At 70.5% G+C, this 57671-nt stretch carries 41 protein-coding genes (1 of these 41 running past the window's edge); 23 read left to right on the forward strand and 18 right to left on the reverse strand.

Translation table 11 applies throughout. From position 1 onward, the window contains the following. The 5 genes from IMZ11_RS24290 to IMZ11_RS24310 all read right to left on the reverse strand — a co-directional run. Positions 1-339, reverse strand: a 339-nt coding sequence (locus IMZ11_RS24290) for an enoyl-CoA hydratase-related protein (RefSeq protein WP_228644653.1), incomplete at its 3' end; no start/stop codon positions are given. Further along, complete coding sequence (locus IMZ11_RS24295; protein ID WP_228644705.1) at positions 317-2308, reverse strand: biotin carboxylase N-terminal domain-containing protein; 1992 nt, start codon at positions 2306-2308, stop codon at positions 317-319. The genes IMZ11_RS24295 and IMZ11_RS24290, both read right to left, overlap by 23 nt. Before the next feature lie 13 nt (positions 2309-2321). Next, complete coding sequence (locus IMZ11_RS24300; protein WP_228644654.1) at positions 2322-3920, reverse strand: acyl-CoA carboxylase subunit beta; 1599 nt, start codon at positions 3918-3920, stop codon at positions 2322-2324. Between the two features lie 69 nt (positions 3921-3989). After that, on the reverse strand, positions 3990-5672 hold the full coding sequence (locus IMZ11_RS24305) for a serine/threonine-protein kinase (RefSeq protein ID WP_228644655.1): 1683 nt from the start codon (positions 5670-5672) through the stop codon (positions 3990-3992). A 69-nt stretch (positions 5673-5741) separates the two neighbouring features. Beyond that, complete coding sequence (locus IMZ11_RS24310; protein ID WP_228644656.1) at positions 5742-7091, reverse strand: FAD-binding oxidoreductase; 1350 nt, start codon at positions 7089-7091, stop codon at positions 5742-5744. 377 nt (positions 7092-7468) lie between these two features. Here IMZ11_RS24310 and IMZ11_RS24315 point away from each other — a divergent pair, with 377 nt between their 5' ends. Next, positions 7469-10186: an immune inhibitor A domain-containing protein gene (locus IMZ11_RS24315; protein ID WP_228644657.1), complete on the forward strand. Its 2718-nt coding sequence runs from the start codon at positions 7469-7471 to the stop codon at positions 10184-10186. Positions 10187-10288: 102 nt separating this feature from the next. Further along, a complete protein-coding gene (locus IMZ11_RS24320) occupies positions 10289-11218 on the forward strand; it encodes a diacylglycerol kinase family protein (protein WP_061261221.1) in 930 nt (309 codons plus the stop codon). 28 nt (positions 11219-11246) lie between these two features. On the opposite strand, the gene IMZ11_RS24325 is transcribed toward IMZ11_RS24320, so the two are convergent. The 3 genes from IMZ11_RS24325 to IMZ11_RS24335 form a co-directional block, all read right to left on the reverse strand. Next, positions 11247-12125, reverse strand: coding sequence for an SWIM zinc finger family protein (locus IMZ11_RS24325; RefSeq protein ID WP_228644658.1), 879 nt, complete (start codon positions 12123-12125; stop codon positions 11247-11249). Further along, entirely contained in the window at positions 12122-15421 is a 3300-nt protein-coding gene (locus tag IMZ11_RS24330; RefSeq protein ID WP_228644659.1) for a DEAD/DEAH box helicase, read from the reverse strand. Before IMZ11_RS24330 ends, IMZ11_RS24325 begins: the two co-directional genes overlap by 4 nt. 257 nt (positions 15422-15678) lie before the next feature. Continuing rightward, on the reverse strand, positions 15679-16647 hold the full coding sequence (locus IMZ11_RS24335) for an alpha/beta hydrolase fold domain-containing protein (RefSeq protein WP_228644660.1): 969 nt from the start codon (positions 16645-16647) through the stop codon (positions 15679-15681). A 93-nt stretch (positions 16648-16740) separates the two neighbouring features. Here IMZ11_RS24335 and IMZ11_RS24340 point away from each other — a divergent pair, with 93 nt between their 5' ends. From IMZ11_RS24340 to IMZ11_RS24350, 3 genes are read left to right on the forward strand one after another with little or no spacing between them, the layout of a single operon-like run. Further along, complete coding sequence (locus tag IMZ11_RS24340; protein ID WP_228644661.1) at positions 16741-17559, forward strand: SDR family oxidoreductase; 819 nt, start codon at positions 16741-16743, stop codon at positions 17557-17559. Continuing rightward, on the forward strand, positions 17546-18778 hold the full coding sequence (locus tag IMZ11_RS24345) for an MFS transporter (protein ID WP_228644662.1): 1233 nt from the start codon (positions 17546-17548) through the stop codon (positions 18776-18778). Before IMZ11_RS24340 ends, IMZ11_RS24345 begins: the two co-directional genes overlap by 14 nt. A gap of 9 nt (positions 18779-18787) precedes the next feature. Beyond that, complete coding sequence (locus IMZ11_RS24350; RefSeq protein WP_228644663.1) at positions 18788-19402, forward strand: TetR/AcrR family transcriptional regulator; 615 nt, start codon at positions 18788-18790, stop codon at positions 19400-19402. Here IMZ11_RS24350 and IMZ11_RS24355 read toward each other — a convergent pair whose 3' ends face one another. Continuing rightward, positions 19403-20383 carry a LacI family DNA-binding transcriptional regulator gene (locus tag IMZ11_RS24355; protein ID WP_228644664.1) on the reverse strand — a complete coding sequence of 327 codons (981 nt, stop codon included), beginning with the start codon at positions 20381-20383 and terminating at the stop codon, positions 19403-19405. A gap of 99 nt (positions 20384-20482) precedes the next feature. On the opposite strand from IMZ11_RS24355, the gene IMZ11_RS24360 reads away from it, so the two are divergent. The 6 genes from IMZ11_RS24360 (at position 20483) to IMZ11_RS24385 (ending at position 30284) form a co-directional block, all read left to right on the forward strand. Then, on the forward strand, positions 20483-21742 hold the full coding sequence (locus IMZ11_RS24360) for a glycoside hydrolase family 1 protein (protein WP_228644665.1): 1260 nt from the start codon (positions 20483-20485) through the stop codon (positions 21740-21742). Continuing rightward, positions 21739-23103, forward strand: a complete 1365-nt coding sequence (locus IMZ11_RS24365; protein WP_228644666.1) for a glycoside hydrolase family 3 C-terminal domain-containing protein — start codon at positions 21739-21741, stop codon at positions 23101-23103. Before IMZ11_RS24360 ends, IMZ11_RS24365 begins: the two co-directional genes overlap by 4 nt. 38 nt (positions 23104-23141) lie before the next feature. Then, complete coding sequence (locus tag IMZ11_RS24370) at positions 23142-25310, forward strand: MMPL family transporter (protein WP_228644667.1); 2169 nt, start codon at positions 23142-23144, stop codon at positions 25308-25310. 407 nt (positions 25311-25717) lie between these two features. Then, positions 25718-26065: a transposase family protein gene (locus tag IMZ11_RS24375; RefSeq protein ID WP_228644668.1), complete on the forward strand. Its 348-nt coding sequence runs from the start codon at positions 25718-25720 to the stop codon at positions 26063-26065. 262 nt (positions 26066-26327) lie between these two features. Continuing rightward, positions 26328-26519: a hypothetical protein gene (locus tag IMZ11_RS24380; protein WP_228644669.1), complete on the forward strand. Its 192-nt coding sequence runs from the start codon at positions 26328-26330 to the stop codon at positions 26517-26519. Between the two features lie 156 nt (positions 26520-26675). Next, complete coding sequence (locus tag IMZ11_RS24385) at positions 26676-30284, forward strand: HNH endonuclease signature motif containing protein (protein WP_228644670.1); 3609 nt, start codon at positions 26676-26678, stop codon at positions 30282-30284. A 492-nt stretch (positions 30285-30776) separates the two neighbouring features. Here IMZ11_RS24385 and IMZ11_RS24390 read toward each other — a convergent pair whose 3' ends face one another. The 4 genes from IMZ11_RS24390 to IMZ11_RS24405 form a co-directional block, all read right to left on the reverse strand. Next, a complete protein-coding gene (locus IMZ11_RS24390) occupies positions 30777-32216 on the reverse strand; it encodes an endo-1,4-beta-xylanase (protein WP_228644671.1) in 1440 nt (479 codons plus the stop codon). 136 nt (positions 32217-32352) lie between these two features. Continuing rightward, on the reverse strand, positions 32353-33969 hold the full coding sequence (locus tag IMZ11_RS24395; protein ID WP_228644672.1) for a cellulose binding domain-containing protein: 1617 nt from the start codon (positions 33967-33969) through the stop codon (positions 32353-32355). 71 nt (positions 33970-34040) lie between these two features. Beyond that, a complete protein-coding gene (locus IMZ11_RS24400) occupies positions 34041-36440 on the reverse strand; it encodes a glycoside hydrolase family 9 protein (RefSeq protein ID WP_228644673.1) in 2400 nt (799 codons plus the stop codon). 82 nt (positions 36441-36522) lie between these two features. Continuing rightward, the gene (locus tag IMZ11_RS24405) at positions 36523-38985 is read right to left on the reverse strand and encodes a glycoside hydrolase family 48 protein (protein WP_228644674.1); all 2463 of its coding nucleotides are present in this window, start codon (positions 38983-38985) and stop codon (positions 36523-36525) included. A gap of 364 nt (positions 38986-39349) precedes the next feature. Between IMZ11_RS24405 and IMZ11_RS24410 the strand changes: the two genes are divergently transcribed. The 11 genes from IMZ11_RS24410 (at position 39350) to IMZ11_RS24460 (ending at position 50747) form a co-directional block, all read left to right on the forward strand. Beyond that, positions 39350-39748, forward strand: a complete 399-nt coding sequence (locus IMZ11_RS24410; protein WP_061256870.1) for a phage holin family protein — start codon at positions 39350-39352, stop codon at positions 39746-39748. After that, the gene (locus IMZ11_RS24415) at positions 39745-40122 is read left to right on the forward strand and encodes a DUF3618 domain-containing protein (RefSeq protein ID WP_228644675.1); all 378 of its coding nucleotides are present in this window, start codon (positions 39745-39747) and stop codon (positions 40120-40122) included. The genes IMZ11_RS24410 and IMZ11_RS24415 overlap by 4 nt, the downstream gene beginning before the upstream one ends. A gap of 67 nt (positions 40123-40189) precedes the next feature. After that, positions 40190-40615 (forward strand): HIT family protein, encoded by a 426-nt coding sequence (locus IMZ11_RS24420; protein ID WP_228644676.1) that lies wholly within the window; start codon positions 40190-40192, stop codon positions 40613-40615. A 10-nt stretch (positions 40616-40625) separates the two neighbouring features. Beyond that, on the forward strand, positions 40626-41798 hold the full coding sequence (locus tag IMZ11_RS24425) for a sensor histidine kinase (RefSeq protein WP_228644677.1): 1173 nt from the start codon (positions 40626-40628) through the stop codon (positions 41796-41798). A gap of 56 nt (positions 41799-41854) precedes the next feature. Further along, positions 41855-45190 carry an NACHT domain-containing NTPase gene (locus IMZ11_RS24430; RefSeq protein WP_228644678.1) on the forward strand — a complete coding sequence of 1112 codons (3336 nt, stop codon included), beginning with the start codon at positions 41855-41857 and terminating at the stop codon, positions 45188-45190. Between the two features lie 79 nt (positions 45191-45269). After that, the gene (locus IMZ11_RS24435; RefSeq protein ID WP_061256875.1) at positions 45270-46019 is read left to right on the forward strand and encodes a LytTR family DNA-binding domain-containing protein; all 750 of its coding nucleotides are present in this window, start codon (positions 45270-45272) and stop codon (positions 46017-46019) included. Further along, positions 46016-46453, forward strand: a complete 438-nt coding sequence (locus tag IMZ11_RS24440) for a hypothetical protein (protein WP_228644679.1) — start codon at positions 46016-46018, stop codon at positions 46451-46453. Before IMZ11_RS24435 ends, IMZ11_RS24440 begins: the two co-directional genes overlap by 4 nt. Next, positions 46446-47942 (forward strand): cation acetate symporter, encoded by a 1497-nt coding sequence (locus IMZ11_RS24445; RefSeq protein ID WP_228644680.1) that lies wholly within the window; start codon positions 46446-46448, stop codon positions 47940-47942. The genes IMZ11_RS24440 and IMZ11_RS24445 overlap by 8 nt, the downstream gene beginning before the upstream one ends. Before the next feature lie 175 nt (positions 47943-48117). Then, positions 48118-48450: a DUF485 domain-containing protein gene (locus IMZ11_RS24450; RefSeq protein ID WP_061256880.1), complete on the forward strand. Its 333-nt coding sequence runs from the start codon at positions 48118-48120 to the stop codon at positions 48448-48450. Then, positions 48447-50057 carry a cation acetate symporter gene (locus IMZ11_RS24455; protein ID WP_061256882.1) on the forward strand — a complete coding sequence of 537 codons (1611 nt, stop codon included), beginning with the start codon at positions 48447-48449 and terminating at the stop codon, positions 50055-50057. Before IMZ11_RS24450 ends, IMZ11_RS24455 begins: the two co-directional genes overlap by 4 nt. 147 nt (positions 50058-50204) lie before the next feature. Beyond that, positions 50205-50747, forward strand: coding sequence for a TetR/AcrR family transcriptional regulator (locus tag IMZ11_RS24460; protein ID WP_228644681.1), 543 nt, complete (start codon positions 50205-50207; stop codon positions 50745-50747). Between the two features lie 21 nt (positions 50748-50768). On the opposite strand, the gene IMZ11_RS24465 is transcribed toward IMZ11_RS24460, so the two are convergent. The 4 genes from IMZ11_RS24465 to polX all read right to left on the reverse strand — a co-directional run bounded on the left by IMZ11_RS24465 (position 50769) and on the right by polX (position 56270). Further along, on the reverse strand, positions 50769-52325 hold the full coding sequence (locus tag IMZ11_RS24465) for a wax ester/triacylglycerol synthase family O-acyltransferase (RefSeq protein WP_228644682.1): 1557 nt from the start codon (positions 52323-52325) through the stop codon (positions 50769-50771). A 254-nt stretch (positions 52326-52579) separates the two neighbouring features. Further along, positions 52580-53830, reverse strand: a complete 1251-nt coding sequence (locus tag IMZ11_RS24470) for a sulfite oxidase (protein WP_228644683.1) — start codon at positions 53828-53830, stop codon at positions 52580-52582. A 175-nt stretch (positions 53831-54005) separates the two neighbouring features. Next, entirely contained in the window at positions 54006-54293 is a 288-nt protein-coding gene (locus IMZ11_RS24475) for a sulfurtransferase TusA family protein (protein ID WP_228644684.1), read from the reverse strand. 291 nt (positions 54294-54584) lie between these two features. Then, positions 54585-56270, reverse strand: coding sequence for a DNA polymerase/3'-5' exonuclease PolX (gene polX / locus IMZ11_RS24480; RefSeq protein WP_228644685.1), 1686 nt, complete (start codon positions 56268-56270; stop codon positions 54585-54587). Positions 56271-56286: 16 nt separating this feature from the next. Between polX and IMZ11_RS24485 the strand changes: the two genes are divergently transcribed. Further along, entirely contained in the window at positions 56287-56865 is a 579-nt protein-coding gene (locus IMZ11_RS24485) for a cupin domain-containing protein (RefSeq protein WP_228644686.1), read from the forward strand. Positions 56866-56924: 59 nt separating this feature from the next. Here the strand turns inward: IMZ11_RS24485 and IMZ11_RS24490 are convergent, their stop codons facing one another. Next, positions 56925-57671, reverse strand: partial view of an aldo/keto reductase gene (locus IMZ11_RS24490; protein ID WP_228644706.1) — the 3' portion only. Its footprint extends 228 nt past the window's final position; the window shows 747 of its 975 coding nt (coding positions 229-975); its start codon lies off the right edge, out of view; its stop codon occupies positions 56925-56927.

A 57671-nucleotide genomic window follows, 5' to 3' on the forward strand; every position in this document is an offset into this window, starting at 1 on the left:
CAGCCCGCCCGCCCGCGCCGTGCCGTTCAACCGGCAGATCACCGGCTTGGGGCTGTCCCAGATGAGGGAGAGGATCTCGGGGAAGGCCCCCGTCACGGGCGCGGCCCCCGGACCCGTGGCCCGCGCCGCGCGCTGCTCCTTGAGGTCGGCGCCCGCGCAGAACACCGGGCCGGTCCCGGTCAGCACGATCACCCGCACGACGGGATCGGCCAGCGCGGCGTCCAGGGCCTCCCTCAGCTCGCCGAGCAGCCGGACCGACAGGGCGTTCCGGTTGGCCGGGGAGTCGAGGGTCAGCGTGTGGACGCCGCCCGCGGTCTCACGGTGTACCAGCGATGTCATCGGCATGCTCCTCGATCACGGCGTCGATCACGGCGAGTACGGCTCCCGCCTCGACCTGCCGTCCGGCGACGGCGTCGAGCGCGGTCACGGTCCCCGCGCCAGGGGAGACGATCTGGTGTTCCATCTTCATCGCCTCAAGGACGATCACCGGCTGGCCCGCGGTGACCCGGTCCCCGGGTTCGACGTCGACGCGAAGGACCGTACCCGGCATGGGCGCGAGCAAGGATCCCGGCTCGATCCGCTCCGCCGGTTCCGGCAGGCGTTCGAGCGGAGCCAGCCGTACCGGGCCGAGGACGGAGTCGACGTGCGTGACGCCGGGACAGCGGGACACGGCGAACGCGCGGCGCACGCCGGACACCGACAGCACGACCTCGCCGGGCGTCGCCGACACCAGCTCCACGCCGTCGAAGCCGTCGGCGGCCAGCCCGTCCCGGGTGACGAGGTAGGCGATCTCGATCCGCTCCCCTGGGTCCCCGGGGAGCGCGAACGCGGCCCGCTGGGGCTGCGAGACGACGTTGCGCCAGCCGCTGGGCAGCCCGCCGAGCACCCCGCCGGCCGCCCTGGCCGCCGCCCGGTTCGCCGCCGCCCCCGCGAGCGCCGCGGCCAGCGCGGAGACCCGTACGGCGTCCGCGTCCGCGAGGGGCGGGGACGCGGGGAGGGCGTGCCGATCGAGGAAACCGGTGTCGGTCTCACCCGCCAGGAAGGCGGGATGGCGCAGGACGTTGACCAGCAGCTCGCGGTTGGTCACCGGGCCGTGGATGCGGGCCCGGGCGAGCGCCGCGGCCAGCCGCCGCGCCGCCCCCGCCCGCGTGGGCGCGTACGCGATGACCTTGGCCAGCATCGGGTCGTAGTGCGGGCTGACCGCCGAGCCGTCCACCACGCCCGAGTCGAGGCGGAGCCCGCCGTCGGAACGGAACTCGGCGTCCACGCCTGGAACCTCGAAACAGTGCAGGACGCCGGCCTGCGGCCGCCAGTCCCGCGCGGGGTCCTCGGCGCAGAGGCGGGCCTCGATCGCGTGGCCGACCGGGCTCGGGGGGAGGCCCGGCAGCGGGGCGCCCTCGGCGATCTCCAGCTGGAGCCGGACCAGGTCCACGCCGTAGACGTACTCGGTCACCGGGTGCTCGACCTGGAGGCGGGTGTTCATCTCCAGGAAAGCGACGGTGCCGTCCTTGACCAGGAACTCGACCGTCCCCGCGCCGACGTAGCCGATGGCCTGGGCGGCCTTCACCGCCGCGTCGGACAGCTCCCTGCGCAACTCGGGGGAGACGGCGGGGGAGGGGGCCTCCTCGATGATCTTCTGGTGGCGGCGCTGGACGGAGCACTCGCGCTCGCCGAGGGTCCACACCGTGCCGTGGGAGTCGGCCACGACCTGCACCTCGATGTGCCTGGCGTGCTCGAGCAGGGGCTCGGCGAAGACGGTGCCGTCACCGAAGGCGGCGAGGGCCTCCCGCCGCGCCGACTCGACCGTCTCGGCCAGTTTCTCCGGGTCGCGTACGATCCGCATCCCGCGCCCGCCGCCGCCCGCCGACGCCTTCACGAGCAGCGGGACGTCCGGGCGGGCGTCGCCGTCGAGATCGTGGGTCGGGAGCACCGGGACCCCCGCGGCGGCCATCAGCGCCTTCGCCTCGATCTTGGCGCCCATCGCGGCGACGGCCTCGGGAGGCGGGCCGATCCAGATCAGGCCCGCGTCGAGCACGGCCCTCGCGAAACCGGCGTTCTCGGAGAGGAAGCCGTACCCGGGATGCACGGCGTCGGCGCCGGACGCCAGGGCCGCCTCGACGATCTTCGCCGCGTCCAGATAGGACATCGGATCGCCGAGCCGTACCGCCTGGTCGGCCTCGGCCACGTGCGGCGCGTCCGCGTCGGCGTCGGAGTAGACGGCGACCGTCTCGACGCCGAGGTCCCGGCAGGTCCGGAACACCCGCCGGGCGATCTCCCCGCGGTTGGCGACCAGCAGCCGGTGGATCATCACCATCACGCCCTCACATCCGGAAGACGCCGAAGCCCGCGGGCTCGGCGGCCGGAGCGTTCCCGATCGCGGACAGGCACAGCCCGAGGACGGTGCGGGTGTCCCTCGGATCGATCACGCCGTCGTCGTACAGCCGTCCGGAGAGGAAGAACGGCAGCGACTCGGCCTCGATCTGGGCCTCGACCATCTGCCGCATGGCGGCGTCCGCCTCCTCGTCGTAGACCTGGCCCCTGGCCTCCGCGGCGGCCCTTCCGACGATGGACAGCACGCCCGCGAGCTGCGCCGGGCCCATCACGGCGGACTTGGCGCTCGGCCACGAGAACAGGAACCGGGGATCGTACGCGCGGCCGCACATGCCGTAGTTGCCGGCGCCGTAGGAGGCGCCCATGACGATCGTGATGTGCGGGACCGTCGAGTTGGACACCGCGTTGATCATCATCGCGCCGTGCTTGATGATGCCGCCCTGCTCGTACTCCCTGCCCACCATGTAGCCGGTCGTGTTCTGCAGGAAGACCAACGGCGTACGCGACTGGCCGGCGAGCTGGATGAACTGCGCGGCCTTGCGCGCCTCCTCGCCGAACAGCACGCCCCTGGCGTTGGCCAGGATCCCGATCGGGTGGCCGTGCAGGGCGGCCCACCCGGTGACCAGGCTCGATCCGTACAGCGGTTTGAACTCGTCGAAGTCGCTGCCGTCCACGACCCTGGCGATGACCTCGCGCGGGTCGAACGGGATCTTCAGATCCTCGGGGACGATGCCGAGCAGCTCGTCCTCGTCGTAGCGGGGCGGTGGCGCGGCGGCGGCAGGAGCGGGCCCCGCCTTGCGCCAGTTGAGCCTCCTGACGATCCGGCGGCCGATCCGGAGCGCGTCGTACTCGTCGGCGGCCAGGTAGTCGGCCAGCCCGGAGACGCGGGCGTGCATGTCGGCGCCGCCGAGCGACTCGTCGTCGGATTCCTCGCCGGTCGCCATTTTCACCAGGGGAGGCCCGCCGAGGAACACCTTCGCCCGGTCCTTCACCATGACGACGTAGTCGCTCATGCCGGGCACGTACGCGCCTCCGGCGGTCGAGTTGCCGAAGACCAGCGCGATCGTCGGGACGCCCGCCGCGGACAGCCGGGTCAGGTCGCGGAACACCTGCCCGCCGGGGATGAAGATCTCCTTCTGGGCCGGCAGGTCCGCGCCGCCCGACTCGACCAGGTTGACGAGCGGGAGCCGGTTGCGCAGGGCGATGTCGGCCGCGCGGAGGGACTTGCGCAGCGTCCACGGGTTGGACGCGCCGCCGCGCACCGTCGGATCGCTGGCGTTGATCACGCATTCGACGCCCTCGATCACCCCGATGCCGGTGACCACGCTCGCGCCCACGGGGTAGTCGGTGCCCCAGGCCGCCAGCGTGGACAGTTCGAGGAACGGGGAGTCCGGGTCGAGCAGGAGCTCGATCCGCTCGCGGGCGAGCAGCTTGCCGCGCGCCCGGTGCCGCTCGACGTACGTGGCGCCGCCGCCCGCCACGGCCGTGGCGTGCTCGGCCGAAAGCTCGCCGAGCCGGGCGAGCATGGCCTCACGGCGCGTGCCGTACTCCCGGCCGGAGGTGTCCAACCGGCTCGTCAAGGTCGCCATCGCGCCACCGAACCATGTTCTGCCACGGGGTAGATCCTGCTCGGAAAGCGTCGCACACGTCAACGCGGGTCAGCCGCAGTGGGACCAGGCGCTGGTCCACGTGGCGCTGCCGTACCCGCCTCCCCACATGACGCAGGCCTTCTTCGCGGCGAGCCTGAGCGGGCCCGCGTAGACGGTGTACGAGGCGAAGGAGCTGGAGGAGGAGCCGCCCTTGACCTTCAGGACCGCACCCATCCTGATCTTCCCGGGGACCACGTACTTCGACATCGTGATCACGCAGTTCTTGCCCGTGGAGGCGTTGTAGAGCAGGTAGATCGTCGCCTTGCCGCTCCACGAGTGGGAGTCGATGACCCCGAAGCCCGACCCGCAGACGCCCTTCGCCGTGTACGGGTTCAGCTTCTTGGCCGGAGTGGCCGACTTGGTCGGCGTGGGGGTCTTGGTGGGGGTCGGCGCGACGGTCTTGGTGGGCGCCGAGGTCTCCTCCGTCGACGGCGGGATCACCACGACGCTCGGTTCGGGAGCCGACGACGCCGTGGGCTTCGGCGTCGTGGTGCGGCTCCGCACCGGACTGCGCGCCGGCTCGGGCGGCGGCGTACGGCGGTGCGCGGGGACGCCGGTGAGAGAGCCGGACGGGGATGCCTTGAGGGCGGGCGGAGACGTGCGCGGCCTGGACGGGGGAGGGACGACCTTGCTCACCGGGGTGGCGGACGCCGAGCCGCTCGCCTGCGCCACGGGTGTCCCCGGCTGCTCGTTCGCCATGTTGGCCGTGGTCCTGCTGGTCACCAGGGTCGCTCCGGCGATCGCCGCCACCGCGACCGCGCCTCCCACGCCCGCGAGGATCGGCAGCCGCCGTCCCGGCCTGCGCGCGGCGCCCTGCGGTCTCTCCGTCGCGGGCCGCGGGCGCGCGGCCGGTGCCGTCGGTGCCATCGGCGCCGGTGTCGCCGTCGGCGTGGTGGCCTGGCCGGTGAGCGCACCGACCAGGTCGTCGGCGGAGGGGCGCAGCGCGGGGTCCTTCGACAGGCACGCGCCGACGAGCTCGCGCAGCGGCGAGGCGAGCGCGCTCAGATCGGGTTCGGTGTTCAGGATGCGGGTGATCACGGACGGGATCGAGTCGGCGCCGAACGCGGGGGTCCCGGTCGCCGCGAACACCATGGTGACGCCCCACGCGAAGACGTCGGCGGCGCCGGTCGCCTCACCGCCGGAGAGCAGCTCAGGAGCGAAATAGGACGGGGTCCCCATGGTGGCGCCTGTGGCGGTCGCCTGCGGCGAATCCAGCGCCCTGGCCACGCCGAAGTCGATCACGACCGGGCCCTCGGGACCCATCAGGACGTTGGCGGGCTTGAAGTCGCGGTGGGTGATCCCCGCCCGGTGGATGGCGGCCAGGGCGGTCGCCGTGCTGATGGCCAGGCGTTCGAGGGCCGCGCCCCTGCGCGGACCCTCCATGTCCACCAGCTGCCGGAGCGACGGACCGGGGACGAACTCGCTGACGATGTAGGGCTGGTTGCCGACGAGATCGGCGTGGAGGACGGGTGCCGTGCAGAAGCGGGCGACCCGCTGGGCCAGGGCGACCTCCCGGAGGAAGCGGTGCCGCGCCTCCTGGTCGCCCGCCAGGCGGGTGTGCAGCAGCTTGACCGCGACCTGTTCGCCCTCGGGGCCCCGGCCGAGGTAGACGATCCCCTGACCGCCCTCTCCCAGCCGGTCCACGAGTTCGAATGGCCCCAGCCGCGCCGGATCACCTTCCCCCAGTGCCATCTTGACCCCGTTTTCCCCAATTAGCGTGACAAGAGAGGAAAACGCTACCAGTGATGAAGGAGGGGATGTTTAGATTGCCTTACCGGGGTTCAGGAGATTCAGCGGGTCGAAGACCTGCTTGATCCCGTGCTGGATCTCGGTCGCCAGGGGACCGGACTCCAGGGCGAGCCAGCGGCGCTTGAGCAGGCCGACGCCGTGCTCTCCGGTCAGCGTCCCGCCCAGCGCGAGTGCCTCGCGGAACACCTCGTCGGCCGCCGCCCACACCTCCGGCGGGGGCTCCTCCAGGCCGCGCTCGAAGATGAACACCGGGTGCAGGTTGCCGTCGCCGGCGTGCGCCACCGTCGCGATCACCACGTCGTGCCTGGCCGCCGCGGCCTCGACCGCCCCGATCATGTCGGGCAGCACGGACCTCGGCACGCAGACGTCCTCGACCAGGCACTGCCCGAGGCGCTCCTTGGCCTGGTAGGCGAGCCGCCGTACCCCGACCAGCTCCGCCGCCTCCTCGGGCGAGCCGGACAGCGCCGTGAAGGACGCGCCGTTCGCGTCGCACAACTCGGCCATCCGCGCGGCGACCTCCTGGCTGTCCGAGGCGTCGGACTGCGCGATCAGCATCGCCTTCGTGCCCGGCTCCAGGCCGATGTTCTTCCAGTCGTCGATCGCCTTGAGCGTCGTGCGGTCCATCAGTTCGAGCAGCGACGGCTGGCATCCGGCGGCGATGATCGCCGAGACGGCCGCCGCCGCCTCCCGCAGTGAGGTGAACTCCGCCGCGACCGTCGCCACCTCGGCCGGAGCCCGGCGCAGCCGCACGGTCGCCTTCGTGATCACCCCGAGGGTGCCCTCCGAGCCGACGAACAGCCCGGTCAGGTCATAGCCCGTGACGCCCTTGACGGTCCGGCGGCCCGTGTTGAGCACGCGCCCGTCGGCGAGCACGACCTCAAGGCCGAGCGCCGAGTCGCGGGTCACCCCGTACTTCACGCAGCGCAGGCCGCCCGCGTTCGTGGCCAGGTTCCCGCCGATCGTCGAGATCTCGTACGACGACGGGTCGGGCGCGTACATCAGCCCGTGCTCCCGCGCCGCGCGGTCCAGATCGGCGGTGATCACTCCGGGTTCGACGACCGCGATCTCGTCGTCGGGCGACAGTTCGAGGATCGACGTCATCCGGTGCAGCGACAGGATGACGCTCCCGTCCATGGCCGTCGCCGCGCCCGCGAGACCCGAGCCCGCCCCGCGCGGCACCACCGGCACCCGGTGCTCGGTGGCCCACCGCATCGTGGTGACCACGTCGTCCCGCGACTGGGCGAGCACCACTCCCAGCGCCTTGCCCGGCCGCAGGAAGGTGCGGTCCCTGGCGTACGACTCCGTGACGTCGGGATCGGTCAGTACCCGTCCCTCGGGCAGCGCGGCGATGAGCTCTCTCACAAAAAGGGACTTTACGGCCACCGCGCCCTCTAGGCGAAAAGAACCGCAGGTAGGAAGCCCGGCGGCGGCCCGCGACCTGCCCGGAACGGCGTCCGCGCAGGTCGGCCCGTAGGCCGCCCGCAGGTCGGAACGGTGTCCGCGCAGGTCGGGCGGCGGTTCGATCCCGGAGAGATCACGGTTTGACAAAGTTCGATCTACGCTATTTACGCTTCCTTTACTTCCTCCTTATCGTCCGCTTTGCGGATTCCGAGGCGGCTTCGCCGCGGGACCCCCAGGCCAGGCGCGCGCTCATCCCGGTGCGCCTCGTGACGCGCCCGGTGACCCCGGGCGGGGAAGGGATCTTGTTGTCCAGGAGACTCAGGCGTCTCGTCGCGGTCGTGCCCGCTCTTGGGCTGGCGGCGGCGGGACTCGCCACAGCAGGTGCGGCCACGCCCCAGGCGAACTACCAGCCTTCGGCGAAGGACCACTACATCAACTACGCGCCGCCGCGTGTGCAGAGCGACGTCACCGACACGTCCGAAGAGGTCCCCTCCAAGGGGGCGAAGCGCACCGCCGCGCTCGCCAAGGAGATCGACCACAAGTTCGCCAGCGGCAACCCGGTCGCCGCGCGGGAACTGGTCAAGAACGAGAAGCGAGCGATCAGGACCGGTCAGAACCCCTTCGACTTCATCTACAAGAAGTCGAAGACCACCAAGACCGCCAAGCTGCTCACGCTGCTGGTCGAGTTCAACGACCAGGCGAACGACGACTTCTCCGGCTGGACGCACCCCAAGACGATCGACGACGTCGACGACTGCGTGACCGAGCCGGCCGGCACCAAGCTGAACGGACCGCTCCACAACACCATCCCCAACCCGGCCGACGCGGCTGGGGGTGGCAAGGACAACAACTCGATGTGGGTGTCGGACTTCGACAACGCCCACTACAACAAGATGCTCTACAGCTCGGAGGGGATCACCACCCGGGTCCGCCCCGACCTGACCGACCCCAGGGACGGTAAGAAGGGCATCGACATCTCCGGCTCCACCATGAAGAACATGTACGAGGAGCTCTCGAAGGGCGCGTACACGGTCTCCGGTGAGGCGGTCGGCTGGATCAAGGTCCCGCACTCCGAGGCGTGGTACGGCGCGGGCAAGTGCGGCTCCGCCATGCAGGACATGTCCGGTCACCCGGACAACCCGCGCGGCGCCGCGCAGCTCCCGGTCGACGCGGTGAACGCGCTGGCCGCCGCGAACCCCTCCTTCCCGTGGGCGGACTACGACAAGGAGGACGTCTCCGACGCCGACGGTGACGGCAACTACGACGAGCCCGACGGCGTGATCGACCACCTGGTCCTGATCCACGCCGGCGAGGACAAGTCCGGCGGCGGCGGCGCGGAGGGCACCTTCGCCATCTGGGCGCACTCCAGCGACGTGACCGGCGGCTACACCGTCCCGGGCACCAGCGTGAAGATCTCCAACTACATCGTGCAGCCCGAGGACTCCGGGGTGGGCGTCTTCGCCCACGAGTACGGCCACGACCTCGGCCTGCCCGACCTGTACGACTCCACCGGCGGCGGCGACTCCGACGTGGACTTCTGGGACCTCATGTCCAGCGGCTCCCACTCCGGGCCGATCTTCCAGTCGCTGCCGACCCACATGGGCCTGTGGGACAAGTGGGTGCTCGGATGGGCCAACCCCAAGACCCTCAACCCCGGTGACGGCACCAAGGTGGTGACCGTCGGGCAGAGCTCGCGTACGCCCAAGGGCACCGAGGACGGCGTCCGGATCAACCTGCCGGACAAGCACATCGTCATGACCACCCCGCACAGCGGCTCCAATGTGTGGTGGTCCAACAGCGACCAGAACTGGGCCGACTCCAAGCTGACCAGGGCGGTCGCCGTCCCGGCCGGCGCGGACAAGAAGTTCTGGTGGTGGACCGACTACAGCATCGAGTCCGAGTGGGACTACGGCTTCTTCGAGGTCTCCACTGACGGCGGTGCCACCTGGTCCGAGCAGAAGGTCTACAAGGAGGACGGCACCCTCGCCAGCACCGACGACGGCGACCCCGACCCCAACGGCCGGCTCAGGGACTACGGCAACAAGAAGTACGGCATCACCGGCGAGAGCGGCGGCTGGACGCACCTCTACGCCGACCTGACGCCGTTCGCCGGCACGTCCGTCCAGGTCCGCCTCCGGTACGCCACGGACGCGGCGGCCGTCAACACCGGCTGGTTCCTGGACGACTTCTCGGTCACCGACGGCGCGACCACCGTCTGGAGCGACGACGTCGAGGGCGGCGCCAACGGCTGGACCGCCGCGGCCGGCACGTTCACCAACACCGCGGGCGCCGGCTGGGTGACCCACAGCGGCCAGGTGCAGTCCGCGCAGTACTACCTGGCGGAGTGGCGCAACTTCGACGGCTTCGACAAGGGCCTCCAGTACGCCTACGACACCACCTGGCAGCGTGACGGCGCCTGGAAGGTCGAGAAGATCAAGTACAACGCGCCGGGCCTGCTGGTCTGGTACCGCGACACCTCGCGCTCCATGAACAACGTCGCGGACAGCACCTTCGACCTGCCCTCGGTCGGTCCGAAGGGCCAGCTCCTCATCGTCGACTCGCACTTCGACCCGCTGCGCCGTACCGGCGAGGCGGCGACGAAGGACTCGTCGACGCTGAAGAACCTGCCGTCCCGCCCGCAGTCGTCCAACGCGTCGTTCAACTTCGTCGGCACCTACCCGTTCAAGGAGTGCATCGAGGGCGAGGCGTTCACGGAGTACTGCACCTCGTTCGCCAAGCAGGCCGCGGTGACGACCTTCACCGACGCCAAGGGCTGGTACCCGGGCTTCGAGATCCGCGGCAGCCAGCTGTACTACCGGCACCGTGACGGCTCCTCCGTGGTCCCGTCCAAGGACAACGAGCAGTACACCACCCGGGTCGTCAACCCCGACGGCACCCCGGCGACCTCGCTGTACGGCACGGACATCGGCGGCGCCATCCTCGGCACCGGCAACCCCGGCGACGAGAACAAGCAACTCGGCGTGCAGATCAGGCTGCTCACCCCGCTGCCGCTGAACCTCGGCGCGATCGTCCAGGTGACGGCGCCCAAGAAGTAGTCACATCAGGCAGTCCCGGGGCGTGAGGACCCCATAAGGGCGTAACGCACCGGTCAGGGCCCGGCGGCCGCACCAGCCGCCGGGCCCGCCTACTATGTGATCATGCGCAGCAAAGCGGACCATACGGCGGCGATCCACACGCACCGGCGTGCCGCCGTCGTCGTGAACACGCGATCACGGCGGGGGCGGCGTCACTACCCCGAGGTCCTGCGGCTCCTCCAAGCCGGCCGGTTCGACCTGGCCGGCGTTCACCAGGTCACCGACCCGACCCGACTCAGGGACACCATCGAGCGGGCGCTCGCCCCCGCCCCCGACCTTCTCGTCGTCGGCGGCGGCGACGGCACCCTCAGCAGCTCGATCAAGCACATCGCCCACCGCGACGTCGCCCTGGGCGTCCTGCCGCTCGGCACCACCAACAACTTCGCGCGCAGCCTCGGCCTGCCGCTCGACCTCTCCCGCGCCGTACGCGTGTTCACCGAGGGCAAGGTCGCCGACATCGACCTCGGCGTCTGCGGGGACCGCCCCTTCGCCAACCTGGCCAGCTTCGGCGTCTCCGTCGAGGTCGCGGGAACCGTGCGGCCGTGGGTCAAGCGGCTCCTCGGCCGCGCCGCCTACCCGCTGACCGCGATCCGGCTGCTTCCCCGCCACCAGCCGTTCCGTGCGTACATCACGGTGGACGGCAGGCGGCACGAGGTGCTCACCCACCAGCTCAACATCGCCAACGGCCGCTTCCACGGCGGATGGCAGATCGCCAGGGACATCAGCATCGACAATCGGCGGCTGGTCGCCTACCAGCTCGGCTCGGGCAAGCGGCTCAGGCTGCTCGCCGAGACCCTCGTACGCGCCACGACCGGCCGGTGGCAGAGCCTCGCGGGCGGCCCGTTCGTCACCGGGACCGAGATGCTGCTGGAGACCGACCCCCCGATGGCCGCCGACATCGACGGAGAGGTGCGGTTGCGCACCCCGCTCGTGCTCAAGACCATCCCGAACGGCGTGCGCGTCATGGTCCCGTCGGACTTCACCGACACCTGAGGTCCACGAAGCGTCACCGGAGCCCGGTTCAGCCGCCGTCCGCGTCCTCCGCGAGCGTCCGGTAGGCGGGCCTGAGCAGGTCCAGGATCGGAATGTGCCGCGCCTTGACCGCGGGCGGCTCCAGGGCGCGCAGCAGCAGGTCGGGCGGTGTCGCGGGCAGGTCGCCGCGATCCCGCAGCCGGGCAGGGGAGACGGCCGGCTCGTAGAAGCCGTCCATGCGATCGGCGAAGGCCGCGTCGGTCACGTCGAGGAGCGACGCCGTCCCGGCGTCGTCAGAGCTCCGAGGATGATCCGCCGGTCTCGCCGCGCGCAGCGCGTCGAGCAGGTCCTCCTTGGCCATGCCGCGCCAGGCCAGCACCAGGAACGGATCGTCGTCGAACGACTCGGCCAGCACGTACAGCACCGCGGACAGATGCTTGCACGGGAAGCCCCAGTCGGGGCACGAGCAGGCCATGTCCAGCCCGCGCTCGCCAGGGAAGAGCGGCAGGCCCGCCTCACGGAAGACGTCCTCGATCTCCGGAGGCATCTCCCCGGCGAGCAGCTTGGCGCGGTAGAGCGCCCGCGCCGCCAGCTTCCCCGTGAGCACGCGCCACTGGTCCGCGCCGTACGCGGCGACGCCGATCGTGACGTCGTACGGCTTCGGCCGCGACCCCTGGACCCGCGCTGTCACCTGGCCGGGCGCGATGTCGAGGTGCATGACCTGCCCCGACCGCGCGTACGCCCGGCCACGGGACAGCCGGCCCTTGTCGCAGACACGTTCCAGGATGTCGATGAAGCGGCGTGACCACCACCGCTCGCCGATCGAGCCGCGCCGGCTGCGCACGTGGAGGCCGCCCTCCACCCGGATCGGCCGGACGTGCTCGAAGATCCAGGTCTTCGGGTCGGGCCGGCTCCCGCGCTCGCTCATGAGACCGCCTCCGGTCCGAGCCGGAACAGCTCCCGCAGCCGGTCGGTGGACAGGCCGGTGATCCAGTCCTCGCCGGTGCCGACCACGCTCTCGGCGAGCGCCGTCTTGCGTTCGATCATCTCGTCGATCCGCTCCTCCAGGGTGCCCACGCAGACGAACTTCCTGACCTGGACGTTCCTCGTCTGCCCGATGCGGAACGCCCGGTCGGTCGCCTGGTTCTCGACCGCCGGGTTCCACCACCGGTCCACGTGGATCACGTGGTTGGCCGCGGTCAGGTTGAGGCCCGTACCCGCCGCCTTGAGCGACAGCAGGAACAACATCGGCTCGTCGTCGGTCTGGAAACGTTCGACCAGCGCGTCGCGCTGCTTCTTCGGCAGCCCGCCGTGGAGCCACAGCACCGGCCGGTCGAGATGCGCCGACAGGTACGGCTGGAGCAACGTCCCGAACTCGGCGTACTGCGTGAACACGAGCGCCTTGTCGCCCTCGGCGACGATCTCCTCGGCCAGCTCCTCCAGCCGGGCGAGCTTCCCCGACCTGCCGGGCAGCCGGGAACCGTCCTTGAGCAGGTGCGCCGGATGGTTGCAGACCTGCTTGAGCTTCGTCATCGTGGCCAGCACGTTGCCGCGACGCTCGATGCCCTCGCTGTCCGCGATCTTGGCCATCATGTCCTCGACGACCGCCTGGTACAGCGTGGCCTGTTCAGGGGTGAGGTTGCACCAGACCTTCATCTCCATCTTGTCCGGCAGATCCGAGATGATCGTCTTGTCGGTCTTGAGGCGGCGCAGCACGAACGGGCCGGTGGCCCGCTTGAGCGCCGCGGTCGCCGCCTCGTCGCCGCGCCGCTCGATCGGCTCCTGGTAACGCCCCCGGAAGTCCTTCGCCGGGCCGAGCAGGCCGGGATTGCAGAACTCCATGATCGACCAGAGCTCGGCCAGGTGGTTCTCCACCGGCGTGCCCGTCAGCGCCAGCCTGGTGCGCGCGGGAAGGGCCCGTACGGCCTGCGCCTGCCGTGCCGCGCTGTTCTTGATGGCCTGCGCCTCGTCGCAGACGACCCGTGCCCAGTCGAACCCGGCCAGGACCTCCCGGTCCCGCAGGGCGGTGCCGTACGTGGTGAGCACGATGTCCGCCTCGGCCACCCGCTCGGCCAGCTCCTCGTCCCGCGACCGGGTGGCGCCGTGATGCAGGTAGACGTCCAGCGAAGGGGCGAACCGCGCGGCCTCCTTCTGCCAGTTGCTGAGCAGGGACATCGGGCAGACCAGCAACGTCGGCCCCGGGCGCTCGCCCCGCTCGCGCTCGTTCAGGAGGAGCGACAGCGTCTGTGCGGTCTTCCCGAGGCCCATGTCGTCGGCGAGCACCCCACCGAGCCCGATCCGCGACATGAAGGTCAGCCAGGACAGCCCCCGCTCCTGGTACGGCCGCAGCGTGCCGCGGAAGCTTTCAGGGGTGGCGATCGGTTCGAGCCGGCGATCCGCCTCACCGGAGAGCAGATCCCCGAGCAGGCCGTCGGCGTCCACCTCGACCAGCGGCAGGTCCTCGTCACCGCCGTGGACGACCTCCTGGATCAGCTCGCCCACCGTCATCTCGCCCGCCTGGCGCCTCGCCACGGCCTTCAGCGCGGCGCCCAGCTGCCGGTCGTCCAGCTCGACCCAGCGTCCCCTGACCCGGACCAGTGGCACCTTGAGCCTGGCCAGCTCGGCCAGTTCCTCCTCGCTGATCGTCTCGTCGCCGATCGCCAGATCCGCGCGGAAGTCCACGATCTGGTGCAGGCCGAACCCCTGGTCGCTCGCCGCGCCCGGTCCGGCCTTCCGCTGGGAGCGGGCGGTCAGCTTGAGCCCCAGCCGGGTACGGCCCGCCCACGCGGGCAACTGCACCCCGAACCCGGCGGCCTGGAGCAGCGGCGCGGCATGACGGAGGAAGGCGAACGCCCCCGCCGTGTCGAGCACGAGCGCGGAAGGCCGGGGCCCGCGCAACGCCTCCTCCACCTTCGGATAGAGACGTACGGCCCGGCCGAGGCCCGCGAGCAGCGTCTCGTCCGGGCGCTGCGAGAAGCCGGGCGCGCTCTCGTCCGCCCAGATCCGCTCCGCGGGCAGATAGAGGCTCGGATCATCGGCGGCCTGGAGGGCGAACTCCACCCGCCACGCCCCGTCGTCCACGGAATCCCGCACGCGGTCGTCAGTGGTTCCGGTGGGGTCGCCGTCGCCGGTCCGCCCCCGGTCTTCGTCGCCAGGTCCGAGCGGGTGTGGTTCGTCGTCGATCTCAGGGGCGGGCGGTTCGGTCAGGCGGAAGCACACCCGGACCGGACCGTCGAACTGGTGCGCCGAGGTGAACCACTCCCGGAGCGGCCGGGCCAGCTTCTCGGCCTCGGTCTCCTTCACGCCCGGAAGGGCCGCGTCCCCCGTGAGGGCCACCGTCCAGCGGTCGGCGAGGGGACTGCGCAGCCCCGGGCGGTGCCCGCCGAGCAGTCGTTCGGGAAGCGCGTGCCGTACCGCGGCGTCGGCCAGGGACGCGAGGGCATCGAGCAGCACGGGCGCGGACGGCCGCTCCTCCTCCACGGCCCGGCAGACCGGCGGCATCGCGGTCGCGAGCTCCCGGAACCTGGCGGCGTAGGCGCCGGTCAGCACCGGCCGCCACCGGGCCGCGTAACCGCCGTCCTCGGCGACGAGCTGGGGCAGCACCCGCCCGCGGCGGACCAGGTCACGGGCATAGGCCGCGACAACGGCGAGATAGCGCAGCGACGGTCCGGGAACGGCCGTCCGTAGATCGCCTTCCGGGTACTCGCCCGGCTCGTACGCTTCCGCCGGAAGATGGGCCATCTCGTCGACGCGGTCCAGCAGATCCAGAGCCGCCTCGGGCGCGACCCGCAGAGCGGGAACCCGCCAGGCGCTGATCTTCGGTTTCCGCGCGGTGACGGCGAGCCCCGCTTCCCGGGAGGGCAGCGGGCTCCGTCCCGAGCTGGGCAGGAGCAGGACGAGTTCGCCGGCGTCGGCCTTGCCCGCCGAAGCCGTGGCGACGTCGCCCCAGAGAGACAGATCATCGGTGATGGCCGCCGTCGAGGCAGCGTACGGATGGGGACGGATCTTCGCTCGTGACGTGGTCGTGCCGTCACCCGCCCTGCCGTCACCCGCCCGGCCTTTGGCTGCCGAGCCGACGCCTTCCGGGCCGTCGTTCGCGTGGCCGCCTGAGGTGTCCTCCGCCCAGAGCCTGAGGTAGCCCTCGGCCCAGGTGCTATGGATCACGAGCACGTGCCGTACCCCCTTCACACCTCCCGTGCCGGGCAACAGTAGCAGCGGTCGCACCGTGCTTTGATCAGCCGTGATCTCATGGATTCGCCGGATTTCGCTGGTGCATGGTGCGTGAAGAGCGGGTCGCGTCATGGCGATCCGCATGACGAGCGGGTGCACGGTGAGTGGGTGCACGGTGAGCGGGTGCACGGTGAGCGGCTCGCTTCGTCGGCACGGAATGACGGCTTCCTGGCGAACCTGTCACAGCGATTCCTGCAGATCCTCGCCCCGCCAGTCGATCTTGGCGAGAAAACGTCAGTGCAGATCCCGTTTCACGTGCGTTTCACGTGCGTTTCACGTACATAGGCCGCGTAGACGGCTTCGTAACGGCGGGCGGAGGCCGACAGGGCGGTCATGCCGGTCCCGCCATGGAAGATGTCCGGGGCGTGATAGGTCGTCACCTCCACGCCCTCCCGCAGGAGCAGCTGGGCGTAAGCCTGACCAGAGTCGCGCAGCCGGTCGAACTGATTGGTCATGATCATGGTCTTGATGCCGCGCATGCCGACCGGGATCGCCACGCGCAGCGGTGAGGCCGCGAGCAACTGCTCAGGCCGGGGAGCCTCGCCGAACAGGTGGCGACGGGCCAGCGCGAGGTCGGCGGCGGTGGGAGTGCACCGCGGGTCCGTCTCCGCCTCGTAGATCGCGTCGTCGAGCCAGTCGGTCAATGGCACGCTGAGCACCTGGGCGACCAGTCTGGGCCCGTCACCGGCCGCGCACCGCAGGGCGACGACCGCCGCCGCGTTCGCGCCCGCGCTCTCCCCGCCGATCGACAGCGACGAGGGGTCGAGGCCCAGATCAGCGCCGTTGGCGGCGAGCCAGGCCGTCGCCTCCGCGCAGTCGTCGATCGGAATCGGGTAGGGATGCTCGGGCGCCAGCCGGTAGTCCACCGAGACGATCGCGACCCCGGACAGCTTGGCCAGCCAGCGGCTGTGGATGTCGGACAGCTCCACGCTGCCCAGCCAGTAGGCGCCTCCGTGGAAGAAGACGTGGGTTCCCACCGCGCCTTGGCAGCGGTAGATCCGCGCGCCGATCGTGCCGCCGTTGACCGGGATCTCCAGGTCCTCGGTGGCGACGCCCTCGGGGGCGGGTCTGACCACGAACTCAAGCGAGGCTCGCCACAGCTGGGCGTTCTCCTCGCGCTGTTCGGCGGCGCTCCGCTCCTGGTCGACCGGTTCCGAAGCCATCATCACGCGGAGCACCTCGCCCAGAGGGCCCTCGACCTCGCCTGCTCGGATGGACATCACTACCTCTTCCGCTCGGCCTGCAGCCCGATCACCTCTAGCCTACCGAGTGCTTGGTAAGTATGCTCGCGGCATCTTTCCGAAGGGATGCCGATGTCTGATCAACTCCAGGGCCGTACGGCGGTCGTCACCGGCGGGGCCAGCGGCATCGGGGCCGCTCTCTGCGCGGAACTCGCCTCGCGCGGGATGGCGGTCGTCGTGGCCGACATCGACGGTGCGGGCGCGCGGCGCGTCGCCGCCGAGCTGGACGGGCCCGCGCTCGGCGTGTCCACCGACGTCACCGACCCCGAGTCGGCTGAGGCTCTCGCGCGGGCCGCCTACGCCGAGTTCGGCTCGGTCGAGTTGCTGTGCAACAACGCGGGTGTGCTGCTGTTCGGCACGATCGCCGACTCCTCGGTCGGCGACTGGCGGTGGTTGTCCTCGGTCAACGTCGAGGGCCTGCTCAACTGCCTGCAGGCCTTCCTGCCGAGGATGCGCGGGCAGGGCGGGTGGCGGCACGTGATGAACACCGCCTCCACCCACGCCTTCCTGCCCGACCCGGGCTTCACCGCCCTCTACAGCGCCACCAAGAACGCCATCGTCGGCCTCTCCCTCGGCCTGCGGGCCGAGCTGGAGCCCGACGGCATCGGCGTCACCGTCCTGTGCCCCGGCCAGGTCGACACCCGCATCCTCGACTCCCAGCGCAACCGCCCGGGCACCTTCGGCCGGCGGGCGGCCGAGCCCTTCGGCACCGGCCTCGTCCCGATGGCCATCGAACCGGCGCAGGTCGCCCGCGAGGCCGTCGAAGGCGTCCTGCGCGGCGCTCCTTTGGTCTTCTCCCTCCCCTCGCACGGCCGCGACACCTTCCACTCCCAGGTGCGGGAGCTGTGGCAGCTCGTGGGCGACGCCCTGGATCTCGATGTCCCGCACTAAGGAAGCCGTGCCCGCCTCGCTGCGGCGGCTCTTCCTCACCATCCCCTTCGTCGGCGCCGCCGCGCCCCTGGCCTACGCCACCTCCGGCTACTTCCTGCCGATCCAGGTCCAGGCCATCGACGACGGGGCCAAGGTCGGGAACCTGGCCCTCATCAACACCCTGAGCGCCTGCGCGGCGATGGTCGCCCAGCCCGTCATCGGCCTGCTGTCCGACCGGACCCGCACCCGCTTCGGCGCCCGGGCGCCGTGGATGGTCGCCGGCGCGGCCATCGGCTTCGCCGCGCTGCTGCTGGCGGGCCAGGCGAGCACCGTGGCCCTGCTGATCGCGGCGATGATGCTGGTCCAGTTCGGCTTCAACGCCTTCCAGGGCCCGCTGGGGGCGATCATGCCGGATCGGGTGCCCACCCGGCTGCGCGGCCGCTACTCGACGCTGATCGGGCTGGGCCAGGTCCTCGGGGCGATCCTCGGACCGGTCCTGGCCTCCCTGTTCCTCAGCCGCATCCCCACCGGCTACGCCACCTTCTCGGTCGTCGTCCTGGCGGTCATCCTGCTGTTCGTCGTGCTGAACCGCGACGCCGGCAACCGGGACCTGGCCCGGCCGCCCTTCTCCGCGGCTGACTTCCTCAAGGCGTTCTGGGTCAACCCCGTGCGCCACCCCGACTTCTTCTGGGCGTTCCTGGGCCGCATCCTCATCTTCGGCGGCTACTACATGGCACTCACCTACAGCTTCTACATCGCCCAGGACTACCTCGGCCTCGATGCCGAGGAGGCCGCCAGGCTGACGCCCCTGCTCGGGCTGGCGGGCGTGCCCGGCTTCCTGGTCGCGATCGCCGTGTCCGGGCCGCTGTCGGACCGGATGGGCAGGCGCAAGCCGCTCACCCTGACCGGTGGGCTGGTCATCTCCCTGTCGGCGCTCGTCCCGCTGCTGATGCCGACCGTGGCCGGCATGCTCATCTCGGCCATCGTCGCGACCATCGGCTTCGGCGTCTTCATCTCCGTTGACCAGGCCCTGGTCTCGGAGGTGCTACCCAGCCGCGACGACTTCGCCAAGGACCTGGGCGTGCTCAACCTGGCCGCGACCCTGCCCAACACGGTGGCACCCGCCGCCGCAGGGGCCGTCGTGTCGGCGTTCGGCGGGTACGGCCCGCTGTACGGCGCGGTGGCGATCATCACGGCCCTGGGCGCGCTGGCGGTCCTGCCGATCAAGGGGGTGCGTTAGGGTCGGCGGATGGCCAGGACACGTGGCGCCGAACGCGCCGGGGCGGCCCGGCGCGCCAAGATCCTGAAGGTCGCTCTCGACCTCTTCGCGGCCCGCGGCTACCGGGGCACCTCGATCGCGGCCGTCGCCGAGGCGGCCGGGATCACCCAGCCGGGCCTGCTGCACCACTTCCCCAGCAAGGAAGCGCTGCTGGCCGAGGTGCTGGCCGAGCGCGACCGGCACGTCCTGCTGGCCGCCGGCAGCGACCGTGCGGTCGAGGGGTCCAACCTGGTGTGTGCCCTGGAGATCGTGCACGACATGCTCGCCCAGGCCCGCGGCAACCGCGGGCTCACCCGCCTGGGGCACCTCGGCACGTCCGGCTCCGACGACGTTCCCGAGCTGGCGCGGGAGTGGGCCAGGCGGCGCGTCCACACCTACCGCACGGACCTGGCCACGGTGATCGCGCAGGACATCGCCGCCGGTCGCGTGCGCGCCGACGCCGACCCCGTCGCGACCGCGTCGCTCATCATCGCCGCGATCACCGGGCTGGAGGAGCAGTGGCTGCTGGATGAGTCCTTCGACATGCTGGCGGCGATGGACACCTTCATCCGGGTGCTCTGCCGCGACCTCCTGATCGAGGGCTGATCAGGTGGACGAGCGCGGGATCAGGCGGAAGTGCCGACCGTCGGCGGCCAGGCCGTACCCCCTACCTTCCAGGGCCGCCAGCACCGCGTCGGCCAGTTCCCGGCCCAGCGCGTGGCTGTCGAAGGCGACGGTGGTCAGCGGCGGCCCTGCCAGCCGTGCGGTCGGCATGTCCTCCACCCCCACGACAGCCAGGTCGTCCGGGGCGGCGAGGCCCCGCTCGCGCAGGCCCGCCAGGACGGCGACGGCGACCTCGTCGCTGTAGGCGCACACCGCGCTCACGCCTTCCTGCCGCCAGCGGGCCACGGCCCGCGCCGCGCTGTCGGCCTCCAGGTCCACGGTCAGCACCATCGGTGGCGCCAGCCCGGCGGCCTCGCCGGCCTCCCGCACGCCGCGCAGGCGCTCGTTCGCGATCGGCTCGGCGTGCGCGATGCCGGGGCTGGCGTAGCCGATGCGCCGGTGCCCCCTGGCGATCAGGTGCTCGGCCTGGAGGCGGCCGACCTCGCGTTGGTAGTCGGCGAGGCTGTCGGTCTCGGTCGGCAACACCACGTCGGCGCCGGCCTCGTGCAGCGCGGCGGAGGTCGCGGTGTCGAAGGGCTCCAGGCCCAGAACCGCCGAGGCCGCGACGGCGGCGCAGACATCGGGCAGCGGGCGCGTGCCCTCGCCGCCCAGGTGCAGGACGAGCGTGAGCCGCCTGGCCGCCAGCGCGGCGGCCAAGCCCTCAACGACACTGGTGAGGGTCGGCCCCTGCGTCATCGAGCGCAGCGACAGCAGCACGATGTCGCTGCGCCCGGCCGCCAGGGCGCGAGCCGGGGCGTGCGGCCGGTAACCCAGGCGCTGGGCGGCCTCCAGCACGCGGCGCCTGGTCTCCTCGGGGATGGACTGGCCCGGCCGGTCGTTGAGCACGAAACTCACCGTGGTGCGGGAGACGCCGACGGCCCGGGCCACGTCGGCGCTGGTGACCCGCCTCGCGGCTTTGGCCATGCGCCCTCCCCGTTGTCAGACCTTGGCTTGCCCGTACGGCAGAACCCCATGCTAGCGTGCTAACGCGCGTTGGTAACGCGCGTTAGTGAAGGGGCAGAGATGAGCTTTCCGGACGGTTTCCTGTGGGGCGCCGCGACCGCCGCCCACCAGGTCGAAGGAAACAACGTCAACAGCGACTTCTGGGTGCTGGAGAACATCGCAGGAACGATCTTCGCCGAGCCCAGCGGCGACGCCTGCGACCACTACCGGCTCTACCGCCAGGACGTCGCCCTGCTCGCGGAGCTGGGCCTGACCAGCTACCGCTTCTCCGTCGAGTGGGCCCGGGTCGAGCCCGAGCCGGGCAGATACTCCCGGGCCGCCCTGGCCCACTACCGCGACGTGCTGAACGCCTGCCACGAGCACGGCCTGACCCCGATGGTCACGCTGCACCACTTCACCAGCCCGCGCTGGCTGATGAGGCTCGGCGGGTGGAGCGACCCGGGCACCCCCGAGCGCTTCGCGGCCTACTGCCGCACGGTCATGGCCGAACTCGGCCCGCTCATCCCCTACGTGTGCACGATCAACGAGGCCAACATCGGCCCCGTCATACACCACGTCGCCGGCGACCTGCTCGAACCGGCCCCGGTCGGGCTCGGCGACGCCCCGGCCGGCGGACTCGGTGCCTGGCTGTCCGCCGCCGCCCACGCCCTGGGCACCACCCCCGACCGGGTCAACCCCTTCCTGTTCGCCTACGGCCAGGCCGCCAACGAGGTGATCATGCGGGCGCACACGGCCGCCCGCGCCGAGATCAGGAAAGTCAGCCCGGACACCCGCGTCGGCCTCACCCTCGCCCTGCAGGACTACCACCCCGAGCCTGGCGGGCAGGAGCGGGCGCGGCAGATGTGGCGCGAGACCTTCGAAGACTTCCTGCCCGCCCTCGACGGCGACGACTTCCTCGGCGTGCAGAGCTACAGCCGCATGCGCGTGGGTCCCGACGGCCTCCTGCCGGTCCCCGACGGGGCCGAGGTCACCCAGATGGGCTACGAGTTCTTCCCGGGGTCGCTGGAGAACGTCATCCGCGGCGCGGCCGCGGCAAGCCTGCCGATGATCGTCACCGAGAACGGCATCGCCACCGCCGACGACACCCGCCGCACCGAGTACGTCCGCCAGGCTCTGGAAGGCGTGCGGCGCTGCCTGGCCGACGGCATCGACGTGGGCGGCTACTACTACTGGTCGGCGCTGGACAACTTCGAATGGGTGCTCGGCTACGCCCCCACCTTCGGCATCATCGCCGTCGACCGCGTCACCCAGACGCGCACCGTCAAGGACAGCGCCCGCTACCTTGGCGCGCTCGCCCGCAGGAACGGGGAGACCCTGTGAACGATCGCGTGGGCAAGCGGCTGGAGCAGATGACCGTCGAGGAGAAGGCCCAGCAGCTCACCGGCGTGCTGCCCCAGGAGCCCCGCGGCCTGTACGAGGTCCACGCCCGGCCCTTCGAGGCGGCCATCGAGCCGGCCGGGTTCACGTCCGCACGCGGCCTGTTCGACCAGCCGTACGTCAGCGAGGACCCGGTCACGCCGCTGTCAGTGGCCCGCGAAGGCGTGGAGCCGGCCGACCGGCTCGCCCGGCAGTCGATCGTGCTGCTGCACAACGACGAGATGCTGCCGCTGTCGCGCGAGGTGGCGCGCATCGCCATCGTCGGCCCGCACGCCGAGTCCCTCGCCGACGCCGTGCGCAGGCTCGTGCCGCATGCCGAGGTCACCGTCGCGCCGGGCTGCGGGGTGACCGAGGCCGACCCTGCCGGGCTGGCGGCCGCGGTCGAGGCGGCCAGAAACGCCGAGGTGGTCATCGTGGCCCTGGGCGGGCGCGGCGGCTGGTTCAGCCCCGGCACCGAGGGCGAGGCCGGCGACACCGCGAACATCGACCTGCCCGCCGCACAGGTGGAGCTGGTCAAGGCCGTGACCGCGACCGGGACGCCCGCGGTCGGGATCGTCCGCACCGGCCGGCCTTTCGCCCTCACCGCGGTCGCCGAGGACCTGCCCGCGTTGCTGCACGCCGCTTACGGCGGGCCGCGGGCCGCCGGCGCGCTGGCCGACGTGCTGTTCGGCGAGGTGAACCCGAGCGGCAAGCTGCCCGTGTCGCTGCCCCGGCACGCGGGCCAGATCCCGATCCGCAGCGGTCAGCGGCGGGGCTCCGGATACCGGCGTGCCGCCACCGACCCCCACAAGGGCTCCCTCGACCTGCCCTCGACCCCGCTGTACTGCTTCGGCCACGGCCTGAGCTACACCACCTTCGACTACCGCGACCTGGCCGTCGCCCCCCAACGGGTGGACTCCGGTGCGGCGGTCGCCGTCTCGCTCACCGTGACCAACACCGGCGGGCGCGCCGGGACCGAGGTCGTCCAGCTCTACCTCTCCGACCACGCGACCGGCATCACCCGTCCCACCCGGGAGCTGGCCGACTTCGCCCGGATCTCGCTCGACCCCGGCGCGTCGGCCCGCGTCGAGTTCACCGTCGAACTGAGCCGGCTCGGCCACCTCGGCCGCGACGGCGACTTCGTACTGGAACCCGGCCCGATCGAGGTTCAGGCCGGGGCCTCCTCCGATGACATCCGCCTCACCGGCGCGTTCGAGGTGGTGCGGGAAGGAGACGAGGCCGTCCTGCTCCGTCACCCGGCACTGGCCGGGGTGCCGGACAAGTTGGACCGGCTGATCGAGCCACCGCGCACTGCGCACCCTTGACCGCGATCCCACCCGCTTCTGAGAAGGACCCCTCTCCCATGTCCACACTGCTCTACCGGCTCGGCCGCGCATCCTTCCGCCACCGGCGGATGGTGCTCGCCCTGTGGATCGCCGTACTGGCGGCCCTCGGGGCGTCGGCCGCGGCGTTCAACGGGCCGACCACCAGTGACTTCACCATGCCGGGAACCGAGTCCCAGCGCGCCCTCGACGCGCTGGCCAAGCAGTTCCCACAGGCCGTGGGCGCCACCGGCACGATCGTGGTCGCCGCCCCCGAGGGCCAGGCGCTCGCCTCGGCCGGCAACCGGGCCGAGATCCAGGCCCTCACCAAGGAGGCCGCCGCGCTTCCGGGCGTGGTGGCTGCCCTGGACCCCTTCCAGGCCGGTGCCGTCTCCCCGGACGGCCGTCACGCCCTGGTGCAGGTGCAGTTCGCCGAGCCCCGCGACAAGCTGACCGACGCGCAGCGGACCGCGTACGAGAACAGCGGGAAGAGCGCGCGGGCGGCCGGGCTGCGGGTGGAGCACGGCGGCGAGGTGACGGGGACGGGGTCGGAGGTCGGCGGGACCGAGGGCCTGGGCGTCGCCGTGGCGGCCGTGGTGCTCGTCATCACTTTCGGCTCGCTCGTGGCCGCCGGGATGACCCTGCTCAACGCGCTCATCGGCGTCGGCGCGGGCATGGCGGGGCTCTTCGCCCTGAGCAGCGTGGTCGAGCTGACCAGCACCGCCCCGGTCCTCGCCCTCATGCTCGGACTGGCCGTCGGCATCGACTATTCGCTGTTCATCACCTCACGTCACCGGCAGAACCTGCGGGACGGGCTCGACCCGGAGGACGCCGCCGGGCGGGCCGTGGGCACCGCGGGCTCGGCCGTCGTCTTCGCCGGCGCCACGGTGGTGATCGCCCTCGCGGGCCTGTCCGTGGTCGGCATCCCGTTCCTCAGCGTGATGGGTCTGGCCGCGTCGGCCACCGTCGCCGTCGCCGTCCTCGTCGCCATCACCCTCCAGCCCGCCCTGCTCGGTTTCGCCGGAGACCGGGTGCTGCCCCGCAAGCAGCGCGGGACGGAGCACGACCCCGCCGCGACGCGCCCCGGGCTCGGGTTCCGCTGGGCGTACGTCGTGACACGCTGGCGGGTGCCGTTCATCGTGGCGGGAGTGCTTCTCCTGGGCGGCCTGGCCGTGCCGGCCGCGCAGATGCGCCTGGCGCTTCCCGACGCCGGGACGGCGGCGCAGGGCACCGCGGCCCGGCAGGCGTACGACCTCATCAGCGAGGGCTTCGGCCCCGGCTTCAACGGCCGCCTGGCCGCCGTCGTCACCGGTGAATCCGCAGAGGCCACGACGCGCGCCGCGAAGGAGGCCGCCGCCGCGATCCAGACCGTCAAGGGTGTCGTGGCGGTAACGCCGCCGCAGCTCAACGCCTCGGGCACGACCGCCCTGCTGGGGGTCATCCCGGCCACGGGCCCGACCGACGAGGCCACCGAGACTCTCGTGCACGACATCCGCACCACGGTCGCGGACATCGGCGACGTCTCCCTGACCGGCCAGACCGCGATCGGCATCGACGTCTCAGAGAAACTGGTCGACGCGTTGCCCGTCTATCTGCTGCTCGTCGTCGGCCTGTCGGTGCTGCTGCTGATGCTGGTCTTCCGCTCCGTCCTGGTCCCGATCAAGGCCGCGCTCGGCTTCCTGCTCACCATGGGCTCCGCCTTCGGCATCACCGTCACGGTCTTCCAGCAGGGCCGGCTGAGCGACCTCTTCGGCGTCGACACTCCCGGGCCGCTGGTCAGCTTCCTGCCCATCCTGCTGATCGGCATCCTGTTCGGCCTGGCCATGGACTACCAGGTCTTCCTCGTCTCCCGGATGCGCGAGGACTTCGTGCACGGCGACACTGCACGCCAGGCGACGATCTCCGGGATGGGCCACGGCTCCCGCGTCGTCACCGCCGCCGCGCTGATCATGATCTCGGTCTTCGGCGGCTTCGTGTTCATGGATGACCCGATCATCAAATCGATGGGCTTCGCCTTGGCGCTCGGCGTGGCCGTCGACGCTTTCGTGGTCCGGATGACGATCGTGCCGGCCGCGATGTCGTTGCTGGACGCCCGCGCCTGGTGGCTACCCCGCTGGCTCGCGCGTGTTCTACCCAACGTCGACATCGAAGGCGAGCGGCTGCGCGAGCACCTTGACCGCGCCGCCCCGGACGTCGCTGCCAAGGTCTGAACTGAACACCCGAAGGTGTACGGCGAAATCGCAGCCGATCACAGCGGAATCCGGCCGCGCCGACCCCGGGAAATAGGTGAAATCCTAAGAATTGGGGTCGGCAACTCGGCGACCAGCAGACGGACGATCTGCTGGTCGCCGCAGGTATTTCCCGCTCCCGGCTTCAAGTCAAGCGAGCTCAGTTGCTCGTTGGTTGCTCGGTCACTGCTCGCGGTCGCTCGTTGATCGCTCGCCGGGTGCCCCAGTGACGTTTTCTCGCCAGGATCGACTCGGACATTAGGGCTTTCTCGGGCAGGAGCAGGCACGCTCGTGTAAGCATGCGGATGAATGTCAGGAGCCCCAAAAAGAACGTGGAGCCTTCGGTAGAAGGGGTCTCACCACAAGATCCTCATACCGGAAAGCTCCACGTGATCGCCTATCCTGCCATGCTCGACGTCTCCCGTGAACTGGTCAGTTTCGTCGGCCGCCTGCTGTACGCCGAGCGCTGCCACCGTGGAACGCCCAAGGGGTCGCGGCGTCTGACCTGCTTCTCCCGGGCACTGTTCACCCTGGCCTGGTTCCGCGCCAAGCCCAATATCCGCCTGCACGGCATCGCGTTCGGACTGTCACAGGCCACCGCCTACCGCTATCTGCACGAGGTCATCGACGTCCCGGCCGACCAAGCCCCCGACCTGCACGAAGCCCTGGAGCGCCGTCGGCGACGGCGTCCCCCTATCCTCGACGGCAAATCTTCGACACCGACCGCTGCCGCATGAAGGCCACCAGCGTGAAGGGCGAAACCATCGACGCCTGGTTCTCCGGCAAGACCGGCGACTTCGGCGGCAACGTCCAAGCCTTGTGTGAACCCGACGGCTTTCCTATCTGGACCAGCGACGTGGAGCCCGGCGGTGTCGTCGACATCGAAGTCGCTCGCCGTCACGTGCTTCCCGCCGTCTACCCGTACGCCACGCCCATCCTGGCTATCAAGGTGCAGGTCACGGCATCGTCGTTGCGTTCAAGCAACCCGCCGATGGCAACGTGCTCAGCGTCGGTAACCGCGCGCGCAACACCTTGCAACGGGCGCTGCGCAGCCTCGGCGAGCGCGGCTTCGCCCTCCTCACCGAACGCTGGACGGCCCTGCGACACACCACGCTCAGCCCCAGCCGGATCGGCGACCCTGTACGAGCCGCGGTCGTCCTCGTCCACTTCGAACGTCGGCGGATCAGCTGAAACTCAACTGAGAAAACGTCAATAGAGGTAGCAAATAGAGGGTGATCAATACATTCCGCGGGGTCGGAATCTGTGATTCCAAGTGAATGCTTCGGGTGCTTTTCCCGGAGCCGTTCGGAGGGCGTTTTTGTCGGTGGTGGTTGTTAGCGTTGCAATGTGAATATCGAACGGCAGCCGATCCCCGACGGCCTGGGCGACATGCCCCCAGGCGTGGGGTTGGCCGCCGTGCTGGAGCAGATCGATATCGCCAGGCTGGACGGCTTCGACGCCGTGATCGTGATGCAAGCCTACGCCCGCCTCGAAGCACACGTGCAGGCCCGCAAAGCCGTCGTGATGGCCGAAGTCGGCCTGTATGGGATTTCCGTCTCCGGCATGGAGAAAATGCCCGAGCCGGACAAGAATTCACCCGACGAAGTGCGGGCGGCGTTGCGTCTCACCCGCCGCGCGGCTGAACGGGAATACGGTCTGGCCTATGACTTGAAGGTGCGTCTCCCGGCTGTGCGTGACGCCCTGTCGGCCGGTCTGCTCGATAAGGCGCGGGCGGTGGTGTTCTGCGACTGGCTGGAAGACGTCCCCCTCGAACTCGCCCGAGCGGTCGCGGCTCATCTGCTGCCCAAGGCGGGGAAGTGGACGACGAGTGAGCTGCGGGAGAAGATCAAGAAACTGTTGATCGCGGCCGACCCCACCTGGGCGCGCCGTAAGTATGAGCGGGCTGTTCACCAGCGGCGGGTGATCGGGGTACGGCACGCCGACGGCTCGGCGAGCATCACCGGCCAGCAGTTGCCGGTGGATCAGGCGGCGGCCGCGATCGCCCGGGTGGATGCCATCGCGGTGCGGGCGAAGAAGACGGGCCTGCACGCCCCGATCGACCAGGTGCGGGCGGATGTGTTCCTGGGTCTGCTGGATGGCGGCATGTCCGGTCTGGACGACGACGCCATCATCGCCGTCCTGTTCGCGAATGCCGCCCGCAAACGGGCTGGTGATGAGGACGACTACGACGACCAGCTCTCCGACGATCCCTTCGATGACAGTGGCATCGACGACAGCACCGACCTCTCCGACACCTGCGACGACACCGGCCGGGACGCCAGCGGGGACGGCGCCGGCCGGGACGATGAGAAGCCCCAGCGCTCCGGCGGCTGCCACGACGTCCACCACGCCAACGGCGAGAAGGACGGCGACGTTGACGACACCGTCACCGGAGCGGGCCCCTCCGGCTCTGCCGATCACAGCAACCGCACCGACCCCTACGACGTGTCCGACGCTGGCGGCGGCTGGGCTGGCGACACCGACGTAAGCGTGGCCCCCGCCGATCCGTCCGGTCATGGCGACGGCATCGATACGTGTGACCCGGACGGCTTGGGTGATGGCGACCTGGGCCACACCGGCACAAGCGCGACCTCCTCCGGTCCCGCCGATCACGGCAACCGCATCGGTGTGTATGACGCGTGCGGCGCCGGTGGCGGCGACCTCGGCCTCAATGCGAGCGTCAAAGATCCCCGCGGGAGTAGCGACGCCCCTGGTTTCGAGGCGAGTCCCTGCAGTCCCTTCGACAACGGCGACGACGTCTGCACCCCCGAGCATGGCAACAGCGAGCCTGGCGACAGCGACCCTGACGCGAGTCCGCCCGGCCCCGGTCCTGGCGCTGGTCCCGGTCCTTTTGATGGTGGCCCCGCTGGTCCCGCCCCGGGTTCCGGTCCCGATGCTGGTCCCGGATCCGGGGTCGAATCCAACGCCGCCCCTGGCTCTGAGACCGGTAGCGACAATCTTCAGATGGGCCTGTCAGGCGCGGGCACCGTGACGGGAAGCACGGAGACCAAAAACGGCATTACGCCCAGTGCAGCGGGGCCCGCCGGTGCAGCGTGGTCGGTCGGGTTCGCGGCCGGTGAACTACGGGTTCAGGTCTCCACCCTGATGCACCTGGACGACCTCCCCGCCGAACTCGCGGGGTGGGGACCCATCCACGCCCAACTCGCACGCAAACTGGCCAAGCGTCAGATCGGCGGGGAGTGGCGGTTCGCCATCTGCGACGAACAGGGACAACTCCTCCACGCCGGGATCACCCGACGCCGACCCGCAGGATGGCCCCGCCACCCGGTACCAGATCCTGCGCCCCGCCCGGCTGAGCCAGCGTCCACACCTCCATTCCGTCCGGCCGAACCAGGCACCTCTTCTGCGTCCAGTCCGGCCGACCCGGGCACCCCTCCTGCATTCGATCCGGCCGACCCGGACGCCTTTCCCGCATCTCGCCTGGCCGATCCGACACCCCCTCCAGGGGCCGGCTCCGCGAGTGGTCCTGGTGGTGGTTCGGTCCGCCGTCGCGGGATCGTCGAACTCCAACTCCCGCTGTCCCTGCTGCACGAGTTGCACGCCGACATCTACGCCCAGGGCGGCTGGGCCGCCGTCATCGCCGACATCATGCGTCAATACGGCCAAGCCACAGGGCAGGCCTTCCCACCCAGCGCTCGAAACGGCCATGGCAATGGAAGCGTCCGCGGGGATGGAAACGCCGACGGCAACGGAAGCGTCCACGGCGATGGCGATGGTGATGGTGGCGGCGGGGGCGACAGCGACGGTGAGAGCGCGAGTGTCGTCACCCCGGCCGCCGAAGGCGGCAGCACGAGTGGCCTCGGCACTGCCCATTTCGCTGACGCCCAGTCCGCTGATTCTGCAGTTCGCGGTGCTACGGCTCGCAGGGTTACGGATCATGGTGCTACAGCCCATGCTGCGCGGGATACGGTCACCGGCGGCCAGACGGCTGCTGGGGATGAGCGGAGGCGGCTCCCCACAGCCGGGTTGCGGCGACGGATCGAGATCCGCGACAGGGTCTGCTCCCATCCTGGGTGTCGTGCACCGGCCGCCCGGTCGGAGATGGATCACACCCGCCAGTACGCCCACGGCGGCCCCACCAGCGACGGTAATCTCGCTGCCGCGTGCGCGCACGACCATGACCTGCGTGACAACGGCTGGCAGGTCATCCAGACCAGCCCCGGGCATGTGACCTGGATCAGCCGGACCGGTCACCGCTACCCGGCCGCGCCACCGCCGATCATCGAACCCATGCCCGAACCCTTCGCCCCCAACGGCTGGACCACCCCCACCCAGCCGGGAACACCCCGTTCCCACCAGACGAGCCGAGGTCCCGGGATCGAAGGTCACACCACCGGACACGAAGCAGCCGACCATTGCGGAAGCAAGCACTGTGTAGGTGGGGACGAGGCCCGCAGAGCCGACAGATGTGGGGACGGGGCGCGCGGGGCCGACGGAGGTGCCCACGAGATCCGCGGAGCTGATGGATGTGGGGATGGGGCTGGCGCGGCCGACGGGGGTGGTGACCTGGTGCGTAGGGTCCACGATTCAGGAGGTCACCCTGTGGGCGATCAGCGCGTGGCTGAAACTGATGCAGGCCGACACCCCCCGGTCGGCCGTGACGTGGACGGGCACGCCGTATGCCGACCGTGGAGGTCCGATGCAGACGCATACGAAGCAGCCGTGCGCGGAGCAACCGGGACCAGCGAAGCAACCGGGACCAGCGAAGCAACCGGGAACGACGGGGGCGGGAGCAGAGCACGCGGGCTTGCGGTCAGCGGATACGGCGCGGGCAGCATCACCGACCCGATCAACGACGAACTCCCGTTTCTTCCGACGTGGAACGACGAACCCGCCTGGTGGGAAGAACCCGCGCTCGAACCAGATCCCGCGTCGCAAGACGCGGCGCCGCCTGGCCCTGTCCCCGACCCTGACGACGAGATCCCACCCTTCTGAACGGGGATCGGGGTCCCGAGGGGGGCGGTTCCGGTGGTCCCGATGCCTGTGGGGTGGTGCGGATATGTCCCCGACCTGGCCACTCGGACGTGACCACCCGTCCTGGCCGCCCCTACCTGACGTGCCCGATTTGGCCGCCATGACCTGACTTCGCCGACCTGGGCATCCGGACGAGGATTCCTGTCCTTCCCGTGGGCGTCCCCGCCCTCCCGGAAGGCGACGTCCGGCAGGGGTGGACGTTGACGGTCCGTCCTCCCTCACGCACCGTCTGGGTCAACGCGTCCAGCAGGGTCCAGCCGTACGAACGCATTCGGGCCGCTGTCCATGGCGTGGGCGCGGAAGGGCTCGATCCGCTCTCTCGGAGATGGGCCGGCCGTGCCCCGTCACGGCCGGAGTCGGGAAGCGTCTCATCGAGAAATTTCGGATTGGATGCCGAAATTTTCGGAGACGCCCATGGGAAGGCACGTCGTACTTTCCCATGGGCGTGGTGGGTCAGGCTCCGGTGCAGTTGACGGAGGACGGGATGCCGTTCGTGCCGGACCAGTTGCCGGTGAAGCCGAACGTGGTCGAGGCGTTCGCGGCGAGGGCGCCGTTGTAGCTCGCGTTCTTGACGGTGACGTTCGCCCCGGACTGGCTGAGGGTGCCGTTCCAGAGCTGGGTGATGGTCTGCCCGTTCGGGAACGTCCAGGTCACGGTCCAGCCGCTGATCGCCGCCGAGCCGGAGTTCTTGACCGTGACCTCACTCTGGAAGCCGGTGTTCCACTGGTTCACCAGCGCGTACGTCGCGGAGCACGCCTTGCCGGTGCCAGGCGAGGACGACGGGCTGGCCGAAGGACTGGCCGAGGGGCTCGCACTGGGGCTCGGGCTGGAGGTGGTGCCTCCGAACGCGTTGCTCACCCCGGTGTAGGCGGGCTTGGAGTTGTAGTTGTCGTCGAACAGCAGGGGCGCTCCGTACCCCGAGAACACGTCGGGGACCCAGGAGTACGTGTCGGTGACACCCCACACGGTGATGCCGACGCAGCGCGTGACGTTCAGGCACGCCTTGGTCAGCGTGTTGTAGTTGCCGCTCTGGGTGGCCAGCTTGGTGGAGTCGGCCGGGGTCTGCATCCGGACGTCCACCTCGGTCAGCGCCACGTCCACGCCGAGGTCGGCGAACCGCTGGAGGTTGGCCTGCAGGTCGGAGGGGATCTGGCCGAGGATGAAGTGCGCCTGGAACCCGACGCCGTCGATCGGGACGCCCTGCTGCTTGAACGCCTTGACCATGTTGTACACGGCCGTGCTCTTCGAGTTGACGCCTTCGATGTTGTAGTCGTTGTAGTAGAGCTTGGCGCTCGGGTCGGCGGCACGCGCTGCCTGGAAGGCGGTGGCGATGTAGCTGTCGCCGATCGTCGTCTGGAAGACCGACTGGCGGCGGCTGCCGTCGTCGTTGAACGCCTCGTTGACCACGTCCCAGGCGTACAGCTTGCCCTGGTAGTGGCCGGCGACGTTGCTGATGTGGTTCTGCATGATCGAGGTCAGGGTGCTGGAGTTGAAGCCGCCGTTGCTCACCCAGGACGGGAGCTGGCTGTGCCAGACCAGGGTGTGCCCCCGCACGCTCTGCCCGTGGGCCTGGGCGTGGCTGACGATGGCGTCGCCGCCGGTGTAGTTGAAGGAGCCGCGCGACGGCTCCGTGGCGTCCCACTTCATCTCGTTCTCGGGCGTGACCGAGTTGAACTCCCGGTCGGCGACCGTCGCGTACGCCGACTCGCCGAGGTGGTTGTTGGCCAGGGCGGTGCCGAAGTACTTGCCCTTGGCCGCGGCGAGCTGGCCGAGGCCGGTGGCCGCCGTCGCCGAGGTGGTGGTGGCCACGGCGACGAGCGCCGTGGCGGCCAGGGCCGTCACGGCGAGACCCGCCAGGGTTCTGGCAGGCAGACGGAAAACGCTTTCCATCATGGAGTGCCTCACCTCTTGTCCTTCTTCTGTGTGTTCTTGTGCGGGGGTGTCCCCGGTGGCGGACGCCGCCGGGGGGGTGAATGCCCGCCTTTCCTGGGGGGCCGGGATTCAGGAAAGGCGGGCGGCCATGGGAGGGTCAGCGTGCGGCGCAGCTGACGCCCGTGGGGGTGGCGTTGGTCCCCGACCAGCCGGCCAGGAACCCGAAGGTGGCCGAGGCGCCCGAGGACAGGCCGCCGTTCCAGCTCTCGTTGGTGACCGTGACGTCGGCGGAGCTCTGGGTGTGCCTGCCGCCCCACAGCTGGGTGATGGTCTGCCCGTTCGGGAAGGTCCAGGTCACGGTCCAGCCGGTGATGGCCGGACCGCCGGTGTTCTTCACCGTCACCTCGCCCTGGAACCCGCCCGGCCACTGGCCCACGGTCCGGTACGTCGCCACGCACGCCGTGCCCGGGCCCGAAGGAGAGGGACTGGCGCGGGGACTCGCGCTGGGGCTCGGACTGGCGCTCGGGCTCGCGCTCGGACTGGCGCTCGGGCTCGGGCTCGACGTGATCCCCCCGATCGCCCGCGCCTCGTCGGCCAGCACCGTGGCGGTCGCGCTCGGGTAGTGGACGCGGAAGCCGTCGTAGTCGGGATAGAGGCTCACCCCGTCCCAGTCCACGCCGGTCAGGAGCCAGAAGTTCCAGCCGTCGCCGGTGCCGTTCCTGACCGTGGACGTCCACGTCTTGTAGACGGTGTCCCGGCTGCTCCCGGTGATGCCGAACTCCTCCAGGGTCACCGGCTTCCCGTACGCCTGGGCGGCGGCCTGGTGGTCCTTGATCCACTGGGTGCCCCAGTCGGCGGATCTGCCCCAGCCGTCCGGATAGAGGTGGTAGGTGCCGAAGTCGATGCCGGGAAGGCTGGTCAGGGCCTCGTGGTCCACGCCGTCCGCGCCGTTGTAGAGCCAGTCGCTCGCGTTCCCCTGGTTGAGGAAGCCCTCGTCGCCGACCGACACCATGTGGTTCGCGTCCAGGCTCTTGATGTACGCCGACATCTCGCCCGCCCAGCCCGTCAAGGTCGAGGTGGTGCAGGTGCCGGAGGCGGGCAGGTTGGCGTTGATGCAGCGCGGTTCGTTGGCGAGCTCCCAGGCGAAGATCGTCGGGTCGTCCTTGTACGTGACGCCCGTGACGGTGTTCGTACGGTTGAGCAGGTGGCTGATCCAGTTCTTGTACCAGCCCTTGATCGTGGCGTCGGTGTAGAACTGGTCGTGATACTGGCCGCCGGCCCATTTCACGTACTGGTCCATGCCGCCGAACTCCTTCCAGTTGTTCACGAACGGAAGGATCAGCCGGACGCCTGACTGCGCGGCCTTGGCGATGACGTGGTCGAGGTGCTCCAGGCCGTCGGCGCCGTCGTTGTACGCGGGCCTGCCGGTCGCGGTGTCCCAGTACTGGAAGTAGACGCCGGCCTTCTTGCCCTCGCCGTCCACGTGCGGGACGGATCCGTCGACGGAGCCGATGTCGAGGGAGGCCCAGGCGCGCATCACGGTCAGGTCCATCGCCTTGGCGTCGTCGAAGACGTCGTCGACCATGGCCTGGCTCGCGAAGATCGGATAGTAGTTGTTGGTCCCGCCGTACCGGAACGGCTGGCCGTTCAGGACGAACCCGCCCCCGGAGCGGGTGACGAACCCGCTGGGCGCAGCCTCGGCCGTGCCGGCGTGCAGTGCGACCGAGGCCGCCGCGAGCAGCGTCGCGGCCACGGCCAGTGCCTTCGTACGCATTCGTGATCTCCTTTGGGGCCCGCGCCCGCGCGTTCCACGGACGGACACGCGCGGACGCGGGAGCGCGGGGGTTACGCGGGGGTGCAGGTGATCGACGTGGGGGCGCCGTTCGTGCCGGACCAGTCGCCGGTGAAGCCGAACGTGGTCGAGGCGTTGGCGGCGAGGGCGCCGTTGTAGCTCGCGTTCTTGACGGTGACGTTCGCCCCGGACTGGCTGAGGGTGCCGTTCCAGAGCTGGGTGATGGTCTGGCCGTTCGGGAACGTCCAGGTCACGGTCCAGCCGCTGATCGCCGCCGAGCCGCTGTTCGCCACCGTCACCTCACCCTGGAATCCGCCCTGCCAGGAGTTCGCCACCTTGTACGTCGCCGCGCACGTCCGGCCGGTCGGGGAGGCGCTGGGGGAGGGGCTGGCCGACGGCGAAGCGGACGGAGAAGCCGAGGGAGACGGCGACGGCGAAGCAGACGGCGAAGCCGAAGGGGAAGCCGAAGGGGAAGCCGAAGGGGAAGCGGACGGGGACGCTGAGGGCGACGGTTCGGAACCGGGAGCCGACCCCCAGATCTTCGCGCCACCGGAGTGGATCGTGATGTTCTGCACGGTCACCGGCGTGGAGCCCGGCGTGGTGGAGACGCCGGTGTACGACCAGTCGTTCGCCGGGTCCCAGGAGCCCGAGCTGGCGATCCGGAACTGGACCTCCCGCCGCGACTCCGACTGGCCCGCGGGAGCGATGACCTGGCCGGAGCAGTCGATCGTGACGTAGTAGATCCGTCCGGAGAACTGCGTCGGGCCCGCTGGGGCGGCGCACTGGTTGTACGCGGAGGTCAGGGTGATCTGCGCGGGCGTCGTGTCGCCGTCGAGCGTGAAGTAGTAGCGGAACGCGCCGTCGGTCAGCGCCCGGGCCGGCCACGCCGAGTGGTTGACGATCAGCGTCTTGATCTCGGTGAAGTTCGCGCCCGCGGCGTTCACCGACGCCTGGGCGTAGATCTCGGGCCCGTCCGGGGTCTCCACCGGCGGGAAGTTCGCGAGCGGCGTTCCGCCGTACTCCTTGTAGAGCCGGGCCAGCGCGCCGGTGAAGGCCGCGTTGTAGTCGGTGGCGACCTCGTTCATCACGTAGTCGCTCCGGCTGTCGGCGTAGGCGTCGTCGGCCGACTTCGGCCCGCCGGCCAGCGCGCCGTAGAGAATGTGCCTGCTCTGCGCGGGCTCACCGCTGAGGTTGTTCGTCCAGGTTCCGTGCGCGGTCCGGTGGTGCGGGTTCTTCGGCGGGTTGGCGCCGAACCCGATCAGGTACGACGAGTTGCGGGGGTTGTCGCCGAGGGCGTAGCCGATCTGGCGGACGCCGAAGTCGTGGTAGCGCGCCTTGCGGGTGGCGTCGGCGGTCAACCAGTCGCTGTAGACGAGGGCGACGAACGCCGTGTTCGACGCGTAACGCAGCGACCCCCACTGGTCGAGCACGGCCTGGCCGCCGGGGGAGTAGGGGACCCTCTGGCCGTTCACGCCGACGGTCCAGTAGTCCAGCCACCGGTTGGCGTCGTCGACGTACTGCTGCTTGCCGGTCAGCTTGGCCAGCAGGACGTAGCATCCGTACGACTTGTCGTCCCAGGCGATCGTCCACTTGTACGACTTGGTCGTGGACTGCGGCTCGGTGCCCAGGTTGGCGTAGGACGACTCGGCCTTGGTGAGGTAGGACGCGTCCTGGGTGGCGCGGTAGAGCCAGAGGGCGCCCCACACCAGTTCGTCGTTGTAGCCGCTCCAGGACTGGTAGTAGCCCGCCGCGTCGGTGATGCAGTCGCTGTACTTCTTCCGCACGGTGTCGGCGAACGTGTAGAGCTGCTTGGCGTGCGTCACCAGCGTGTCGGCGTACGCCGGGTTCGTCGGGCGGAACACGATCGAGGACGCGGCCATCGCCGCCGCCGTCTCACCGGCCAGGTCCGACCCGCCGCAACTCGCGTCGATCTTGTACGCGGGGCGGGTCATCGGCATGACCTCGGCCGCGCCCCACCAGGCGTGATCGGTCCCGCCGTTGCCCACCTGGCCGTACAGCACGTTCGCCGAGGGGTGCGCCTTGATGAAGTAGTCGTTGACGAACTTCAGGTTGTCCAGCAGGTAGGGGAGCTGGCCGGACGACGCGTACGCGTCGCGGTACTCGACCGCGCCCCAGGCCAGCATGGTGGTGGACGCCGCCATCGGCAGGCCGAACTTGACGTGGTCGCCCGCGTCGTACCAGCCGCCGGTCAGGTCGAGGCCCGCGTCCTTGCCGTCGTCGAGGGCCGAGTCGCCGCGCCAGGTCACCCTGCCCGCGGCCGGCAGCTTCCCGGACCGCTGCGCCTCGTAGAAGAAGAGGGATTTCTGGAGCGCCTCGCCGTAGTTGAACGCGGGTGCCGCCGAGGCGGCGGGGGTGAGGACCGCGCTCTGGACCACCGGGGAGAGCGCGGCCGCGACCAGCAGGGCGGCCAGGGCCGTGAACGTACGCCGCATGTGGATGCCTCGTGTTACGGGGTGTCGGGGGGTGTCGGGGGTGCGGTGAAGGGTCAGGCGACACCGCACCCCCGGGCCTATCTCAGGGGAAGAGCAGGCCGTACTGGCCGAGAGCGGTGGCCACGTCGACCTGCGCCCAGAACCGGTGGTAGTTGAACGTCGGCGCGGGGGCCGTGCCGTTCAGGTACGACTGGACCTTCGGCCAGTCCGGGTCGTTCTTGTACCAGGACCGGATGGAGATGAAGGTCGAGTTGGAGTTGATCGTGTCGCCGTTCGGCATCTTGCCGGTCCAGCCCGCCGGGACGTAGACCGGGTCGTCGAGGCGGTTGTAGTCCGCCTTGGTCTCGGGCACCGACACGCCCTTGCTGTCCTGGCTGTTCTTCCAGACGCCGTCGAGTAGCGCCTTGGCCGTGGACTTGGCGCCCGCGTGGCCCGACTTGGCGGCGTAGAACATCAGGGTCTTGGCGTAGGAGCCGGCGACGCCCACGTCGGTGGTGTGGTCGACGACCGAGACGTGCAGGCCGGTGTTGGCCGGGGGCATCCCGGGGCCGCTGAAGTTGCCGTCCGGCTGGCCGGTCCAGCGCAGCGTCGACGGGATCTGGTAGGTGCCGTCGGCGTTCACCGTCGTGTTCGCCAGCGCCCAGGTGACCCACTTGTCGAGGATGGTCTTGGCGTCGGCGTCGCCCGTGGCGTAGTAGTACTCGGCCACGCGCTCCATGGACCAGGCCTGGAAGCCGAACCACTGGTTGGACGGCGGGTCGTGGTAGACCGGCTGCCAGTCGTACGACATGCCGAAGAAGGTCGGCAGAGTGGACGGCGGCGCCGCGTAGTGCCCCTCGTAGCTGTTGGTCGCGCCGCCGGCGATCGCGCCTTCGGCCGACTGCAGCCACTTGTAGAACTGGAGCTGGCGCGTGAGGCTCGTCGACCAGTCGGTGACGGCCGTCGTGCCCTTGGGCTTGAGCTCGGTCACGTTCGACAGGGCGTACGCCGCGAGCGGGTTCTGGTAACCGGAGTGGTTGTGGCTCGCGCCGATCCGCCATGCCCAGCCTGCGGAGGTGTCACTCGCGCCGCCCCAGGCGTAGTACCAGTTCAGCAGGTACGCCGCGCTGTCCTTTCCGGTGCCGGCGGCGCAGGAGGTGCTGGTGCAGCCCTGCTTCTTGAAGTACTTGTCGTACATCGAGTAGCGCAGGTAGTCGCCCATCTTCGCGGCCTTGGCGACCGTGCCGGAGATCTGCCCCTCCTTGCCCTGGTCCTTGGCCCACTGCAGCGCCCAGTAAGCGACCTGCACGGCGCGGGCGTCGGCGTCGGGGGCGTTGGTGTACTTCCACTGCTTGGCGTAAGAGGCGTCCTTGGTGAACAGGTCGAGGAAGCCGTTGGTGCCGCCGAACTTGAACGTGTCGCAGGACGGCTGCGGGATCGTCTCGAAGACCGACTCCTCCGGGCCGCGCTGGTAGGTGTTGATGTAGGCGGGCCTGGTCGTGCCGTCGCCGCACCGGCCGAAGCCGTAGGTGTTGTCGACGTCGAGCAGCCAGTGCATGCCGTACACGTCACTGGTGCCGTAGGCGGTCTTCAGCTCGTTCGCGATCGGGTCCACGCCGACGCTCACGCCCGACTCCAGCTGGGACGGGTACTGCTTGACGTCCTCCCACTCCCCGGCGTACGTCGCGGGCTTGCTGGGGTTGTAGAACGAGTTCGTCGGCTGGTCGGCGGTGGACGGGATGATGTACTTCTCCAGCGACGTCCACGCGTTGTTGAACTTGCTCCAGTCGCCGGTGACCTTGCCGTACATCGCCTCCAGCCACAGGTAGTAGCTGTACGCCTCGGAGGTCGTCTCGTGGCCCTGGTCGGGGGCCTCCACCATCAGCGTCTCGACCGAGTGGTATGGCACGCCCTCGGGCGAGAAGTACCCGTTGGCCGGGTCGTGCAGCTTGTTGTACATCGTCAGGAAGTTCTGGACGTACGCGTTGGCCGGCGGGCTGACGCTCGGCGAGGCTGAAGGCGACGCGGACGGGGACGCCGAGGGAGAGGCCGAGGGAGAGGCGGACGGCGAGGCCGAAGGCGAGGCGGACGGGGACGCCGACGGCGACGGGGTGGCGCCGCAGGTGACCCCGTTGATCGTGAAGGAGGTCGGCTTGGGGTTGCTGCCGCTCCACGTTCCGTTGAAGCCGATGCTGGTGGAGGCGCCCGTCCCCAGGCTGCCGTTCCACGACAGGTTCGTCGCGGTGACGCCCGCGCCGCTCTGGCTCCAGTTCGCCGACCAGCCCGGCAGCGTCACCTGCTGGCTGCCGGGGAAGGTGAACTTCAGTGTCCAGCCGTTGACGGCGTCGCCGAGGTTCTTGATGGTGAGGTTGGCGGTGAACCCGCCCTGGCCGGGGGAGGACGTCCACTCGTTGGTCGCGTACGCCACGTCGCAGGACACCGCGGCGGACGCGGGGGTCTGCGCCAGACCGGTCAGCACGCCGGCGGACACGCCGGCCGCGGCGACCAGGGCGATCCGTCTCCGAGATCGTGGGAGCGCTCCCGTAGTAGAGGCTCTTCTGCGCATTTTCGGGGGTTCTCCAAGGTGTCGGGGGGTGCATCGCCCGGATGGAACGCCAGGTGGCGAACGCGGTGCGCGATGCGGAGTGATGGCTAGGTGGAACCGGTAGGATGGGAGCGCTCCCATCCAGGATTGTGGGAGCGCCGGTGTGGATGTCAATCACCTGTTGCGTGCCGCTCGCCGAGCCCCGTCCCGCGTAGGTGAGGCACCCTCACAGGGCTGGTCTTTTGCCGGAACCTCCCCGTACGGCGCCCGCGCGGTGGGTGAAAGTTTCAGCTGTTTCGCCGGGTTCGCTCCGGCGGTCACGGCCGTGGTTTGGCTCCGCGTCCGGGGGTAGGCGGATACGCATCTTCCTACATGGGAGGCACCCATGGTTCACACCAAGGAAGCTCCGTCCACCGGCGAGCTGGTCCGGCAGATGTCGGAGCAGATGTCCCGGCTGGTCCGGGACGAACTGCGGCTCGCCAAGATCGAGCTCACGGAGAAGGGCAGGCACGCCGGGATCGGCGCCGGGCTCTTCGGCGGTGCCGGGGTGATCGCCCTGCTCGGCGGGGGAGCGCTCGTGGCCACCGCGATCCTCGCCCTGGCGCTCGTGATTCCCGCCTGGGCGGCGGCACTCGCCGTCGGCGGCGGGCTGCTCTTCCTGGCCGCCGTGCTCGGTGTGGTGGGGAAGCAGCAGGTGTCCGCCGCGACGCCGCCGACCCCGCGCCGGACGATGCGGAGCGTCAGGAGTGACATCGGCGTCGTGCGTGAGGGAGCGCGCAGGTGAGCGAAACCGACCCCTGGCTGGACCGCGACGACACCGCGGGAGAGGTCGGGGTGCACAGCCAACTCGTGAAGGGTGGTGCGGTCAGCGAGCCCGGCGACACCCTGAACGAGTCGTTGCAGCGCGTCATCGTCGTGTGGCAGCCGGCCGAAGCCGAGGAGGCGGCGGTACTCGCCGACATCGAGCGCGACCGCGCGGAGCTCGCCCGTACCGTGGCCGCCCTGGCGTCCCGGCTCGACGTCAGGCGCCGCGCCGGCGAGAAGGCCCGCCGGGCGGCGGGCAGGACGCGACCCATGCTGATCGTCGCCGTGGCCGGGATGGCGGCGGCGGTGCTCCTCCGCCTGCTGATGCGGCGAGGCCGGCGGCGGCCGGCCTGACCCGGCACCGCCCCGGCCGTGGTCCTCCAGTGGGACGATGTCCAGAGGATCACGAGAAGGGGCGCGCGTGGACGATTGCGTGTTCTGCGCCATCGTGGCGGGCCGCACACCGGCCGCTACGGTGCTGTCGGACGATGTGGCCGTGGGTTTCCTCGACGCGCGGCCGGTTTTCAAGGGGCACGTCCTCGTCGTGCCGCGGACCCATGTCGAGACCCTGTCGGACCTGCCCGTGGCCGACGTCGGACCGTACTTCCAGCGGGTGCGGGAGGTGGCCCGCGCGGTCGAGGAGGGCCTCGGCGTCGCGGGGACCTTCGTCGCGCTGAACAACCGGGTCAGCCAGAGCGTCCCCCACCTGCACACCCATGTCGTGCCGCGCGATCGCAAGGACGGGCTGCGCGGCTTCTTCTGGCCCCGGGTGAAGTACGCCGACGACGGCGAGGCGAGGGAGTACGCCGAGCGGATCCAGGCCGCAGTCAAGAAATCTACAACGTAAAGGACGCGGCGTGGAACCCGTTGTGGCGGTCCTGGTGGTGGCGGGGCTCGTCGGCGTGCCGTCGATCGTCCTGTGGCGTGTGCTGCGCGGCCGGCGCGAGCTCGGCAGCAGCCCGGCCGAACGCGCGACGTTCGAGACCCTGCACACGGCGTCGCTGGCCGCGCCGCCGCTGCGCGCCGGGCTCACCCAGGCGGGCGCGCTCAAGGCGTCGCGCTACCTGCGCGAACTTCTCGGCTCCCCGGCGATCGCCATCACCGACGGCGAGGAACTGCTCGTCTACGACGGCGAGGGCGACCACCACGCCAAGGAGGCGTTCGGCCACGCCGCCAGGACGCTGGAGGACGGCAGGACCCAGGTGCTCGCGCTGGACTGCGACCTGCTGGAGTGCCCCATCCGGCATGCCGTGGTCGTGCCCCTCACCACCGAGGACCGCGTGGTCGGCACGCTCGCCGCGTACGGCGACCACGCCTCGGCGGGGCTGGTGCGGGCCGCGCAGGAGGTGGCGCGGTGGGTGGACTCCCAACTGGAGCTGGCCGAGCTCGACCGCTCACGGACGATGCTCATGGAAGCCGAGGTCAGGGCGCTGCGCGCGCAGATCTCGCCGCACTTCATCTACAACTCGCTGACCACGATCGCGTCGTTCGTCCGTACCGACCCGGAACGGGCCAGGGAACTGCTGCTGGAGTTCGCCGACTTCACCCGCTACTCGTTCCGGCGGCACGGCGACTTCACCACCCTCGCCGAGGAACTGCACTCCATCGAGCGCTATCTCACCCTCGAACGGGCCAGGTTCGGCGACCAGCTCCAGGTCACGCTCCGCATCGCCCCCGAGGTGCTGGCCGTCGCCGTGCCGTTCCTGTGCCTCCAGCCGCTGGTCGAGAACGCCGTACGGCACGGCCTGGAGAGCAAGCCGGGTGCCGGCCGGATCTCGATCCTGGCCGAGGACGCGGGGGCCGAGTGCGGCATCAGCGTCGAGGACGACGGCATCGGCATGGACCCGGAGCGGCTGCGCCGCATCCTCTCCGGAGAGGACCGGGCCACCGGCGTCGGCCTGGCCAACGTGGACGAGCGGCTGCGCCAGGTGTACGGCGACGAGTACGGCCTGGTGGTGGAGACCGCCAGGGACGCCGGGACCAAGGTCAGCATCCGCCTCCCCAAGTACCACCCCGGCGTCTCGGCTTGATAACCGCTCTCCGATAAGTCCGGGCCGCGTGACAGGGCTCATTTATGGTGCCGATCATGTGGCCGGACCTCGTTTCACTGGACGTCACGCCCTCGCCGGAAAGCGATAACCCGCTCGCGGACATCTGGCCCGGAGCACCCGGCTGGCTCGTCGCCCTGGCGGTCGCGGTCCTCGCGGTGATCGTCCTGGCAGGAAAGCTGAAACCGCTGATACCGGCGGCGAAATGGCTGGGCGGCGTCTTTCGCACGGTGTTCCGCCGGCCGACGCCCGAGGCCAGGTTCCGGATAGGCCGCAGGAGGCATTTCGCGGAGCACGTCGAACTGCAGTTGAAATTGCTCGCGAGCAACGAGGACTGGCATGACGACCGGTTCGCCGAACTCGAGGCGGAGGTGGAGATCGAGGGGCGGGTACACCCGCTCCGCTGGTTCGGCGGATCAAGGTCCAGGAGCGTCCTGCTGCGCAGGGAGAAATCCCTGTCGAAAGCGCTTCGGCGTACCGGGGAAAGACTCGTCATCCTGGAGGGAGAGCCGGGCGCGGGAAAGAGCGTGGCGCTGCGTCACATCGGCCAGCGGCTGGCCAGGGAGGCGAGCAAGGCCCGGGGAATGGCGGTCATCCCGCTCTATGTGAATCTCAAGGAGTTCCGTCCCGAGCGCCGGCCCGTGGACAGCGACGCCGTACGGGAATTCATTCTCGCGACGCTCAGACGGGTCAACGACCGGGACGTCGACCGGTTCCTGGACGAGGAATTCGACAAGGGATTGCAGGACGGCTCCTGGTTGATACTCCTCGACTCCTTCGACGAGATCCCCGACGTGCTGAGCACCGCCCAGTCCAGCGACACCCTCAAGGAGTACGCGGAGGCCGTCTACACCTTCCTGCACGGCATGAAGCGGTGCCGCGCGGTGATCGCCTCAAGGGAGTTCCACGGCCTGCGCTCCTTCCACCTGCCCACCTTCAAGATCGTCCGGCTGACGAGAAGGCAGCAGCGTGACCTCGTCAGCAGGTCCGGGCTGTCGCCGAACCTGCAGGCGCTGGTGGAGAACGGCCTGGCCTCCGCCGACTCGGAACTGCGGCAACTGGCCGCGAACCCCATGTCCCTCAGCCTCCTGTGCGAGCACGTGCGCGAGAACGGGGAGTTCCCCTCCAACGCGTACACGACGTACGAGAGTTACCTGGCGAAGCGGCTGGAACGGGACGCGGAACGGGTGCGGAGCCGCTACGACGTGAGCCCCGCGTTCGTCCGGGCCGTCGTCGAGGAGTCCGCCTTCTCCATGGCCGACGTACGGGGACTCGGGCTCAGCCCGTCCCGTGGCGCACTGCGCACGGCCCTCGTCGCGGGGGGCCGGGTCTCGGTCCAGAAGCTCGACGCCGTCCTGGACGCGATGGAGTACATGAAGCTGGGGCGGCGGGACGGGGAGGCCCAGGATCCCGCGTTCACCTTCACCCACCGCCGTTTCCAGGAGTACTTCGCCACCTGCGTCGTGTTGAGGGACCGCGATCGGGTCACGCCCGAGGCGCTGCTGACCGAGGGGCAGTGGCGCGAGACGGCGGTCGCCGTGCTCCAGACCCAGCCGCCCGCCGACACCGCCGTGCTCCTCGACGAGGCCGCGGCCCTGCTGCGCCGCATGGTCGCACAGCTGCCCGAAGCGATCCCGGATCGGGACACGCACGACAAGGAAGCCGGAGACGCGAGTACTGGAGACACGGACGCGGAGGGCACGGACGCGGAGGGCACGGACGCGGAGGGCACGGACGCCGGTCGGCGCGAGTTCCGATGGCCCTCCGGCTCGTACCACCTGCTCCGTCTGCTGAGCGCCGGCGCGGGCCAAGCGCCCGCGACGCTGCCGGACTCCTGCCGTGCCGACGCCGGGAGGATCCTGCGGGCCGCCTGGGACCGGGGCCGCCGCCACGACCGGAAGTGGGCGCTGGAGCTGTCGCCCATCGCCGACGAGGCGACCACGCTCTTCCTGGTCGAGCAGGGCTTCGCGGCCGGCAGCGGCACCCTCAGGGGAGCCGCCTTCGACGCCGTCGGCAGGCTGGCCGCGCCCTCGGCGAAGCTCTACGACGGGGTACGGGCGGCCCTGATCGAGATGGCGGCCTCTGGCAGGCTGGCGAGCGAAAGCCTGATCATCCGCGCGCAGATCTCGCGGCTGCCCGACCCGGGGCCGTTGCTCGGAACACTGCGGCTGCTGCGTGCGGCGCCCGTGATCGACTTGCTGCTGGCCACCGGATGGATCACCGCGTTCGTCGCTCTGGCCGATGAGACTCCGGGGTTCTCGTCGCTACTGATGTGGGCGTTCACGGCGGCGATCGCGGTCTCCACCTACCAGCTCATCCTCTCCCCGGAAAGCCCGCTTCGATTCCCCCGAACGCGGGTCCGCGTCACTCTTCCCGGGAGAGGCAAGGCTGATCCGCTCGCGTGGTTGATGCGGTCAGGGCTGATCGTGTCCCCGTTCGTCACCATGCTCGGGAAATCCTCTCGCTGCGCCGGCTCCGGCGATGCCGATCGCCTCTGCGTCTCCTTCGCCGCGCTCGACGTTTCCCTCGTCCGCTTCGGCCTGGCTCTCGCGGTCGCGTTCGCCTTCCTGTTCCTGCTGTGGCCCGGCTGCGTGCGTCATGCCGTGCGGCATGGATGTGTGGCCTCGGTGGCGCGGTGGCCGCTCATCCCCGTCCGCGCGGTGGTGCACGTCCTCGGCGCTTCGGGGCCGATCTCGAGGCCGAGAATCATGGGAGCCGTCGTCGTGGCGACCTCGATCCCGGTCATCGCGGGCTTGTCGGCCTGGGCGGTCAGCTGGCTGGCCGACTACAAGAACCTCGTGATCTTTGTGGGATCCATAGGAGCGGCATTGTTCACGGGCATGTGGATCTTCGGCCTCATCTACATGGCGATCGAGCGTCGCCGCGAGACTGCCCGCGTACTGCGCCTCGCGGCGGACGGGGCCGTGCCCGGAGCCCGGGACCTGTTGGGGACGCTCCTCGAACTGCGGACGAGTCGCGGTGTGGAGAAATGGGTGGACGAGGTACAGCGGCACGCCCTGGCGGGTGCTCTCGAACCCGTCCGGGTGCTCTCCGACCTGCTGGCCGCGATCGACCTGACGCGCGAGTCGCCCCGCGGTGTCCCGGACGCCCCCCTGCTCGGCAGCCGGTTCGGCACTCTGGCGGACACAGTGCCCGACGTCGCCCTGGACGCCGTGCCGGGTGTGAGCGCCGAGTTCGCGGCGTGGCTGGAGCAGCGCGAGCACCGCCTCCCGGTGGTCCTGCGGTCCCTGCCGGAGATCACGCTGGACCGGATGGCGCGGGTGGTCGAGCAGGTCGAGCAGGCGAAGGTCACCCGCGCCCGCCCGGACACGGAGAACGAAGGCCGACCCGTCGAGCCGGAAGCGACGGTGTGATGACCGCGCGGCCGGGCGTTGACTTCGGCTGTCCTGATTCATCACGCTCTATGGGATTCGGTGGTGAAGGAGGACGCCTGTGACCGGCCTGCGGGTCCTGGCAGTGGACGATGAGCAGCCCGCCCTGGAGGACGTGGCGTACCTGCTCAGAGCGGACCCGCGCATCGGCGAGGTGCTGACCGCGCGCGACGGCGCGGCGGCCCTGAAGCTGCTGGACCGGGCGATGGCCGAGGGCAGGCCCGTGGACGCGGTCTTCCTCGACATCCGGATGCCCGGCCTGGACGGTGTGGTGCTCGGCCGGCTCCTCGCCCAGTTCACCCGGCCGCCGAAGATCGTGTTCGTGACCGCCTACGAGGACCACGCGGTCGACGCGTTCGAGTTGAAGGCCGAGGACTACCTGCTCAAGCCGGTCCGGCCCGAACGGCTGGCCGAGGCGATCAGGCGTGTGTGCGGAAGCCGTACGGTGCCGGAGGCCGGGCCGCAGGCGGACACGATCCCGGTCGAGCTGGGCGGGGTGACCCGGTTCGTCACCAGCACCGAGGTCAGGTACGTCGAGGCGCGCGGGGACTATGCCCGGCTGCACACCGCGACGGGAAGCCACCTGGTGCGCATCCCGCTGGCCGCGCTGGAGGAACGCTGGGCGTCGGCCGGGTTCGTCCGCGTCCATCGCAGCCACCTGGTCGCGCTCCGGCACATCGACGAGCTGCACATCGACTCCGGCCGGTGCGTCGTGCGGATCGGCGACACGGAGATCCCCGTCAGCAGGCGGCACACCCGCGAGCTGCGCGACCTGCTGGTCCGCCGGGCGCGGAAGGCCGGGCCCCGATGACCGAGAAGCGGACGACAGAGAAGCGGATCTCGGATCTGCTGCGGGCGAACCGGTCCGCCGCCGAGGCCGACCGGCCGCGCCGCGTCGCCGTCACCAGCCCGCGCACGGCAGCCGCCCGCCGGCCCCGTCGCCCACTCACCACGGAGATCGACGAGCAGACGCGGCTCGGCGAGGTCTACATGGCGTCGCTGGTGCGCACCCAGTTCCGGCTGGGGCTGTTCGTCTGCTCGGTGCTCGGCTGCGTGGTCGGCGGGCTGCCCCTGCTGTTCCTGCTGGTCCCCGAGCTGCGCTCGGCCGACCTGTTCGGCCTGCCGCTGCCGTGGATGGTGCTCGCCGGTCTCATCTATCCCGCGTTCGTCGTCGGCGCCTGGCTCTACGTACGGCAGGCGGAGCGGAACGAGCGCCATTTCGCCGACCTGATGGAGCGTGAGTGACCCGGTGAGCCCCGCGTACGGTGTGACCGCGGTTGTGCTCGTGTTGCTCGCGGCGGTCCTGATCGGGGCATTCGGGATCCGGGTGTCCCGGACGACCTCGGACTTCTACGTCGCGTCCCGCACGGTGTCCCCGCTGTGGAACGCCTCGGCGATCGGCGGGGAGTACCTCTCGGCGGCCTCGTTCCTCGGGGTCGCCGGGCTGATCCTCACCTACGGCGCGGACATGCTGTGGCTCCCGGTCGGCTGGACCGGCGGATACCTCGTGCTGCTCGTGCTCGTGTCGGCTCCGCTGCGCAGGTCCGGGGCGTACACGCTGCCGGACTTCGCCGAGGCGCGGCTGGAGTCGATGGTGGTGCGGCGCACATCTAGCGTGCTGGTGGTGCTGATCGGCTGGCTCTACCTCATGCCGCAGTTCCAGAGCGCCGGACTGGTCTTCCGTACGATCACGGGCGCGCCGACCTGGGCCGGCGGTCTGCTCGTCGCGGTGGTGGTCGCGCTCAACGTGCTGTCCGGCGGCATGCGGTCGATCACGTTCGTCCAGGCGTTCCAGTACTGGATCAAACTGACCGCGCTGGCGGTGCCGCTGGTGTTCATGCTGATCGCCTGGCGGTCCGACGGGTCGCCCGGCCTGCCGCCCGGCGATCCGTGGGCGCTGCCGCTGCACGGGCGCGAGCATCCGGTGTACGCGACGTACTCGCTGATCCTGGCGACGTTCCTCGGGACGATGGGCCTTCCGCACGTGCTGGTCCGCTTCTACACCAACCCCGACGGCCGGGCCGCCCGCCGGACCACGTTGCTGGTCCTCACGCTGCTCGGCGCCTTCTATCTGATGCCCGCGGTGTACGGCTACCTCGGCCGGGTGTACGGGCTGCCCGCGACGGACGCCGTCGTCCTCACCCTGCCGGGACGGCTGGTCGGCGGGACGGCGGGGGAGCTGCTGACCGCGCTGGTGACGGCGGGGGCGTTCGCCGCGTTCCTGTCGACGTCGTCCGGGCTGGCGGTGTCGGTCGCGGGGGTGATCGCGCAGGACATCATGGGCGGCGGGGTACGGCCGTTCCGCGTGGCCACGGTGCTCGCGGTGACCGTGCCGTTCGCGCTGGCGGGGATGGCGCGGACGCTCCCGGTGGCCGACGTGGTGGGGCTGGCGTTCGCGGTCGCCGCGTCCTCGTTCTGCCCGCTGCTCGTGCTGGGCATCTGGTGGCGGCGGCTCACGACGGTCGGCGCGCTGGCCGGGCTCCTCACCGGGGGCGGGCTGGCCTGCGTCGCGGTCATCGCGACCATCATCGGCGGGCCGTACACGGGATGGCCGGAGGCCCTGCTGGCCCAGCCGGCGGCGTGGAGCGTCCCGATCTCCTTCACCGTCATGATCGTCGTCTCGCTGCTGACGCCGTCCCGCGTGCCGAGGAACGTGGCCAGGACGATGGTCCGCCTGCACACCCCGGAGACGCTGGACGTGGACCGCGGCGACTGGCGGCCGCGCTCGGTCTGACGTCCGGCGGCCCGGCCGACCGTTGGGCGCATTGATGGGACCACTCATCGCAGGCCGTACCTGCTTGACCGCCGCGTGTCGGCGGCTCACCGAAGAACCCGCTCCGGCGTCTCGTCGCGGGGTACCGTCCGCTCCTACGCTCTGCGTGATCCAGATCACAGCCGTTGGAGGTCGCGTGACGACTCGGCAACATGACGCATCGATTTATGAGGAGATTCAAGCCGGCGAGCGGTTCAAGGAACTGCGCGGCAGGTTTCGGGGCTGGGTCTTCCCGGCGACTGTGGCGTTCCTCGTGTGGTACGTACTTTACGTCGTTCTGTCCGGCTTCGCGCGGGGCTTCATGGGCACGAAGCTCTTCGGCAACATCAACGTCGCCCTGGTCTTCGGCATCCTGCAGTTCGTCTCGACGTTCCTGATCGCCTGGGCCTACTCGCGGCACGCGGCGGCCAAGCTCGACCCGCTCGCCGACGAGCTCCGCAACGAGGTCGAGGAGAAGACGGCCGCATGAAGCACGAGACCCTGTCGACGATCCTGTTCGTCGTCTTCGTCGCCGGAACGCTGGTCATCACCTTCTGGGCCAGCAGGAACACCAAGACCGCCGCGGACTACTACGCGGGCGGCCGCTCGTTCAGCGGCCTGCAGAACGGCCTGGCGATCGGCGGCGACTACATGTCGGCCGCGTCGTTCCTCGGCATCGCCGGCATCATCGCGCTGTCCGGTTATGACGGGTTCCTCTATTCGATCGGCTTCCTCGTCGCCTGGCTCGTCGCGCTGCTGCTCGTCGCCGAGCTGATGCGCAACTCCGGCAAGTTCACGATGGCCGACGTGCTCGCGTTCCGGATGAGGCCGCGCCCGGTGCGTACGGCGGCCGGCGTGTCCACGATCGTGGTCAGCATCTTCTACCTGCTCGCCCAGATGGTCGGCGCGGGTGCCCTGGTCGGTCTGTTGCTCGGCGTGCACTCCGAGGCCGGGAAGATCTGGACGATCATCGCGGTCGGCCTGCTCATGATCGTCTACGTGGTGTTCGGCGGGATGAAGGGCACCACCTGGGTCCAGATCGTCAAGGCCGTGCTGCTGATGACCGGCGCGACGCTGATCACCCTGCTCGTCCTCGGCAAGTACGGCTTCAACCTGTCGGGCCTTCTCGGCGAGGCCGCCGAGAAGAGCGGCAAGGGCGCCGCGTTCCTGGAGCCGGGCCTGAAGTACGGCACCGAGGCCCAGGGTATCGCGGGCAAGATCGACCTGATCAGCCTGGGCCTGGCACTCGTCCTCGGCACCGCCGGCCTGCCGCACATCCTGATCCGCTTCTACACCGTGCCCACCGCCAGGGACGCCCGCAAGTCCGTCCAGTGGGGCATCGGCATCATCGGCGTGTTCTACCTGCTCACCCTGGTGCTCGGGTTCGGCGCCGCCGCGCTGGTCGGCAGCAAGGCGATCACGGCCCAGGACAAGGCGGGCAACACGGCGGCGCCGCAGCTCGCCAAGGCGGTCGGTGAACTGATCTTCGGCGAGGTCGGCGGCACGATCCTGCTCGCGGTCATCGCCGCGGTCGCGTTCGCCACGATCCTGGCGGTGGTCGCCGGTCTGACCCTGGCCTCCTCCTCCAGCTTCGCGCACGACCTGTACGCCCACGTGTTCAAGCGGGGCAACGCCACCGAGCGTCAGGAGGTCGTGGTCGCCCGGATCTCCGCCTTCGTGATCGGCGCGGTCGCCATCGCGCTGAGCATCTTCGCCCAGTCGCTCAACGTGGCGTTCCTGGTGGCGCTGGCCTTCGCGGTGGCGGCGTCGGGCAACCTTCCGGCGATCCTCTACAGCCTGTTCTGGAAGAGGTTCAACACCTCGGGAGCCGTCTCGGCGATCTACGCCGGCCTGGTCTCGTCCGTCGTGCTCGTCATCTTCTCGCCGGTGGTCTCCGGGGCGCCGACGTCGATGTTCCCCGACACCGACTTCCACTGGTTCCCCCTGTCGAACCCGGGCATCGTCTCCATCCCGATCGGCTTCCTCGCCGGATACATCGGGACGGTCCTCAGCAAGGAGTTCAACGCGTCGAAGTACGCCGAGATCGAGGTCCGCTCGCTCACCGGTGTCGGCGCGGAGAAGGCCGCCGAGCACTGATCCCGCTTCAGGTCAGGCCCGGTCGCGGGTGGCGCAGAGCCCGCGGCCGGGCCGCTCCACGCGCGGCGGTATGACGCGACCGGGATGAAGGGTCACCTGTCCGCCGCGGGATGGTACGCCGGATCTCGCATGGTTATTGTCGGTTTTGTGTACCGGCAGACGGCCAGAACCCGGATTCTCGACGCGGCCGAGGAACTCTTCTCGGGCGGCGGGTACGACGCGACCCCGACGGCGCGGATCGCGGAACTGGCCGGGGTGCCCAAGGGTCTGCTCTTCCACTACTTTCCCCGCAAGATCGACGTACTGATCTCGCTGGTGGACGAGCGGACCCTGGTCACCGAGGAGGAGGTCGAGGCGGTGCCGGGCGACGCCGCGGGAGCCCTGTCCCGGCTGGCTCGGCGGCTGCCCTTGCACGCGTCGCCCGCGATGCGGCGGATCCTGTTCCGCGAGGCCGACACGCACGGATCGGTGCGCGAGCGGCTGGGCCGGCTCAACGCCGAGATCATCAGGAGGGCGCGGTTCGCCCTGGAGCTCGCCATGCCGGGCGGACGCGGCGACGCGGCCAGGCTGGAGGCGGCCGCCGCCACGTTCGCCGCCGTCCTGCTCTACCAGGAGAGCCTCTGCCAGCTCACCGGCCACCACATCGACCCGGACGCGGTGGCCGAGCTGATCGTCCACGCGCTGGGCTGACCGTCCGCACGGCGTCACCGGTCAGGCGGGCACCTTCTCCACGGCCGGGGCGCTTCGCTCCACGATGACCGGCTCGCTCGCCGCGACCGGTTCGTCCCCCGAGCCGTCCTCACTCTCCGTCTCCCCGGCCCGCTCCCGCTTGGCCAGCGTGGTGAGCTCCTCCATCGCCTCGTCGATGTGGCCGATCAGGCTCCACACGTCGGGCACCCGGTCGGGGCAGGCCACCACTCCGAGGTCCAGCCGCCCGTCGTACGTGATGCAGGTGATGCTGAGCGCTCCCGTGACGTCGGTCAGCACGGACATCGGGTAGTACGACAACACCCGGGCCCCACAGAGGAAGAGCGGGAACGGCGGGCCGGGAACGTTGGACACGATCAGGTTCACCCCGGTCCCCACCATGCCGGCCAACCGGAACAGCGTGGGTGTGGCCAGCGCCGAGAACGGCGCGGGGAACATCGCGCAGACGTCGCTGAGCCAGGTCGCCGGGGACACCGCGAAACGCCGCTTGGCGGCCAGCATGGCGGCGCGCACCATGGTCAGCCGCTCCTTCGGGCAGTCCACGTGCGTCGCCAGCGGGGTGATCATCGCGGAGATCTGGTTGCCGATGGTCTCGCTGCCGCGTGCCGTACGGACCGCGACCGGGACCGCCGCGATGAGGGGCTGGTCGGGCAGCGCGTCGCACGAGACCAGCCAGCGGCGCAGCGCGGACGCGCACAGGGTCATGACGACGTCGTTGACACTCATCCCGAAGGTCCGGGAGACCCGCCGGATCTCGACCAGCGGGATCGATCCGAAGGCGAAGCTCCGCTCGCCGGAGATGGTCCCGTTGAACGGCGTACGCGGGGGCGCGAGCGGCGGGAGTTCCGGCCGGGGCCGCTCGTCGCCGAGGAGCCGCCGGGTCGTGCGGGCGATGAGACGGGCGCCCGGCAGGGCCGAGGCCAGGGGGATCGCGTCGAGGTCGGCCGCCGCCCGCGTGAACGAGCGGAGCGCCGCGACGGGGTGGGCGACCGAGCGGGCCACCGCGCCCGCCAGCATCGTGACCGGATCCGGCCTCCGCTCCGCCGGGACGTCCGGGGGAGTCTCGACCAGCCGGGGCTCCGGGGAGAGGTCCAGCAAGGAGACCAGGATCTCGGCGCCGGAGACTCCGTCGATGGCGCAGTGGTGGACCTTCGTGTACAGCGCCACCCGGCCGTCCGGCAGCCCGCGTATCAGGTGCATCTCCCACAGCGGCCGCGCCCGGTCCAGCCGGCGCGCGTGGATGCGGGCGACGTGCTCGGCGAGCTGGTCGTCGTCGCCCGGGGCCGGCAGCGTGGACTCGTGCACGTGGTCGCGAAGGTCGAGGTCCGGGGCCTCGGTCCAGTACGGCCGGTCGAGCGCGAAGGGCACGTCGGCGAGCCGCATCCGCAGCGGAGGGGCGAGGTGGAGGCGTTCGCGCAGCAGGCTGATCAGTCCCTCCCGGGTGATCGTCCCGGTCGGGGCGGTCGCCGGATCGAGGATGGCCACGCCCGCGACATGCGACGCGGTCGTCTGCGACTCCGCGCTCAGAAACTGCGTGTCGAGTGCCGTCAGCTGGCGCATCGGCAATCCTCCCTGCTCGCCTCCGTGCTCCGTGGCGGACGATCATCGTCCACTTCCGGAGTGTGACCATCATCTCCGCGCCGGGTTACCGCCGCGTTTCCCGCACGTCTCCGGGGAGCGACTTCAGACGCGCGTGACCCCGGCATGGTGCCGGGAAAGGCCACGAGAGCGAGACCAGTGCCGGTCGGACGCGCCTCACCTCGCCCGATGCAGGTGAGGTGGCCTCGTGGTGACATTCCCGTTCGGCGGCTCTTCTAGTCGGCCACCGTGACGTGATGTTCAACGATCCCGTCGAAGAGGTAGCCCAGCGTGTTGTACGGCGTGCGCGTCGGCTGGGTGGCCCCGGTCTCGTCGGTGGCGCGGGCCAGGAGGACGTACGGGCCGGGCTCCCTCGGGAACCAGGTGATGTGCCACGGCGTCCAGGCCGTCGCCACGCCCTGGCCACGGGTGAGGGCACGCCGCCACGACCGCCCGCCGTCGAAGCTGACCTCGACCCTGACGACGCGGCCGTTGCCCGACCAGGACCTGCCGTGCAGGACATGCCGGCGCCCGAGCCGGAGTGTCGCGTTCCAGGGCAGCTCGAACGCGCTCTTGACCACCTGGGTGGTCAGCGGTTCTCCCGACTGGCCGGGGCCGAGCATCCGGTAGAGGTCGGTGCTCCAGGGGGAGGCCAGCGGAGTGGTGGAGACCTCGATGTCCCCCACCCACTTGATCGAGGCGATCCCGGTCCAGCCGGGGACGACCAGCCGGGCGGGGAAGCCGTGGTCGGGTGGCAGCCGTTCGCCGTTCATCTCGTAGGCGAGGAACACGTCGTCCAGTGCCTTGGCGATCGGGAGCGGACGGCGGACATGACCGAGGTTCACGCCGTTGTCGACGTACTCCGGGTCGAGGCCGCTCGGCAGGACGTCCACGGCGTCCTCGGTGACCCCGGCCAGCGTGAGGATCGTGGCCAGGGGCACACCACGCCAGCGGGCGACGCCGACGGCGCCGAGCCCCCAGGGTGTGCCCGGGGTGTGCAGGCCCTGCTGGGCGGCGAAGAAGGACCGCCCGTTGCCCGCGCACTCGATCGCCACGTCCATGGTCCGCGGCGGCAGGGCCAGCAGTTCGTCGTACGTGAAGTGGCGGGGGGAGCGCAGCCCGGATCCGTGCAGCCGCAGCCGCCAGGTGGCGGCGTCGATCAGCGGGGTCGAGGTGTGGTTCCTGACGAAGAACCGGTCGTTGGGGACGTGGAAGCCCCGGCCGCGCATCGCCTCCCACCGCATCTCGGCGCAGGATCCGCGCACGTCGAACAGTTCGGGAGGCATCGGTTTGACGAAGGGGCGGCCGGGTCCGGGATCGCCGCGTTCGGGGCCGTCGGGTTCGGGGCCGTCGGTTCCGGGTTCGGGTTGGTGGGGGCCGCTTTCGCCGATGGGGGAGGGGACCCCCGGTGTACAGCGGACCTCCTCTCGCGGGTGCGGGACGCGGGTCCGGGAGACGGACGCGCCGGTCAGGTCTTCGAGATCCATGTGGACCACCCCTCCTCCATGTACCTATTACCTACCAGGAAACCATTGAATCCGCGAAAGCGGCAGGACCCTGGGCCTGGTCCACCAGGAATGCGGGCCCTTTCGGGCTTGGGATGACGCGTCCGGTCAGGGAGGCGTCCCGAGCCGGATTCCGCCGCGGTCCCGGCGGGTCAGGTCAGGTCCGGTCCCGGTGCCAGGGTGCCTCGGCGCCGGTGGCGGCGGGCCGGTCGGTCGTACGCAGCGCGTACGTGGGCATGGGGGCGTCGGGCAGCGGGCCGAGGTAGGTGTGGCCGGTCAGATGGCACCAGGCGGGGAGGTCGACCGGGGCGGCGGGGTCGGACGCGATGAGGTGGATCGTCGTGCCCGGGGGCAGCTCCGTGATGCGCTTCCGCAGCTCCAGCAGGAGCTTCACGCAGGTCCGGTCGCCTCCGTCGATCACGACCGGCGTGCCGGGCGCCGTCATGCCGCGGCCACCGGACGTCCGTCGGCCCGCCATTCGCCCGGCCCGCCGTCCAGCGGCCGGGCCCGGCGACCGCGCGCGTGCGGCAGGCGGACGGCCGGAAACGCCTTTGCCGATGTCGGCCCCATCCCCACCTCCAATAGTCATACGGCGAGCGCACCGAACGGCACCGCACCCCTGGCGAGGCGGTGCAGTCGATCACCTGGATCACCGCCCGGCTCCGCTCGCCCGATCACCGCCCGGCTCCGCTCGCCCGACCCCTGGCCCGGCGAGGCCCGATAGACGACGACCGGCCTACCGGCCGAGAAACGCGAGCAGGCGCTCCAGCGGCCAGGTGTTGATCACGTCGTCCGTCGTCAGCCACGCGCGCTGGGCGATGCCGACGCCGAACCTCTCGTTGGCCAGATGCGGGATCGCGTGCGAGTCGCTGTCGATCGAGAACTTGACGCCGTGATGGCGGGCGAGCCGGACGAGGTCGGACGGGAGATCGGCCCGGTCCGGGAAGGAGTCGATCTCCATGGCGGTGCCGGTGCGCGCCGCCGCCCGGAACACCTCGTCCCAGTCGGCGTCCACCGGGGGCCGCTTGCCGATCTTCCGTGTGGTCGGATGGCCGATGATGTGGACGTTGGGGTTCTCGCAGGCGGCGATGAATCGGCGGGTCATCTCGTCGCGGCTCTGGCCGAAGTGCGAGTGGACGGACGCGACGCAGATGTCGAACCCCTCCAACACCTCGGCCGGCCAGTCCACGGAGCCGTCGGGGGCGATGTTGAGCTCGGTGCCGTGCAGCAACCGCATGTCCGGATAGCTCCGTTGCAACGCGGCGATCTCGGCGCGCTGCTGGAGCGCCTTCTCGAGCGTCATCCGCTGCATGAACAGCTCGGGCGCGTGGTCGGTCACGGCGTAGTAGGCGTAACCCCGCGCCGCCGCCGCGGCCACCATGTCGTCGAGCGAGGCGATGCCGTCGGTCAGGTTCGTGTGCGTGTGCAGGTCGCCCTTGAGGTCGTCGAGCTCGACCAGCCGGGGGATGCGGCCTTCGAGCGCGGCCTTGACCTCGCCGCCGTCCTCGCGCAGCGTCGGCGGCACCCACTGCATGCCGAGCGCGTGGTAGATGTCCTCCTCGGTCTCGGAGGCGATGACGTGGTCCTCCCCGTCGAACAGGCCGTACTCGGAGAGCTTCCACCCCTTCTTCACCGCGATCTCGCGGATGTGGACGTTGTGCTCCTTGGAACCGGTGAAGTAGACCAGCGCGGCCCCCCACGACTCGGCCGGGACCACGCGAAGGTCGACCTGGAGGCCGCGATCGGTCCGGACCGACGTCTTGCGGTCGCCCCGCGCGATCACCTCGGTGACGTATGGCTGCGACGCGAATGTGGCCATCAGCTCGGCCGGGCCGACGGCGAGGATGTCGACGTCGCCGATCGTCTCCCGCATCCTCCGGAGCGAACCGGCGTAGGCGATCCGCTCGGCGGGCAGCGAGGCGATGACCCGCTCCGCCAGATCCATGGCGATGCCGATGTGGACCCGCCCGCCCGACTGCTCGAGCTGCTCGACGCCCTTGAGCAGGTTCTCCTCGGTCTTCGGGCCGAAGCCCCGCAGCCCGGCCAGCCGCCCGCCCCTGATCGCCTCGGCGAGCGCGGCGGGGGAGTCGACGCCGAGCTCCTGGAACAGGAACAGCGCCTTCTTCGGCCCGAGCGTCGGGACCTTCGTGAGCTCGCGCACCCCCTCCGGAACGACGGCGCGCAGATCGTCGAGCTGGCGGAAGCTGCCCCGCTGGAGGAACTCCTCGACCTTCTTGGCGATCGCCTCGCCCACGCCCGGAATCGTGCGCACGTTCGTCTGGCGGAGATCCTCAGGGAAGCCGGCGATCGACTTCGCCGCCTTCTGGTAGCTCCGCACCCGGAACGCGTCCCCGCCGTTCAGCGCGAAAAGCTCCGCGTACTCCTCGATGGCGGCAGCCGCCTCGTCGTTCGACCGTCCCATGCCAGCAGCGTACGGGGTGCCCCCGACAATCTTCGATCCCGCCTTCGCCGCCGACGTGGACGGTTACCCCGGTGTGACGGAGTTACCGGAAAGTGCGATCTGCCCCGAGAGCCGGCCCGTGACCATGCTGGTCGGCATGACCGTCATTCAGAAGCCGGAATACCGTCGTTTCCCGGCGGATCCGCACAATCACAAACCGAACTCCCGCTACAGCCTCGTGCTGGACCCGGTCCGCCCCGACGGGCGCTACGTGAAAGACCTGGTGGTGAACTTCGAGCATCTCGCGTCGGACGAGGTGATCCCCGTGCACGCGCACACCAACGAGGAGGTCCTCATCATCGACGAGGGCGAGGGGGAGGCGTTCTACGACGGTGAGTGGAGGCCCGTGGGCCCCGGATCGGTGATCCTGGTGCCGCCGGGCGTCGCCCACGGGTTCCGCAACCGGTCCGGGAGCGGCGTCAGGCTGCACGCCGTGTTCGCCGGACACGTGGTCGGGACGCGGCTGCTGGAACGCAGCCCTGCGCCGGGCACCGAGGACGACCCCCTTCCCCCGCCGTACATCATCGACTTCCGGAACTCGGACGGGCTCCCGTAGCCCGGCCGGGGCGGTGGGGCGGCGGCGCCCGCGCAGGGACGACGAGGGCGCCGCCCTGATCAGAACTGGACGGCCCGTGCCTGGTACGGCTCCTCGAGGTAGGCCATCTCCTTGTCGGAGAGTTCGAGGCCGGCCGCCACCAACGCGTCGTCGACGTGCCGCTCCTTGGTGGCGCCGATGATCGGCGCGGTGACGCCGGGCCGGTGCAGCATCCACGCCAGGGCCACCGACGCCGGGGCCACACCGCGCTCGCGCGCCGTCTCGGCCACCCGATCGATGATCGCGGCGTCGGCCGCGCCGCCGTAGAGCTGCTCCTGCCGTGCGCCGTCACCGACCTGGCGTACGGTCTCGGCCGGGACGCCCGCGCGGGCGAGCAGGCCCCGGGCGAGCGGGCTCCACGGGATCAGCCCGACGCCCTGGTCCTGGCACAGCGGGATCATCTCCCGCTCCTCCTCCCGGTAGAGGAGGTTGTAGTGCGGCTGCATCGAGACGAATCTGGTCCAGCCGTTGTCGGCGGCGACCTGCTGGGCTTTGGCGAACTGCCATGCCCACATGGAGGAGGCGCCGATGTAGCGGGCTTTTCCGGCGCGGACGACGTCGTTGAGCGCGTCCATCGTTTCCTCGATGGGTGTCTCGTCGTCCCAGCGGTGGATCTGGTAGAGGTCGATGTAGTCGGTGCCGAGGCGGCGGAGTGAGGCGTCGACGGCGGCGTGGATGTGTTTGCGTGACAGTCCCCAGTCGTTCTTGCCGGTGCCCATGGGGAAGTAGACCTTGGTGGCGACGACGTAGTCCTCGCGGTGGGGGAA

Origin of the sequence: Microtetraspora sp. AC03309 (genome assembly GCF_020826795.1) — a bacterium.
GTDB classification, from domain to species: Bacteria; Actinomycetota; Actinomycetes; order Streptosporangiales; family Streptosporangiaceae; genus Microtetraspora; species Microtetraspora glauca.

What these genes read in the sequence shown, in the direction of transcription:
- IMZ11_RS24295 (WP_228644705.1), bottom strand. Translation starts at nt 2,308, where the DNA reads ATGATCCACCGGCTGCTGGTCGCCAACCGCGGGGAGATCGCCCGGCGG.
- IMZ11_RS24300 (WP_228644654.1), bottom strand. Translation starts at nt 3,920, where the DNA reads ATGGCGACCTTGACGAGCCGGTTGGACACCTCCGGCCGGGAGTACGGC.
- IMZ11_RS24305 (WP_228644655.1), bottom strand. Translation starts at nt 5,672, where the DNA reads ATGGCACTGGGGGAAGGTGATCCGGCGCGGCTGGGGCCATTCGAACTC.
- IMZ11_RS24320 (WP_061261221.1), top strand. Translation starts at nt 10,289, where the DNA reads ATGCGCAGCAAAGCGGACCATACGGCGGCGATCCACACGCACCGGCGT.
- IMZ11_RS24325 (WP_228644658.1), bottom strand. Translation starts at nt 12,125, where the DNA reads ATGAGCGAGCGCGGGAGCCGGCCCGACCCGAAGACCTGGATCTTCGAG.
- IMZ11_RS24335 (WP_228644660.1), bottom strand. Translation starts at nt 16,647, where the DNA reads ATGTCCATCCGAGCAGGCGAGGTCGAGGGCCCTCTGGGCGAGGTGCTC.
- IMZ11_RS24340 (WP_228644661.1), top strand. Translation starts at nt 16,741, where the DNA reads ATGTCTGATCAACTCCAGGGCCGTACGGCGGTCGTCACCGGCGGGGCC.
- IMZ11_RS24345 (WP_228644662.1), top strand. Translation starts at nt 17,546, where the DNA reads ATGTCCCGCACTAAGGAAGCCGTGCCCGCCTCGCTGCGGCGGCTCTTC.
- IMZ11_RS24350 (WP_228644663.1), top strand. Translation starts at nt 18,788, where the DNA reads ATGGCCAGGACACGTGGCGCCGAACGCGCCGGGGCGGCCCGGCGCGCC.
- IMZ11_RS24355 (WP_228644664.1), bottom strand. Translation starts at nt 20,383, where the DNA reads ATGGCCAAAGCCGCGAGGCGGGTCACCAGCGCCGACGTGGCCCGGGCC.
- IMZ11_RS24360 (WP_228644665.1), top strand. Translation starts at nt 20,483, where the DNA reads ATGAGCTTTCCGGACGGTTTCCTGTGGGGCGCCGCGACCGCCGCCCAC.
- IMZ11_RS24370 (WP_228644667.1), top strand. Translation starts at nt 23,142, where the DNA reads ATGTCCACACTGCTCTACCGGCTCGGCCGCGCATCCTTCCGCCACCGG.
- IMZ11_RS24390 (WP_228644671.1), bottom strand. Translation starts at nt 32,216, where the DNA reads ATGATGGAAAGCGTTTTCCGTCTGCCTGCCAGAACCCTGGCGGGTCTC.
- IMZ11_RS24395 (WP_228644672.1), bottom strand. Translation starts at nt 33,969, where the DNA reads ATGCGTACGAAGGCACTGGCCGTGGCCGCGACGCTGCTCGCGGCGGCC.
- IMZ11_RS24400 (WP_228644673.1), bottom strand. Translation starts at nt 36,440, where the DNA reads ATGCGGCGTACGTTCACGGCCCTGGCCGCCCTGCTGGTCGCGGCCGCG.
- IMZ11_RS24405 (WP_228644674.1), bottom strand. Translation starts at nt 38,985, where the DNA reads ATGCGCAGAAGAGCCTCTACTACGGGAGCGCTCCCACGATCTCGGAGA.
- IMZ11_RS24410 (WP_061256870.1), top strand. Translation starts at nt 39,350, where the DNA reads ATGGTTCACACCAAGGAAGCTCCGTCCACCGGCGAGCTGGTCCGGCAG.
- IMZ11_RS24430 (WP_228644678.1), top strand. Translation starts at nt 41,855, where the DNA reads ATGTGGCCGGACCTCGTTTCACTGGACGTCACGCCCTCGCCGGAAAGC.
- IMZ11_RS24440 (WP_228644679.1), top strand. Translation starts at nt 46,016, where the DNA reads ATGACCGAGAAGCGGACGACAGAGAAGCGGATCTCGGATCTGCTGCGG.
- IMZ11_RS24455 (WP_061256882.1), top strand. Translation starts at nt 48,447, where the DNA reads ATGAAGCACGAGACCCTGTCGACGATCCTGTTCGTCGTCTTCGTCGCC.
- IMZ11_RS24465 (WP_228644682.1), bottom strand. Translation starts at nt 52,325, where the DNA reads ATGCGCCAGCTGACGGCACTCGACACGCAGTTTCTGAGCGCGGAGTCG.
- IMZ11_RS24470 (WP_228644683.1), bottom strand. Translation starts at nt 53,830, where the DNA reads ATGGATCTCGAAGACCTGACCGGCGCGTCCGTCTCCCGGACCCGCGTC.
- IMZ11_RS24475 (WP_228644684.1), bottom strand. Translation starts at nt 54,293, where the DNA reads ATGACGGCGCCCGGCACGCCGGTCGTGATCGACGGAGGCGACCGGACC.
- polX (WP_228644685.1), bottom strand. Translation starts at nt 56,270, where the DNA reads ATGGGACGGTCGAACGACGAGGCGGCTGCCGCCATCGAGGAGTACGCG.